At 32.3% G+C, this 49,503-nt stretch carries 45 protein-coding genes, 2 tRNA genes, 6 pseudogenes and 1 CRISPR repeat array (1 of these 54 cut by a window edge); of the genes and pseudogenes, 3 read left to right on the top strand and 50 right to left on the bottom strand.

The window, feature by feature from the left end:
• Window positions 1–298: 298 nt before the first annotated feature.
• A CRISPR array of direct repeats spans window positions 299–4,283; the repeat unit is 29 nt; unit sequence CTTTAAATATCACGTAGTTAATATATAAC.
• 193 nt (window positions 4,284–4,476) lie between these two features.
• The 21 genes and pseudogenes from cas2 to cooS form a co-directional block, all read right to left on the bottom strand.
• The gene (gene cas2 / locus JCM14822_RS04725; protein ID WP_054740142.1) at window positions 4,477–4,740 is read right to left on the bottom strand and encodes a CRISPR-associated endonuclease Cas2; all 264 of its coding nucleotides are present in this window, start codon (window positions 4,738–4,740) and stop codon (window positions 4,477–4,479) included.
• Window position 4,741: 1 nt separating this feature from the next.
• Window positions 4,742–5,674 (bottom strand): annotated as a pseudogene (gene cas1b, locus JCM14822_RS04720) (type I-B CRISPR-associated endonuclease Cas1b); the annotation flags it as partial.
• A gap of 46 nt (window positions 5,675–5,720) precedes the next feature.
• On the bottom strand, window positions 5,721–6,239 hold the full coding sequence (cas4, locus tag JCM14822_RS04715) for a CRISPR-associated protein Cas4 (protein WP_054740139.1): 519 nt from the start codon (window positions 6,237–6,239) through the stop codon (window positions 5,721–5,723).
• 165 nt (window positions 6,240–6,404) lie between these two features.
• Window positions 6,405–6,998 (bottom strand): annotated as a pseudogene (locus JCM14822_RS21545) (IS256 family transposase).
• Entirely contained in the window at window positions 6,967–7,146 is a 180-nt protein-coding gene (locus JCM14822_RS19070; protein ID WP_083461263.1) for a hypothetical protein, read from the bottom strand. Before JCM14822_RS19070 ends, JCM14822_RS21545 begins: the two are co-directional and overlap by 32 nt.
• 100 nt (window positions 7,147–7,246) lie before the next feature.
• Window positions 7,247–9,547, bottom strand: a complete 2,301-nt coding sequence (locus JCM14822_RS04705; protein WP_054740137.1) for a CRISPR-associated helicase/endonuclease Cas3 — start codon at window positions 9,545–9,547, stop codon at window positions 7,247–7,249.
• A 10-nt stretch (window positions 9,548–9,557) separates the two neighbouring features.
• Window positions 9,558–10,247, bottom strand: a complete 690-nt coding sequence (gene cas5b, locus JCM14822_RS04700; protein ID WP_054740135.1) for a type I-B CRISPR-associated protein Cas5b — start codon at window positions 10,245–10,247, stop codon at window positions 9,558–9,560.
• Between the two features lie 4 nt (window positions 10,248–10,251).
• Window positions 10,252–10,644 carry a hypothetical protein gene (locus tag JCM14822_RS22460; protein ID WP_278287177.1) on the bottom strand — a complete coding sequence of 131 codons (393 nt, stop codon included), beginning with the start codon at window positions 10,642–10,644 and terminating at the stop codon, window positions 10,252–10,254.
• A 23-nt stretch (window positions 10,645–10,667) separates the two neighbouring features.
• On the bottom strand, window positions 10,668–11,159 hold the full coding sequence (gene cas7i, locus JCM14822_RS22455; RefSeq protein ID WP_278287174.1) for a type I-B CRISPR-associated protein Cas7/Cst2/DevR: 492 nt from the start codon (window positions 11,157–11,159) through the stop codon (window positions 10,668–10,670).
• Between the two features lies 1 nt (window position 11,160).
• Entirely contained in the window at window positions 11,161–12,162 is a 1,002-nt protein-coding gene (gene cas8a1 / locus JCM14822_RS21540; RefSeq protein WP_242861397.1) for a type I-B CRISPR-associated protein Cas8b1/Cst1, read from the bottom strand.
• Window positions 12,105–12,950 (bottom strand): hypothetical protein, encoded by an 846-nt coding sequence (locus JCM14822_RS21535; protein WP_054740130.1) that lies wholly within the window; start codon window positions 12,948–12,950, stop codon window positions 12,105–12,107. Before JCM14822_RS21535 ends, cas8a1 begins: the two co-directional genes overlap by 58 nt.
• 11 nt (window positions 12,951–12,961) lie before the next feature.
• Window positions 12,962–13,693 carry a CRISPR-associated endoribonuclease Cas6 gene (gene cas6 / locus JCM14822_RS04680; RefSeq protein ID WP_054740120.1) on the bottom strand — a complete coding sequence of 244 codons (732 nt, stop codon included), beginning with the start codon at window positions 13,691–13,693 and terminating at the stop codon, window positions 12,962–12,964.
• 52 nt (window positions 13,694–13,745) lie between these two features.
• Window positions 13,746–14,708 carry a helix-turn-helix transcriptional regulator gene (locus tag JCM14822_RS04675; RefSeq protein ID WP_242861396.1) on the bottom strand — a complete coding sequence of 321 codons (963 nt, stop codon included), beginning with the start codon at window positions 14,706–14,708 and terminating at the stop codon, window positions 13,746–13,748.
• 762 nt (window positions 14,709–15,470) lie between these two features.
• Complete coding sequence (locus JCM14822_RS04670) at window positions 15,471–16,280, bottom strand: 3-oxoacyl-ACP synthase III family protein (protein ID WP_172674767.1); 810 nt, start codon at window positions 16,278–16,280, stop codon at window positions 15,471–15,473.
• A 65-nt stretch (window positions 16,281–16,345) separates the two neighbouring features.
• Window positions 16,346–16,468: a hypothetical protein gene (locus JCM14822_RS22450; protein ID WP_278287173.1), complete on the bottom strand. Its 123-nt coding sequence runs from the start codon at window positions 16,466–16,468 to the stop codon at window positions 16,346–16,348.
• Window positions 16,469–16,753: 285 nt separating this feature from the next.
• Entirely contained in the window at window positions 16,754–17,692 is a 939-nt protein-coding gene (locus JCM14822_RS04665) for an energy-coupling factor ABC transporter permease (protein ID WP_054740116.1), read from the bottom strand.
• Between the two features lie 117 nt (window positions 17,693–17,809).
• Complete coding sequence (locus JCM14822_RS04660) at window positions 17,810–18,517, bottom strand: ABC transporter ATP-binding protein (RefSeq protein ID WP_330377315.1); 708 nt, start codon at window positions 18,515–18,517, stop codon at window positions 17,810–17,812.
• Complete coding sequence (locus JCM14822_RS23550; protein ID WP_330377314.1) at window positions 18,517–18,714, bottom strand: hypothetical protein; 198 nt, start codon at window positions 18,712–18,714, stop codon at window positions 18,517–18,519. The genes JCM14822_RS04660 and JCM14822_RS23550 overlap by 1 nt, the downstream gene beginning before the upstream one ends.
• On the bottom strand, window positions 18,684–19,277 hold the full coding sequence (locus tag JCM14822_RS04655) for an ABC transporter permease (RefSeq protein WP_330377313.1): 594 nt from the start codon (window positions 19,275–19,277) through the stop codon (window positions 18,684–18,686). Before JCM14822_RS04655 ends, JCM14822_RS23550 begins: the two co-directional genes overlap by 31 nt.
• 12 nt (window positions 19,278–19,289) lie before the next feature.
• A complete protein-coding gene (locus JCM14822_RS04650; RefSeq protein WP_054740114.1) occupies window positions 19,290–20,231 on the bottom strand; it encodes an ABC transporter substrate-binding protein in 942 nt (313 codons plus the stop codon).
• A gap of 58 nt (window positions 20,232–20,289) precedes the next feature.
• Window positions 20,290–22,411, bottom strand: a pseudogene (gene cooS, locus JCM14822_RS24415) (anaerobic carbon-monoxide dehydrogenase catalytic subunit).
• A gap of 290 nt (window positions 22,412–22,701) precedes the next feature.
• Between cooS and JCM14822_RS04640 the strand changes: the two are divergent.
• Window positions 22,702–23,418: a hypothetical protein gene (locus JCM14822_RS04640; protein WP_054740112.1), complete on the top strand. Its 717-nt coding sequence runs from the start codon at window positions 22,702–22,704 to the stop codon at window positions 23,416–23,418.
• Between the two features lie 64 nt (window positions 23,419–23,482).
• On the opposite strand, the gene JCM14822_RS04635 is transcribed toward JCM14822_RS04640, so the two are convergent.
• Window positions 23,483–24,133, bottom strand: coding sequence for an HAD family hydrolase (locus JCM14822_RS04635; RefSeq protein WP_054740110.1), 651 nt, complete (start codon window positions 24,131–24,133; stop codon window positions 23,483–23,485).
• Between the two features lie 552 nt (window positions 24,134–24,685).
• On the opposite strand from JCM14822_RS04635, the gene JCM14822_RS24815 reads away from it, so the two are divergent.
• Window positions 24,686–24,883, top strand: a complete 198-nt coding sequence (locus tag JCM14822_RS24815; protein WP_083461262.1) for a helix-turn-helix domain-containing protein — start codon at window positions 24,686–24,688, stop codon at window positions 24,881–24,883.
• On the opposite strand, the gene JCM14822_RS04630 is transcribed toward JCM14822_RS24815, so the two are convergent.
• The 10 genes and pseudogenes from JCM14822_RS04630 to JCM14822_RS04585 all read right to left on the bottom strand — a co-directional run bounded on the left by JCM14822_RS04630 (window position 24,838) and on the right by JCM14822_RS04585 (window position 32,753).
• Window positions 24,838–25,305 (bottom strand): hypothetical protein, encoded by a 468-nt coding sequence (locus JCM14822_RS04630; protein WP_054740109.1) that lies wholly within the window; start codon window positions 25,303–25,305, stop codon window positions 24,838–24,840. The two genes, JCM14822_RS24815 and JCM14822_RS04630, sit on opposite strands and share 46 nt — an antisense overlap.
• Window positions 25,306–25,492: 187 nt before the next feature.
• On the bottom strand, window positions 25,493–25,918 hold the full coding sequence (locus JCM14822_RS04625) for an acetolactate synthase (RefSeq protein ID WP_054740107.1): 426 nt from the start codon (window positions 25,916–25,918) through the stop codon (window positions 25,493–25,495).
• A gap of 78 nt (window positions 25,919–25,996) precedes the next feature.
• Window positions 25,997–27,267 (bottom strand): annotated as a pseudogene (locus JCM14822_RS24410) (phenylacetate--CoA ligase family protein).
• Between the two features lie 538 nt (window positions 27,268–27,805).
• Window positions 27,806–28,951, bottom strand: a complete 1,146-nt coding sequence (gene sppA, locus JCM14822_RS04615) for a signal peptide peptidase SppA (protein WP_054740106.1) — start codon at window positions 28,949–28,951, stop codon at window positions 27,806–27,808.
• A 47-nt stretch (window positions 28,952–28,998) separates the two neighbouring features.
• Window positions 28,999–29,553: a Fe-S-containing hydro-lyase gene (locus JCM14822_RS04610; protein ID WP_172674766.1), complete on the bottom strand. Its 555-nt coding sequence runs from the start codon at window positions 29,551–29,553 to the stop codon at window positions 28,999–29,001.
• Between the two features lie 44 nt (window positions 29,554–29,597).
• Entirely contained in the window at window positions 29,598–30,440 is an 843-nt protein-coding gene (locus tag JCM14822_RS04605) for a fumarate hydratase (protein WP_054740102.1), read from the bottom strand.
• A gap of 5 nt (window positions 30,441–30,445) precedes the next feature.
• Window positions 30,446–31,318, bottom strand: coding sequence for a sporulation integral membrane protein YtvI (ytvI, locus tag JCM14822_RS04600; protein WP_054740100.1), 873 nt, complete (start codon window positions 31,316–31,318; stop codon window positions 30,446–30,448).
• The gene (locus tag JCM14822_RS04595) at window positions 31,315–31,551 is read right to left on the bottom strand and encodes a hypothetical protein (RefSeq protein WP_172674765.1); all 237 of its coding nucleotides are present in this window, start codon (window positions 31,549–31,551) and stop codon (window positions 31,315–31,317) included. The genes ytvI and JCM14822_RS04595 overlap by 4 nt, the downstream gene beginning before the upstream one ends.
• A 799-nt stretch (window positions 31,552–32,350) precedes the next feature.
• Window positions 32,351–32,434 (bottom strand) — tRNA-Leu (locus tag JCM14822_RS04590).
• 235 nt (window positions 32,435–32,669) lie between these two features.
• Window positions 32,670–32,753 (bottom strand) — tRNA-Leu (locus tag JCM14822_RS04585).
• Between the two features lie 274 nt (window positions 32,754–33,027).
• On the opposite strand from JCM14822_RS04585, the gene JCM14822_RS04580 reads away from it, so the two are divergent.
• Window positions 33,028–34,239 (top strand): AI-2E family transporter, encoded by a 1,212-nt coding sequence (locus JCM14822_RS04580; protein ID WP_083461260.1) that lies wholly within the window; start codon window positions 33,028–33,030, stop codon window positions 34,237–34,239.
• An 18-nt stretch (window positions 34,240–34,257) separates the two neighbouring features.
• Here JCM14822_RS04580 and JCM14822_RS04575 read toward each other — a convergent pair whose 3' ends face one another.
• The 18 genes and pseudogenes from JCM14822_RS04575 to JCM14822_RS04495 all read right to left on the bottom strand — a co-directional run.
• Window positions 34,258–34,455 (bottom strand): hypothetical protein, encoded by a 198-nt coding sequence (locus JCM14822_RS04575; RefSeq protein ID WP_054740094.1) that lies wholly within the window; start codon window positions 34,453–34,455, stop codon window positions 34,258–34,260.
• A 605-nt stretch (window positions 34,456–35,060) separates the two neighbouring features.
• Window positions 35,061–35,378, bottom strand: coding sequence for a thioredoxin (trxA, locus tag JCM14822_RS04570; RefSeq protein WP_054740092.1), 318 nt, complete (start codon window positions 35,376–35,378; stop codon window positions 35,061–35,063).
• Between the two features lie 243 nt (window positions 35,379–35,621).
• Window positions 35,622–36,269, bottom strand: coding sequence for a tRNA (guanosine(46)-N7)-methyltransferase TrmB (trmB, locus tag JCM14822_RS04565; protein ID WP_054740091.1), 648 nt, complete (start codon window positions 36,267–36,269; stop codon window positions 35,622–35,624).
• Window positions 36,270–36,560: 291 nt separating this feature from the next.
• A complete protein-coding gene (trpA, locus tag JCM14822_RS04560; RefSeq protein ID WP_054740089.1) occupies window positions 36,561–37,343 on the bottom strand; it encodes a tryptophan synthase subunit alpha in 783 nt (260 codons plus the stop codon).
• Window positions 37,336–38,523 (bottom strand): tryptophan synthase subunit beta, encoded by a 1,188-nt coding sequence (gene trpB, locus JCM14822_RS04555; RefSeq protein WP_054740087.1) that lies wholly within the window; start codon window positions 38,521–38,523, stop codon window positions 37,336–37,338. Before trpB ends, trpA begins: the two co-directional genes overlap by 8 nt.
• A 26-nt stretch (window positions 38,524–38,549) precedes the next feature.
• Window positions 38,550–39,194, bottom strand: a complete 645-nt coding sequence (locus tag JCM14822_RS04550; protein WP_054740085.1) for a phosphoribosylanthranilate isomerase — start codon at window positions 39,192–39,194, stop codon at window positions 38,550–38,552.
• Between the two features lie 37 nt (window positions 39,195–39,231).
• Window positions 39,232–40,023, bottom strand: coding sequence for an indole-3-glycerol phosphate synthase TrpC (gene trpC, locus JCM14822_RS04545; RefSeq protein ID WP_054740083.1), 792 nt, complete (start codon window positions 40,021–40,023; stop codon window positions 39,232–39,234).
• A pseudogene (gene trpD, locus JCM14822_RS04540) lies at window positions 40,020–41,038 on the bottom strand (anthranilate phosphoribosyltransferase). Before trpD ends, trpC begins: the two are co-directional and overlap by 4 nt.
• Entirely contained in the window at window positions 41,031–41,609 is a 579-nt protein-coding gene (locus tag JCM14822_RS04535) for an anthranilate synthase component II (RefSeq protein WP_054740082.1), read from the bottom strand. The pseudogene trpD and the gene JCM14822_RS04535 overlap by 8 nt, the downstream one beginning before the upstream one ends.
• Window positions 41,606–43,072 carry an anthranilate synthase component I gene (gene trpE / locus JCM14822_RS04530; RefSeq protein WP_054740080.1) on the bottom strand — a complete coding sequence of 489 codons (1,467 nt, stop codon included), beginning with the start codon at window positions 43,070–43,072 and terminating at the stop codon, window positions 41,606–41,608. Before trpE ends, JCM14822_RS04535 begins: the two co-directional genes overlap by 4 nt.
• A 451-nt stretch (window positions 43,073–43,523) precedes the next feature.
• Window positions 43,524–44,396: a DUF6128 domain-containing protein gene (locus JCM14822_RS25360; RefSeq protein ID WP_456297753.1), complete on the bottom strand. Its 873-nt coding sequence runs from the start codon at window positions 44,394–44,396 to the stop codon at window positions 43,524–43,526.
• A 522-nt stretch (window positions 44,397–44,918) separates the two neighbouring features.
• Window positions 44,919–45,250: pseudogene (locus JCM14822_RS25355) on the bottom strand (DUF7922 domain-containing protein); the annotation flags it as partial.
• Window positions 45,251–45,481: 231 nt separating this feature from the next.
• Complete coding sequence (locus JCM14822_RS04520) at window positions 45,482–45,853, bottom strand: RidA family protein (protein ID WP_054740076.1); 372 nt, start codon at window positions 45,851–45,853, stop codon at window positions 45,482–45,484.
• A gap of 141 nt (window positions 45,854–45,994) precedes the next feature.
• Window positions 45,995–46,237, bottom strand: a complete 243-nt coding sequence (locus tag JCM14822_RS04515; RefSeq protein WP_306307285.1) for a helix-turn-helix transcriptional regulator — start codon at window positions 46,235–46,237, stop codon at window positions 45,995–45,997.
• A 312-nt stretch (window positions 46,238–46,549) separates the two neighbouring features.
• Window positions 46,550–47,494: a prephenate dehydratase gene (locus JCM14822_RS04510; RefSeq protein ID WP_054740072.1), complete on the bottom strand. Its 945-nt coding sequence runs from the start codon at window positions 47,492–47,494 to the stop codon at window positions 46,550–46,552.
• 431 nt (window positions 47,495–47,925) lie between these two features.
• Window positions 47,926–48,801, bottom strand: coding sequence for a 16S rRNA (adenine(1518)-N(6)/adenine(1519)-N(6))-dimethyltransferase RsmA (gene rsmA / locus JCM14822_RS04505; RefSeq protein ID WP_054740071.1), 876 nt, complete (start codon window positions 48,799–48,801; stop codon window positions 47,926–47,928).
• A 123-nt stretch (window positions 48,802–48,924) separates the two neighbouring features.
• Window positions 48,925–49,329: a PepSY domain-containing protein gene (locus JCM14822_RS04500; protein WP_054740069.1), complete on the bottom strand. Its 405-nt coding sequence runs from the start codon at window positions 49,327–49,329 to the stop codon at window positions 48,925–48,927.
• Between the two features lie 105 nt (window positions 49,330–49,434).
• Window positions 49,435–49,503, bottom strand: the 3' end of a protein-coding gene (locus JCM14822_RS04495; RefSeq protein WP_054740067.1) for a S66 family peptidase. 816 nt of this gene lie beyond the right edge of the window; the window shows 69 of its 885 coding nt (coding positions 817–885); its start codon lies off the right edge, out of view; its stop codon occupies window positions 49,435–49,437.

The following is a 49,503-nucleotide window of genomic DNA, read 5'->3' as shown; positions in this document are numbered from 1 at the left end:
CGTTAAAGTTGATGTTGGCTCTAATTCCTGAACAAGCTGCATGCGTACACGCCTTTGCCAGTAAAAGAATTGTTTTTCGTTAATGTTATTCGCAATACACTATGCTTTTTTAGTCATGTTACTGTTGTTGCACTCATTAATGAGTGCAGCCCAGTTGTTAAGTCGTATTTGATAAGTGGTTTTATCTATGATGGAGCACCTCCTAAAAACTAATAGTTTATTAAAGTTCTATATCATTGTCTCAAAAAAACTACTAGTTTTCGAGGTACGAACTATTTACCGCTTGCGTTGTTTAGGACTTTAAATATCACGTAGTTAATATATAACACTACTACTTCTACGCACGTAAGATAACCGTGTTTCTTTAAATATCACGTAGTTAATATATAACAAATGTTATATTATATATAGATAAATGACACGTCAAACTTTAAATATCACGTAGTTAATATATAACAAATGTTATATTATATATAGATAAATGACACGTCAAACTTTAAATATCACGTAGTTAATATATAACTATTTGTTCTTTGAGACCAAAAGAGTTGTTTACTCATCTTTAAATATCACGTAGTTAATATATAACGTTTTATAAGTCCTTCATTTAGCTTTACGCCTTCATTCTTTAAATATCACGTAGTTAATATATAACGATTATGACGAGCTTATTGAGTATTGCAAGGGCAACTTTAAATATCACGTAGTTAATATATAACTTTTCTACATCCTTAAACATACTCTTAGCTGTAGTAGTCTTTAAATATCACGTAGTTAATATATAACAATTATAACTAGATAAAATACGGGGGTGAGACAGGCTTTAAATATCACGTAGTTAATATATAACCCATCGCACTAAAGGAAAACACGAACGCATTTTTAAACTTTAAATATCACGTAGTTAATATATAACTTAAAATAGTTTTCCTATGCAAACATCTTTTTACTTCCCTTTAAATATCACGTAGTTAATATATAACGTTCAGTTGAAGTTTTTCTTGACAATGTACACCTATCTTTAAATATCACGTAGTTAATATATAACAATGAACGGGTTATAACAATCCGACTTGTCCATTTCTCTTTAAATATCACGTAGTTAATATATAACTCACTATAATATTCAGCGTGTAAATCAGACTAATATAACTTTAAATATCACGTAGTTAATATATAACACATCTATTCAACGTAGTTATTTGTACATAGGAAGCCTTTAAATATCACGTAGTTAATATATAACCTTATCTAAGTCAATGAGTATTAAAGTAGCAGAAATCTTTAAATATCACGTAGTTAATATATAACTCTATAGCTAAAGTGGTAAGTACTATGAGGAGATACATCTTTAAATATCACGTAGTTAATATATAACCAACATCTACCGAATCTATATCTTCATAAGACTCTTGCTTTAAATATCACGTAGTTAATATATAACGACAAGTTAAAGGCTCTAGAATTGCAAGCTAAGCACCACTTTAAATATCACGTAGTTAATATATAACCACCATTCCTAGTACCCTTAAGTATGTCTGTAAGATACTTTAAATATCACGTAGTTAATATATAACTTAGTGACTACTTTCCTATAATCCTCTGGCTTGTCTACTTTAAATATCACGTAGTTAATATATAACTTTCTTGTTTAAGAAAAACCTTTGAGCTTGCACTAAAACTTTAAATATCACGTAGTTAATATATAACAGAGATAAGGGATACTTATATCTCATTATCTTACAACTTTAAATATCACGTAGTTAATATATAACAAGCTTTAGCAATTACATATCTTAGCATCCCAACATTTCTTTAAATATCACGTAGTTAATATATAACGCTACAAGCAGTCGGTGAATGGTTTGCACGTATAACCTTTAAATATCACGTAGTTAATATATAACGAGCAGGTTCTTTTTCCATGAAATCCTTTAATTCCATCTTTAAATATCACGTAGTTAATATATAACTCAATACTATTACCTATCACATCAAAGTTTCTAGCTACCTTTAAATATCACGTAGTTAATATATAACAAATGCTATTTTAGCAAGGATATATGGTCAAAATGAAACTTTAAATATCACGTAGTTAATATATAACCAATTAACATTTGAAATGTCTCAATATGTACTACCAACTTTAAATATCACGTAGTTAATATATAACTTTCAAGTTTATCTAAATATCCTTGTTTCACTTCATTCTTTAAATATCACGTAGTTAATATATAACTAAAGAAATGAATATTCTTTTTATACTATCTTCCAGCTTTAAATATCACGTAGTTAATATATAACGGCTTAGGCTCTAGCTTTATTTTTTTGCAAAACAACTTTAAATATCACGTAGTTAATATATAACTTTAATATATTAATAAAGTCATCAACGTATTCTACCTTTAAATATCACGTAGTTAATATATAACCGAGATGTATATCTAGAGACAAAAAAGACCGTACTCATCTTTAAATATCACGTAGTTAATATATAACTAAAAATTTTTTTTGTTCTTTGCTAAGCTTTCCTGTCTTTAAATATCACGTAGTTAATATATAACTAAAACAGCTTACAGGTGAGGACAGAGTAACAGCACGTCTTTAAATATCACGTAGTTAATATATAACCTAAACTCAATTAATGCATTATGAAGTTCACTACCAACCTTTAAATATCACGTAGTTAATATATAACTTAGCCATTTTTTCAATTAGCATTTGTCCTGTCATATACTTTAAATATCACGTAGTTAATATATAACCGTGATAACAGTTTGGATTGGTGGTAAAGCCAATGCTAACTTTAAATATCACGTAGTTAATATATAACCTGAGATAGCTTGTTTTAGGAAACTTGACGATTTATACCTTTAAATATCACGTAGTTAATATATAACTCACTCCCTTTGCTTAACTGTTCTGCACTAAGAAGAATCTTTAAATATCACGTAGTTAATATATAACTTTCCCACTAGCTCTTAATGATAAAGGTAACCCAGCTTTAAATATCACGTAGTTAATATATAACTCAGAATCATTTGCATATAACAAGCTAGAGAAATTCTTTAAATATCACGTAGTTAATATATAACTCTCTCTTCCTTGTTTTGCTATGCTCCAGTATGTACACTTTAAATATCACGTAGTTAATATATAACGAATTAGTTCATGATCATTTCATAAAACAAGACATCACTTTAAATATCACGTAGTTAATATATAACTTTCTCATATCATTAGCATTACCACTACACAATCCCCACTTTAAATATCACGTAGTTAATATATAACCTAAAGTCTTGACATGGACTTCCATGTATTAAAATGTCCTTTAAATATCACGTAGTTAATATATAACTAGTAATGATGAACTTCTATCACTTGATCAAATTGAACTTTAAATATCACGTAGTTAATATATAACAGGAATTACAAATACTGCTGTATCAAAGCTTGAAAACTTTAAATATCACGTAGTTAATATATAACCTGCTCCTACACAATGTCTCTTTCTTAACTTCTCATACCTTTAAATATCACGTAGTTAATATATAACAAAGAAAATGCAGCAGCAATTGAGGACTTAGGTGTAACTTTAAATATCACGTAGTTAATATATAACACATTGACCAAATCAACTTTTGCAAACCAACACAAGTCTTTAAATATCACGTAGTTAATATATAACAATTTAATGTTAATGAAGAATGGCTTCGGACTGGCAACTTTAAATATCACGTAGTTAATATATAACCTATTATTTTATTTACTTACTACTTCAAAACAACACTGCTTTAAATATCACGTAGTTAATATATAACTTCATCACCATTTGTTGTGTAGTAAATTGTAGCACCCTTTAAATATCACGTAGTTAATATATAACTAAGGGGTACAAATTTGAAGAGGTTGAGCTAGTAGGACTTTAAATATCACGTAGTTAATATATAACGCGATGATTACAAAGCCATGCAACTAACTATATTTAGCTTTAAATATCACGTAGTTAATATATAACTTAGTTGTGGTACCTTCCATGTAGTCACGCCATTTTCTCTTTAAATATCACGTAGTTAATATATAACCATATGTAGCTTTCACGCCTTATACCATTTTTGTTAACTTTAAATATCACGTAGTTAATATATAACTATATTTGCAGGTGGTATTCATAGAATCTACGAGCCCTTTAAATATCACGTAGTTAATATATAACGCACTAACCTTTTCAAAGTTTCTTCTAAATGTAACCTTTAAATATCACGTAGTTAATATATAACCCAAAAATTATTTACTATCTCCTTCCCTCATTTTACTAGCTTTCCTCACTATTTTCATTGTTCAAATTTGCTTATTTTGCAGTGAGGTTCTAGTAGTGTATTTTAAAATTTTATTTTTTTCTCTCTTATACATTGATGCTCTAAGCTTTAAATCGTTTTTTATAAGAATAGCGCTCACTGCAATAATATCTTACTATAAAAATAACTCGTGAATATTTTTTTCTACTCCAAACACTTCTTTCTTAATACTATTAGGATTTTTTATATTGTAGATATAAATTGAGTCCTCTTTAGTCTCAATAATACGTCTTAACTCAAATAAACATTTATGCAATTTACCTTCTGTAATTTCTCCTTCGAACACTGAATTTTGCGACCACATTAAATATTTCTTTAGATGTTTTCTTACCTTATTTACCCTAGTTTCTTCTACATCATATGTCACAATCACAAACATTCTACCACCACGCTTTCAATGGACTATATTCTTCATCACCTATAAAATGTTTAATCAACTTATAACACTCTAATCTAATAAACGTTCTATAAGAGACTTGTCTTTTTAAGTGCCTATGATTAATTGTAGTATTCATTTTGTTTTCAAATTCCTTGAGAAATTTTTTCTTTCCTGTCTCACTTAAATAGCAAAATTCATCTTCATACTGAAAATCCTTTTTAGTTAATCTTTTATTATTAACCAATGAAAATATAATAGGATCAATAATTAATGGTTTAAAAATCTCTGCAATATCTAAGCTTAATGAAAAACGCTTAGTTGAAGGTTCATGTAAAAAGCTAATTGTAGGATTAAGTTGTGTCTTATAAATCTCACTTAATACATTGGTATACATTATGCTATTCCCAAAAGAAATAAGTGCATTCACTGGGTCTTTGGGTGGCCTCTTCTCACGTTTTGAAAAAGAAAAACCATTCTTTAGAATCTCATTAAATGATTGATAATAATGTTTATGAATTCGACCTTCACACCCCATAAGCTCAGCAATACTTTTCACACTTTCCATTTGCTTTAACTCTTCTTTAATTGCTTCTATTAACTTTTCATCAACTTTATAATAACGCATATTTCTAAGAATATGATGTGCTGCACTTTTTACAAATTCTCGTGCCAACTTTAGTCTTTTTAATTTATCTAAATAACACGCTGCTTGCCATACAACAGTGTATCCAGATACATTCTTCTCTTTTGGATAGTACGTTCCTGAATAAAAGCCATAATAGTTATAGAAATGAATTTTTATACCATATCGACTGATATAATTCAATAATTTTACATTTAAATCAATCTCTCCATAAATATGAAGATTTTCAACCTGCTCTACAGGTAATGCTCTCTTACTTTCAGTTTCATCTATAAAATAAATCGTATTATCTTGCGTTTTAACTTGCCATTACTCATAATATAATAATCTTTCGTTATCATTCTTCCTCCTGTGAAAAACAAAATTCATAATATGCACATTTGCTACAATAACTTAGTTTTGTGACCTTAGGAGGTTTCTCTTCTTCTGTAAGACTTTTTATATCTAACAACACACTTTCAACTTCATTTTCCTTATCCTCTGTTAAAAGCAGTTCTTCTTGTCTTCTTTCCTTTACATAGTTTAACTTACCTTTTTTCTCAATCCCCATTTTCTTTAAATAATATAAATAATAATATAACTGCATTTGATCAGCTTTTTGCATTCTACTACTAATCTTAACCTCTCTTACATATTCTCCATCAATGATATCTAGTTGCAGTAAATTATCAACTAATACTTCTTTATTTGTAGCTCTACTATACGAATCCTCATGAATCAGCTTTCCAGCTAATACTCTATCATTATTCTGTTCCATAGTAATGCCCTTATCAAACAGCCATAACTTACGTTTACAAATAAAGAAATAATTAATTTTTACACCCTGTACCTTTAAACTCTCTAAGTCTAAAGACATATTGGCACCCTCTTTCATTAATAAAGTTATGCCACATAGGTAATATATAAATAAATTTATCTTGTTATATTGTTAATTTGTTTTTTAGATATCACATAGTTGATATATAACTTATAGTATTCAAACACATTCTATTTTTATTGAAGACTTTAAATATCACGTAATTTACATTCTCTTTGTCAAGGGGGCAGTCTTGAACCATTTAGAATGCTTCGCTTTGCAATAAATCACTAAATAAAATTTAAATCCTTTGCAAAAGCTTTTTGATCTCCAGAAGCAGCATATTTCATACTCGCACGTATTTGATGAATGATACAACTTTGATGCTTTGCTAAGGGCATATACAGCTTTGTTAACAATCTGTTTTTCATCACGTACCTTATAGTGGATGGCATCTAAAAAAATGAAAGAATAAACTTGTTCTAAAGGCCTATTTTGCCATTCGGATACAACTGATAAAATACGGTCAGTAATCTTAGAAACCATATCTGCTGATATTTCTACATCATATAAGTCCTTAATTTGATCATGAATATCTCATGTAGAAAGACCAGCGGTATATAAAGATAATACTTTATCTTCAATACCGGTAATATTACGTTGATGCTTTTGAATGATTTGAGGCTCAAACTCTCCATTTCGATCTCTAGGAATATTTATCTCAACAGGACCTAATTCAGATTTAACAGTTTTCTTACTGTAGCCATTCCTGCTATTAGTAGTAGTCTTATCTGAAATCTGAAATCTGATATTTGTCATATCCTAATTTTTCTTCTAATTCAACTTCAAGGGCTTCCTGATGTACATCTTTAAACATTTCCTTTAATAAATTTAATACATCATCTGTGTTAGTAAAATGTTGCTCTTTAATAAAATCTCTTACCAAATCCTTTGGTAATACTGACATAAAAAGCTCCTCCTTAAGATACATTTGATTTTTTATAATCATTGCCTTAGAAAAGAGCTTTTAATCAGTTTACACAAAATTTTATACAGACTCGCAATTTTTATAAAAATGAATCTAACTCTTCACCTATTAATATTCCCTTACCTTTTAATTTACCATCTTCTTCATAACAATCATATTGATATTCTAGAACATATAAATCTTCAAGTCCTTTAACTAGTGTTTCTGTTATATTTCCATTCTTTCTTAACTTATAGGTAGGAATATTAGCAGTATACCTAAAGATTTTTCTTTTTAAATCTTTTCTAGTATTTTTCACTTCTTGAATAGTGTCTTTATCATGTTTACTATATGCTTCTTGAAGTAATTCCTGTGTCTCCTTATAAGGTTTTATCAATTCATCATAAATGCTATCATAAATACTTCTTGGTACAATCGTAACACTATCAATATCTCTTAAAATTTGCTGTGCTTCTTTGCTTTTTAATTTGGCTGGTGTCATACTGTCTAAGATATCCAATGCATCCTTAAACTTCTTGTAAAACTCAGAACCCTTTAAAGACTCTTTACTGTATAACTTACTTACCATTTCTACCTTATCATCTTCTTTTAAACAAGGTGTTTCTTTCAATTGTTTCTTTAAGATTTCTAATCCTTTACCTACAATTTCTCGATCATAAATCGTCCCAATGCCACTTACCTCTTCTGTATAAATTATGATATTAGGCACTTTCATTTTCTCTTTCTTTTTACCTTTTCTATTACATCTTCCTAGCCTTTGAAATAGACTATCCAAAGTAGAAATTTGAGTATGCAGTCTATCGAAATCAATATCTAAAGAAGCTTCAACTAATTGTGTTGTAATCCAAATGCCCTTACTCTCATTTCGATCAAAATACTTTATCTCTTCTTCTAAACGACTTCTATCTTTTGTTATATACATAGAGTGTAATAACTGCATTTGAACTTTTTTCCTTAATTGCTTACTTTTTTCTTCTATCTTTTCATACATTGCCACTGCATCTTTTACCGTATTTACAATGATTAAAACTTTTTCTTGGGTGCCTTGTTCTAAAATAACTTCTAAATGATTATTCATGGAATCTTCTATTAATTTGAGATGATGACGTGACTCAGATGTATTATAAGTAGCTTGTACTAAGTTTTCATCTAATAAGCCTCTTGCTCTCATTTCATCAATATAAATAGTAGGCAATGTGGCTGTCATAATCATAAATTGTCCACCTATATGATGAATCATTTCTAATGCTTTAATTAAAACAGCAGCTATTTCTGATGAGTAAGCTTGTATTTCATCAATAACAACCTTTGAATAGGCTAAAGTCGCATAAATCTTTTCATATCCTAGATATAAAAAAGGAAATTTAAAAATCTGGTCTATAGTTGAGAAAGTAAGTTTCTTAGAAAAAAGCTTAGAACTACTTATAATATTCTCCCAGTCTTCATATTCTTTATCTTTCAAATACTCTTCACTTGTTGAATGTAACAAGCCAGTATAAGGATAATTAATCCCATGTTCATCTTGCATACTTACCCTATCATAAAGTGCATTAATACTTACACGTAATGGCAAAGTGAAAAATGCCTTATCTCTGCCAATCCATATAAGCGCAGTTTCTGTTTTCCCCATACCTGTTGACGCAATTAATATCACATTTTTATCTTGATTTTGTTTTGCAAATGTTTGTACATCTCTTAGCCCACTATAATTTTTAACCAAAAACTTTTCCGTATATTCTCCTACATTTTCTTTAGCATCTATCTCTATAGATTCATGTGCAGAGGCTGCATGATCCAATTTATGAATTAATCCTTTTAACAAAATATAAAAATTATAATCTTCATCTTCAGGACTAATACGTTTTTGTAACATTTGTAAATAACTGCTATCCAAATTCTTTTCCTTAATTCTATAGCACGGTTTAAATTCCTCATTAATCTTAGGCACTTGTAATTCTATATCGCCTTTTAATACTTCTTGTACCCTATCTTTAAAATCAGAATCTATAGTGATGTCTCGCTCATGATGAAAGGCAATAGTTTGCGTTAAGAGTTTTTTAGTTCTTTGATCCTTTATCTCTAACTTTCTAAAATTCATAAAAGCAGGCGATAAAAAGTTATGATTAATATTATTTTCAAATAGTGTCGGTATACTTTCATCTCCAACTTTTTTTCTAATCACATTTTGAAAAGCTGTAAATACCTTACCCAAATCATGAAATTCAACTGCTACATCAAGTAATCTCCAGAACTCTTCTTCATCTTTTACTAATTTATTAATCTTATCTCCATAGTCTGCCTTCAATACTTTTAATGCTTCTCTTAAGCCATCTGTATGTTCTCTTAAACTTTCTACTGGGTCTGACTTTGCATAAATCATTGATATACTCCTATCTATGACTAAAGTAAACTATATCTTCATCCTTACTATCATCTACTAAAATATCTCCACAAGTAATGTCATTTCCCTTTTCTACGTAATACGTATCTATCTTATGCCACTTTCTCTTAGTGCCTATTGTTTCATAAGAACAACATAAAAGATAATTGATACCTGTCACATTTTCATCCTCTAAGTTTTGTCTTGGAATATAAATAGGCTGTTTTAATCGATACGCTTTTCTCACACCTTCTTCTGGTTCATCTAAATCATTATCCACTTCAAACTTATTAACTTCTACAAAGCTTACTTCATCAATACGTGCCAAGTCTTCTTTTCTACCTACTGAAATAAATTCACTTAGGTTACTAAAGCATTCATATAACTGCTCTAATATTTCTTCACTCGCTGCTATATGAATAATCAGCTTAACGCCCAACAACATGTGACCATTCATAGGCATAGTTGTTACTTCATTCTTTTTATAAAAGTAAGTCGTTTGATAGTTATTAATAATGCTTTCATACTCTCCTTGAATGCTAATCTCAAAAGGAATAAGATGATCTGCATCTAAAAGTTTATGCAATAAGCCATTAATCGTAGAATAAGGAGGTAATGGATAAGTTTCTGCGATTTTCATAGCAAAGGGTTTCCTATAACATGCCGTCTCTTGAAATAACTTTAATTTCAATGCTTTCATAGGCTTATACCTCGTAATAAGCTTTTACAGATTGCATAATGTTTTTAAATACATTATCTACGCTCATAACACTCTCTTTGAAAGTCTCTTTAAAATCTTCTTTATTTGTGAAACTGCCCTCTGCCATACCAATAAGTGTGCTCTCCCCTACTTCATGACCTAAAAATGTAGACATCATAGCTTCTTCAATAGGTGCTTTACATACTGCATAACCGTTTTTATTGCCTTCTATTTTAATTCTACCTAAGAAAAATGGATTTGCTACATCATATAACCCACCTACTACAAAGAGTGGTGCTAAAGTTTCTTGACGACCTCTAATATTTCTATTTAAGATTTTAATAACTTCTAAAAGTTGTGTCACACGTTCTGCTTTTTCTTCTTTAGCTAACTCAATATCTCCATCTTTACCAATTTTATCTAAATCAATTGTAAGTGTATAAGTATAAAACTTAGATGTTGTTCAATATTTGCAAGGTTAGGATGTTCTCCAATACGATCTGCAAATCCCTTATTCGTTAAGAAGTCCATATCACTATGATAAGGTTCTAATGAAATCGCATTGCTAAGTCTTACTGTAGCTTCTCTTGTCATAGAGCCACCCTTGCTGTCATCATCTTTTTTACTTGTTTTCATATAACCAAATAAGTCCATTTCTTGTGAATCTTTAATGGTATACTTTTCTTTGAATTGTACTGTTCCCTTTGCTTTATCTACTACTTGTAAATTCCAGTTAAATAAATCTGCTGCTAAACGTACGATATCATAACGTAAACATTGACGGCTTGCAAAAGTATACATATTGCCATCTGCTCTTGTAAGTTTCTTAAGCTCTGAAATATTCCCAATGCCTTCACCATAATTTAAACTTTGTGCCTTAAAAATAATTGATAATGTTAACCCTTTTCCCATTTTATTTCTCCTCCTTATTATCTACTTTGCTTGGATCATATTTATCTGAAACTAATCCTGAAATAAACGCATACGCAATATCTTCAAAGTTTAATTCTTTTTCAGCCATCACATCTAAAAATACTAAAGGTACATCTTCTTCTGCTGATACAAAAATACGTAACAAAGTATCCATGAAATCTTTCTTGTTACCTACTTTTGCTGTATTAAGCAATCTATACGCAATGCCCCCAAGCTTATTTTTACTATTTGCCTTTATATACTTCTCACGAATATTTTCACCTGCATAACGCACTATCTTTAACTTTTTATCATCCACCTCTAACTTACCTCCTTTATAACGATTAATGAAAAATCTAATCTTAGCAATCTTATAGCAATCACTGCCTAGAATACTAAAGCCCTTTTTATCCTCTAAAATATCTTTAATCTTCTCACGTAATATTGGAATCAGAAGATGCTTTAAATCTCTTTGTTTGATAAGCTGATCTACTACTGAAGCCCTGAGTTTACCATTATAAATACCACTTATTTGTTTATCTTGCTTACTAAAGAACTGTGCTAAATACATTGGCATATTAAAGTAATTTAAAGTACATTTCTTGCCCCCTACGCTTGCTTTAAACTCTACAAATAAAATATTACTTAATTGCCACTCACTCTTTTGCTTATTATCCTGTACTAAATCTTGAATAAGCACTTCAAATGGATTATCTTTATCATGCGCCTTCATTAAACTTTCATTTATATTAAGTAACTCTTTAACCGTACCATCTATATTTACGAAATTATAAAATTCATTTTCTTCTTCTTTTCTTAAATAGCTTTTGTAAATATGGGTAGTACCTGCTGGACTACAAAATAAAATAAGTTTACAAATCGCACAAATACCATAATCCGTATTCATATTCCAATACATATTTCTTGCATTCCCACTACTTACTGCTAATGGGGCAAAATGCTTTCTGTATAATCTTCTACAATGCCACTGTAATTCCCACACATTTCACAGATTGCCAGTTCATCACTTGCTAAATACTCTTTTACAGCTTGTGTGTCACCCTTTTTAAGGATTTTATCAATTGCTTTAAATATCTTTTTAATATTTGCGCCTATCTCTTTTTCTTTTAGACGCTGGTCTATATATTCTTTGATACCATCTTCATCTTGTTTTTCTAATAAATCTTGTAACCTTCCATAGTCTACGATTTCACTTAAATAATCTTTATACATTGTTTCTTTAAGTGCTTCTAAGCCTAAACTAGATTTAGCTACATTGAAATAGCTGACTTGTCCAAAGAAATTTTCACCAATAATAAACTTATAAAGGTTAGCTGTAAGCCTTTCATTAATAATTGGCATCTTGATAATTTCTAAGCTTTCTTGTACAAGTTCATTTAACTTCTCAAGCTCTTCTTCTTTTTTAATACTTCCTATTTCTTTGATTTTATCTGCTAATGTTTTATATAAGCTTTCATCTATTTTCTTAACCTTATCTGCATTACGCTTAATCTCTTCTTTGATACGCTTTACCGTATCTTTTAACTTATCAGGATGAGCTTTTACATACTCAAGTGATTTTGTAAGGCTATTTTTCATACGATCATGTACATCATATTGCTTCATGAAATAATCAAAATAAATATTCTCAAATCCTACCAAGTCTTCTGAGTCAAAGGTAATATATCCTTTATCTTTCTTCACCTTTTTATCTGCTTTTTCCATAATACGTATGAAGCCTATAATTCCCATATTATAAAACCAGTCACCTAAATATACTTTGATTTTCACTCGCTCTCACCTCATTCCACGACATCTAAATTACCAAATCCTTGTGAACGCTTAAATCCTAATCCAAGCTGATAAATTGCCATTAAATCTTCTTGATCACCAGCTAAGCTAAACATGCCTCGATAAGCATTAACTCCTAAGTAAGACTTGCCTGTTTTTTGCATAAAGTCTCTTAAAGTTTCTTTTACAACTATCTTTTTAAGATTAATAGACTTAAAGCTAAGTGGTCTATTTAACCCTCTTCCTCTATAACTTTTTAAAGTTTCATTGGTGATATAATTAAGTTCCGTTTCATACTCTGGGTTTTCTGGTCCAATGAATTTTCCCTCTTTATTACGAATGCATATAGGTGATAATGCTTTAAACACAACTTCCTCATTTTCAATCGTTCGTTCTTTTAATAAATCCACACGTATCCTTGTCCATTCATAATTCTTATAAACAAATTTACGCTTATGCATTAAGCCATTGTATAGTACAAGCCCAAGTTCTAAATCTGGTGTACTAATAAACCAACTTACTCTCCCATTTATTTCAAACTCTTCACCTACGATTTTATAGTTACTTACCTTTACTGAAAAAGTAAGGTTCTTAGTTTGCTTATTACTCTTCCCTTCATAAAAATAAAGTTTCTCATAATACTCTGGATCAGATGCCTTTATAGCTTCTTTTATGGCACTTATGAACATTGTGTTATATGCAACCGGCATCTTTTGAATCGCCATATCTATCTTAAGACGCATCCTTGCACCTCCTTTTAATTTTATTTTACATATCATTGTGGACCTATATATGTCAGAACCTTATTTTTTCTGACATATATAGTGATAACATTTTTTCTACCTCTTGTTTGATATCCAACTTTAACTTTTCAGGGGCTATAACTTCTACCTGACTTCCCATACTCATAATCCAACTTTTAATTTCACTATAGCCTTTAATCTTAGCTTTAAATAAAATACTTCCATCCTCAAATTGTTGGATTTCCTGATTCTCCACCCATACTTTTTCACTAATAATGACCGAAAATGGATGTTTTATCTTGAGTACCAACTCAATCTCTTCATCTTTATAAATCCCAATGGTATTTTCGCTATATTTCTTCCAACTAAATGTACGATCTAATTCAAATTTTTCATTTAATATTTCATGTGCCTTAATACGACATAATTTAAAATCTATAAATTTTTTACGCTTCTCACAATATGCAACTAGATATAAATCTCCTTTATAATGAAAAATTCCATAGGGATGAATAATTCTTTCACTAAGACCTGAAGTTAAAGAATAATATTTCATCTTAATTTTGTGATGTAATAAATAGGCTGAATGAATATCTAAATATTTTTTCTTTTCGACCTCTGTATCATAATTAGCTTTAGGCTGAATCGTAAAGTAGCTCATATGTGCTGTTGTATCAACTTGTTGATTTTTATAAGCACGTAATTTATCTACTATCCCCTCAAATTCCTTGCTATATAAATCATTATTATATTTAAGTTGTTCATTGACCATTTCTAATACAGTAATTTCATCAGCTTTTAACCCTAGCCCAATTAAATCATTGGATACTAATTCATAGCCTCCATAATTTCCCGTTTTAGCATTAATGAAAATACCTGCTTGTTCTAAGTCATCACGATATTTTCTAATTTGCCTTTCTCCTACTTCTAATTCCTCTGCTAATTCTGAGCTTTTCATTCTTCCTCTACTTCTTAATAAAATTGCCATTCTGATTGCATTACCTATATAGCTCACTTAATCACCTCTCTCGCCAAAGTATATCATAATTTTCTAAATTTTTCACCTTCATCATATATCCACCAGCTTTTCCTTCTTTACTTTCCATTTGTACACCTTTTAATCTAAGCTTTTCACTATATCTCCTTACAGTTCTTTATGAAATATATAATTTTGCCGCTAACTGTTTCGCATTTACTATCTTGCCCCCATTTAGTATTTGAATGATTCCTAATTGTTGCTGTATCATCTTCCTACTCTGCCAGTTTTAAATCCTAAATAAAAAAGGTATTTCATAAGTCCTTAAACTTACAAAATACCCTTTCCACATAGCTGATATATAGAACTATTAAACTATAACTAATTAATTTACATACCGCATACTCCATATATTATCTTCTATAAAATATATCCATTATTTATTATCATAAACATTGCTCTTTCTCCTTTTAATTTCTTTAACCTCGATTGATATTACTTATTTTTCTATTATTACCCTTGTATTTATGCTATACTGTTTTTGCTAATATTTAATAGGTATAGGTACAATATATGTTATTATTTAAAATTATAAAAGCAATCCTGTTATTATGTACTTTAAGCTCACCACTTTAATCATGCTTATGCTCGATTGTATCTCAGAATATGCCCAAGCAACGATTAAAACCACTATTGAAGTGGGTACACGTGGTATTAGCATCGAAGCACTTATAACAAAAAAGCAATCCTTCTCCATTAGAATAAGGATTGCTTTTTTATATTGTACACCTTCATAAACATTTAAATATACATTAATACAAAAGCATGCTCTACACCTGCTCCTGATGTCCAAAACATACATAAATCTCCTGCTTTAACTTTCCCTTCATTCATAGCAAATTCCAACGCAACAAAAGGCGAACTTGCACCTGTATATCCAGTTTGATCTGCATAATAAAATACCTTTTCCTTAGCTACATCAAGTAATTCTCGTACTTCTGTTAAATAAGTATAGCTACATTGTGAAAAGAAGAAGCCTTTTATATCACTAATATCAACTTGATTTTTCTCAAGTAATCGCTTTATCGTCTGAGCTACAAATTCTGATTCTGCTGCTCCTCCTGGCATATCTATATAGTATTCTTCTACATTCTTATTGGCTATAAAATGTGTAAAGCCATGTTTAGGCCCTTTAAGCCCCTCAAGGTCATGTGAATGCGTTTCAACGCAATAATCTATAATACGTGCATTTCCTAAATCACTTTTAGATAAAATAACAGCCGTTGACGAATCTGAAAATATATATGGTGTTGATTGATAAGGATCACCAAGCACACTTGTATACTCTGACTGTACAATTAAGCAGTTTTTTATATGCTTCATAGACTGCATTAAATAATAAGTCTCTATGCTAGCTATAAGCATCCCTACACAATTTACATTCATATTTTTACTAATAACTTCATCTTTACATCCTAAATGATGATGCAGTGCAATAGCAGCTGGTGGTACAAATGTTTCTGGATTATATGCAATATAAACTATCCTATCAATATCTTTCGCATCTAAATTTGCTTTTTCTAAACATGCTTTAGATGATTTAACTGCCATATCTAAAGAATTTTCTTCAAGGGGATTCATTTTATAACGAAATTTTTTACCGAATATTCCCTGTACTAAAAATGAATTTTTTTATAATCAAAATCTGCATTATCCCTAGTCTTTTCCTTCATCTCAGCTAAAATATCAACTTGCTCCCCTGGAAAATATGATGCTACTGTTAATGTAAAATCTCCCATAACTTATCTCCTTGTGTTTAGTCTCTAAATATATACTTTTTTCAGAATTTTATATTTTGATTATACACTTTCTCTTTTCTTATGTCGACAACTTTCTTTTTCTCTTTCTATATTTAGAAAGAATTTAATTAATTTTTATATTATTGCCAATAATATATGTTATTTTTAACCTAACATCAATGTAATAAGAACAAAAAAACAATCTTTTTTACTAAAATAAAGATTGTTTTTCACTTATTTTCTATATATGTTATTATTTAAAATAATAACAGCACTCCTTCTCCATTAGAATAATGGATTTTTAGTATTGTGGCTTAGGATTAATCCTGCTGCAAGTGCTATGGCAAATACGAGGATGCATCCGATTAATCCAGCTACTCCTGATGAGATGCTATTTTCTACTGCTTTGAAAGCGTAATCAGGTAGAAGTACCGTTTGTGTTTGGATGCTTTCGCAAATTGTATGTACCTTGGATGTAGCTGCTAATGTATCAGTGCCTGCTACTTGGATTAGTGACCATTCAAGTCCATCTGGATAACTTGATGCAAAAAGTGATAAGAAACCACTTGTGAGTACCGCTAAGCTCATTGTACCAATTAAAGCGTGATTTTCGCTTACTGCATTTGCTTTGTCATATAAATAAACAAGTCCTGCTGTGATAATTCCCTCTCCTAAACCGATTGCTAAATGAATGCTCATCATATTGATAACAAATGCATGCATATCTAATCCTGGTGTAAATGATAGTGCTGTTTGTGCTACAACTCCCATAGCTCCTAAAGCCATTGAAAGCATACCGCCTGCTATGGTGCTTATTAATCTTGTTTTGCTATTTACTAAATATCTTTTAAGAAGTGGATAGATGATGTAGCAAGGTACAATGCCCATATTAAAAATATTACACCCTAATGCTAATAATCCCCCATCTCCAAATAATAAGCATTGAACTGTTAAAATAACTGACATGACTAAATATGCTGGTACTGGTCCTAATAATGTGGCTAATAAAAATCCTCCACCAATATGTCCTGATGAGCCTGTTCCTGCAATACTGAAATTCATCATTTGGACTGCAAATACTGCCGCTCCTGCTACACCCATTAATAATGGTTTATGTTGTTCCATCTTATTATATTTCACACCTGAAACCACTGCCGCACTTCCTGAACCTGTTCCAAAAGCACCGCCCACTGTTGCTGAGATTAATGTACTTGCCATATGCATAATTTATGCACCTCCTATTTCATTTGTATAAAATCCAATCTTTTTAACCTTATTAAATAAAATACTCAATATTATCTTCATGTTTCATATTGAAAATTTCAAAAATCTTATCTCTCACTAAGAAAAAATCTTGGCTTGTTCTATCGCGATTTTTCTTGAAAGTGGTACGTCTAGTACGCATTTAAGTTTCCCTGGATTAGGTGTTAAAATGACGATACGGTCTGCTAAGAATACAGCTTCTTCTATATCATGAGTTACAAAGATAATTGTTTTTTCATAATCTTTACAAATGCTTAAGATATCCTCTTGCAATTTCATTCGCGTGATAGCATCTAATGCCCCAAATGGTTCATCCATGAAGATAATATCTGGGTCCATAGCTAAGGCTCTAGCTATAGATACACGTTGTTGCATCCCACCTGAAAGTTCTTTGGGATGGGCATTTTTGAAATTTGATAGTCCCACCATATCAATGTATTTAGAAGCGATGGCTTCTCTTTCTACCTTAGGGATTTTCTTAGGTTCAAGGCCTAGCTCCACATTTTTTAGAACTGTACGCCAAGGAAGCAATCCATAGTTTTGAAAGATGGTTACGTTCTTAGTAGAAGGTTCTAAAACTTCTTTGCCTTCTATGGTGATACTACCTTCTGTCACAAGATCGAAACCTGCAATGGCATTTAGTAAAGTACTTTTCCCGCATCCTGATGGACCAAGGAGACATATAAATTCACCTTTTTCAATGTCTAATGACACATTTTCAAATGCTGTAAATTCTTTTTCATTTTGAATAAATTTCTTAGTTGCATCTTTTACTTCGATATACATTAGCGTGCACCTCCCCAAAGTCCTAAGACACGTTTTTCAAGTTTTTTAAGCAATGTATCTAATAATAATCCAATAAGACCAATCACGATAATTGTGGCTATAAGTACATCTGCTCTTAAATTATTTCTAGAATCAATGATTAAATAACCAAGTCCTGATTGGGCACCTACATTTCCCCTGCTACTAAAAATACCCAAGCTGTTCCAAGGGCAAGGTGAATCCCATTGGCAATTTGAGGGAAAGCAGCTGGTAAAATAACTTTCCAAAGTATTTCAGGTTGTTTAATCCCAAAGTTTTTAGATACTTTTAAATAAATAGGATCAATGCCACCTACTGCTGAAACTGTTGATAATAATACTGGGAAGAAGGCTGCAATAAAGATAATCACAATAGCTGGAATATCTCCTATTCCGAACCAAAGGACGATGAAAGGCATCCAAGCCATTGGCGAGATTGGTCTTAAAAGTTGTACTATAGGATTAATATATTGGAATACCCCTTTAAACCAACCAAGTAAAAGTCCTAATAACACTGCAACTACGATGGCACTAATATAACCCAGTACAAAACGGTACATACTTGCCCCTATGTTAATAAAGATAGAACCATCTAAAACCATTTTTCCAAGTGCCTTACCGGCTAAAATTGGTGATGGAAATAATGCTGGATTAAACCCACTTACTGTAAAAACAATTTGCCAAAGTATGATTAAAGCTCCAAAGGCTACAACTACATTTTTAATAGATCTTAATTTTTTCATTTTGACTCCCCCTTAAAACTCAGTTTTTACAAACTCTTCATAGGTTGGTGGATTATCTAATAAGCCATATTTCTTAACCTTTTGAACTAAGTTTTCATAAGCTTCTTTTGTAATTTCTAGATTATCAAAGGAAATCCACTCTAATGAAACATCTAATATTGCATCTTCTTGTTTTAAATAAGTTTTACCAATTTCTTTGGTGCGGCTTACATCTAAGTTTTCACCTGCTGTTTTATAAGATGCTACAAATTCTTTGGCAAGCTCTGGCTTTTCATCTATGAATGTATCTGTTAAAACGAGTCCACAGCAAAGGGAATCTTCCCAAAGTTCTTCTGAAGTATATAATACTTTTGCTACATCTAAAGCTACTGCTCTCGCTCCAAAAGGCTCTGCCACGCAGTAACCATCTATTTGTTTACTTACTAAAGCAGATGGCATTTCTGCTGGTGAAAGTTCTGTAATCTTAATATCATCTAGACTCATATTATTAAGCGCTAAAGCCTCATTTAATAATATATTGTGAGAAGATTGACGGTGTGGAATGGCAAATGTTTTCCCTTTTAAATCTGCCATAGTATTAATGTTTTTATTAACGACTATAACATTTCCATCTCTATGTCCTAAAGCTACAGCTTTGATGCCTATCCCTTGTGCCTTAGATTTCATAGCAAGTTCAATGAGTACAGACGCCCCATCCACTCTTCCTGTATTTAACGCATCTAGCAGTTCAGGCCAAGAACCGTATTTCACAAGTTCTACGTTTAATCCTGTGCTTCCTTTTAATTCTTCTGCTTCTTCAAAAACTGGCAAAGCATGTGTAATTGGTAAGTAAGCTATTTTCACTGTATTTTCATCGTGAGTAGCATTTGCGATCTCACTTTTGCCTCCCCCACAAGCTGTTAAACACATCCCCATAACACCTGCCAATAATCCTATTAAAACGCTACGCTTCATACGATTCCCTCCTTACTTCACACATTTTTATTTAAAAATCTTATGATTTAAAATTTAATTAATCCCAACCTAAAGCTTTACGTTTTGCTTTCATATCTGCTACTATTTTTTCGCCTAATGCTACTGGATCAGTATCTACATGCATCACTGAGCCAAGCATTTCTCTCGTGCCTTCTTTTAAGAATTCAATAACATTTTTTGAACCATGAATTTGTGCTTCTACGCAGTGATATGAGTTGACTCCAAATAATCTAAATCCTAATGCTGCATCAATACCTTTTTCATTTCCCCATTCTGGTGAAGCGAAAGCATATGGCATTTCACAGATTTTGTGACCAAGTGCACCAGCTATGCCAGCAAAAATACCTGATGAACGGGTATTATCAATACATTCCCCTACATGCCATACTGGTGGTAAATCTGGTTCTAAGAATTTTCTGAGGCTTTCCCCTGCTTTTTTGAGGCCGTCTACATTACAATAACCTAGTTTCATAAGCGGGAATGAAGCACAACCATTTGAGAGAATTAAAACATTGTTTTTAAGCAATACGTCTGCTACATCCACTGTCGCTTTTTCATAAAGTACTTTTGGATTGCTACATCCAACCATGTTGACAATTCCAAGGATTTTTCCACTCTTAACAGCATCAGCAAGTGGTTGCATGCTGCCGAAACGTTTGTGAATATATTCTACTGAGAAACCAATCTCAGCATCCACTTCATAAGGTGGAATATAAACTGGGATACCTTTACGTGCTTCGAAGCTTTCAATGGCACGCATCACAATTTTTTCTGCAAGTGCCTTGTTTCTCCAATATTGGCATGTCTATGATCATATTCATAGCGTTCAGCTCCTGGAAGCCTTGCTGAATCGCTAGTTGTAACAACTGTTGTTTTGAAACATTTTGCGACTTCCATAATAGATGGGAATACATCTTGAACGTCAGCTACCCATAAATCTAAGGCCCCTGTACCAAGCACTAATTCTGCTGTTACCGCATTTGAAAGTGGAATGACACCGCCATAACGATACATAGCTGCAAGTCCTGAACAGCAGATACCATAGAAACGAATACCTTTTGCTCCTTTTGATTTAGCAAGCTCGATGAATTTCTCATCTTGACCTACTTTTACGATTTCACTCACTAAAAGTGGCAAATGTCCATGAACCGCAATATTTACATAACCTTTTTTAAGAGCTCCCATATTTACTTTAGAAGTTACTCTATCCCCTACACCGAATAAACTATCTGTAGCAAGAGAAGCACCTACTACACCTGAGAATGTGAAAGCTAAACCACAACGAAGGAATTGTTCCATAATACTTTTCCAGTCCCCATCTGTGCACATCCACTTTTATGATAAGCTTCAAAGACTTCATGATAAGCACTAATAGGAATGATTCCTAAGTCTTCCCAAACTTTTTGTCTTTCAGGTGGTGCACAAGCTTTGATCGTATTGTGCTCTGCTGGTACTGTACGTGACATATCTTCTAATAATGCATCTGCAAATTCTGAGGCAACTTGATTTAAAGTTTTACCCTCTGTTTCAATGCCGAAAGCTTTTGCTGTAGTCATTACTTTTTGTGCTCCAATAATCGGAATATCTAATTTCCCTTCAGCAGCCCATTTAAGCGCTAATATAACTTCTCTTGCATGCATCCCATGTTGTGCTGCGCCGGCTGCCGCTGAACGTAATAAATTTCTAGCAACGATTAAATCTGCATCAGCCCCACATACACCTTTAGGACTTTTAGCTGTTACCTTACATGGTCCCATGTTACAAATCTTACAGCAGACACCAGCAAGGCCAAAGCTACATTGAGGTTTTTGTTTGTCAAATCTATCAAAAGCTGTATCTATACCAAGTTGCTCTGTGCGTAACATCATTTCTCTTACTGCTGGGTCTGGTGTTTGATCCATAACATCTTGTTTAGATGGGAATGTCTTTTTATATTCAGCAACTGCTGTCATATAATCTTTGATGAATGCATTTTCATCTTCTTCCCCTTCATGGTGATCTGCTTCTAAAATAACTGTTGGAATACCATGTTCATCAAAACCGATTAAATTTCGGTGGCTATGTATATGTGCATGCGCACCATGATTTTCATGAGAATGAGTGTGTCCTTCATGGCAATGTGTATGTTCTTCTTGATGTAAGTCAGCATTTTGCTTCATTTAAATTCCCTCCAAGTTAATCTACTCTATTATTTTTACTCCCAATTCTATTCCTATTAAACCTATAGCTTTTATAGTTTTAAATATTATATTATTTTCTCTCTATTGTCAATATTTGATTTATATTATTTCTAATGTATTAGTGTATTTTAATTTTCCCATAAAATTAATTAGATTATTGTTTTTTTAATTGTTTTATGCCTTTTATCCTCATATAATTAAATTAACGTATATAAAAATGTACTTAACATTTTTGTATAATAATACATTAACAGAAGGAATTAACTACTATGCAACAAAACATTCAAATTTATATTGATGCTTATTCTAACTTTATATTGAACCACTTGTTACTTGCAGAGAATCCAACTGGTATTAACATCGTTAAGCTTACTTCAGTGCCAAGCGTACAGACTTTTCCTAGCTGTGCTAATGGCTTGTTATATACTGATTTAAATATTTTTTCTAAGGGCTATACACCTATTAAATTGGGTACACTTTCCATTACACCAACTTACCAAATTTCCCTTTACTTTTTATGTAAAGAACCTAAGTTTAGTACAATGTCAGCAGAAACATTTTATGATAGCTACTATCAACTTACAGAAGAAGATTATTTAATCATGACCCTTTATAGTGAAGAGACACCTATTGAAATCTCTAAACTTCATTCTTCTTCACTTATCACTTGCAGCTTAAATCTTACATTGAATCATGATTATGAACTTTATAAAAGGGCTACACAAATTATACGTCAAATGGTCATTCGTTTTTATTCACCAATACTTACAAAAACACTTGAACAAGATGAATCTCCCACGTCGACCTCAGCTTCAGAAGAAATTGCTGTAACAGATCAGACACTTGACACTACTATTGGTACACCTTTAAATCTACTTTCTAAGGAAGAATTAGAAGCTCTTTCTCAAGCATTTAGTACAACTTCAGATTCATTAGATGATTCACCTAATAGTGAACATGACTCAGATAACATAAAAGAGGATTAAGGAATAGTTATAAACGTTTCCTTAATCCTCTTTTATAAATTTTCTTCTTTATAATATAGCTTTACTATTTTAGAGCTACATCTGCTAAATAACTTAGATTACATATTACTTTTTTACAAGGATACTCTGTAAAATCTTCTGCTTTATTCGTACCAGTAGTTACTGCTACAAAATCTACACCTGCACTTTGAGCGGTTTTAGCATCAATAATATTATCTCCCACATATAAAACTTCTTCTTTACTTACTCCTAAAACATTCATAGCATAAAGCAATCCTTCTGGAGATGGTTTATTTGTTTTAACATCCTCACTCCCTACTATGATACTAATCCAATCTGGAAGCTCATATACTTCAAAAATTGCCTCGATGCGATAACGTAACTTCGTAGAAATAATCCCTATTTGAATCCCTGCTTCTCTTAACTTCTCTAATGCTGGTAATGTTTCAGGATACAACTTGGTATTTGGTGTCATCACTATATCAGCTCTACTAATATACTCATTACGATAAGCTTCAATTATAGTCATGTCTTCTATGCCAGTAAGTTCTTTAAAGGCATTTTGAAGCGTCATCCCTATAGTTTTTTTAATAGCTTCATCTGATATATTTTCATAGCCATGTGTATTTAAAACATGTCTAAAACACATCAAAATCCCTTTTTCTGAGTTTGCTAAAGTATAATCAAAGTCAAATAAAACTGCTTTATATTTCATTTTTCCACCCTCATCTATATCTTATTTTTTGCCTGCTTATAAAGCCTCTCGCTCCATTATATCAAATACTACTTATATTATCCTATCATCATTTATGACTTCATTATCTACTACGATATCTTTGTTGTAATTGAATTTTGTTATATAACAGAAGTGAATTGGTCCTAAAAATGCGCTCATTTTTTATCTCCTTATATGTCTCTTATCTAAATCTATTTAATGGTTAATAGCTATATTTATACAAATCTACATTTTGTAATTCTATAAAACATCAATCCATATCTCATGACTACTAACACTTATATTTTTACTTTTATACTCGTCACTTATAAACTTTTAAGTTTCGATTCTTTCTTGACTTGCTGTTAATAACATCTTAATATAAAACTCATACTAAATGTGTAGCTATAACTACATAATTTTTTTAATATCTCCAAATAGAAAGAGCGCTATAAATGCCAAATTTATCTGATAACAATTTATTAATTACAAAACGTCTTGCTCCTGTTAGTGCAAAAGCGACTATTGATACATTACTGCTTACAATCCCTTATGAATGAACTTGCAGATTACCTTAATGTATCACGCCCATCTATATCTAGAGAACTCAGACATATGAAGGACGAAGGTCTGATTGATATCATGTGGACCAAATTAAAAGCTGGATTAGTAATAGGCTTCTTACATATTGCTAATCCAGCTTTTTATATAACTCTATTCTTCACTTTTCTTATAATTCCCCATATGTAATTAGTCGTCCTGGCCATTATCGCCAAATTCACGGTTCCTAATTTATCTTCTAGAGACTTTAACTCATCAAAGAATTCTCCTTTGACGAATGCTTTGATTCCTTTATTGAAAACTTGATCTTTAGCTCCTTCTTCAATCACTTTTTTTCTTTCGAGAGCTTCGTCCCATAATGATTTATTTTTTACAAGCTTTACTTGGCATGCTGTTAATAATCCTTGCTTTGGATTAATGATTTTGAAGTTTTTTTCTTCTAAGTATTGTTTGATACTTAAATAAACAGAGTCACAAACTTTGACATATAATTTATCTACTTCACTATCATCTAATTCATCTATGACTTTTCTATTAATCATTTGTTTTAACATTTCTAGCATTTCTTCATATTTAACAGCGCGGCCTTCTCTCCAAAAATACGTCTCCATGTTGTCCCCTCCCATTTACTCAAACTCTGATTTAATTATACCATAAATTTAATTAAATAAATATAATTTTATTAAATTTTACTTAATTATATATAATTGTTCACGTTTTTTGTGTCTATTTAGCAATGCTTTTTGAATTTTTTAGATAATATTTTTAATATTTAATACCATTTTATTAGCATTTTTATCAAATTTGATATATATCAGAAGCCCTCACAATTTCTAGATGATGCTTTGTTAAACTTTCAATAGCCTTATCACAGTCTTCAGCTCTTAAAATAATAAGGGCATCTTCACCTTTTGAAAAAGCATACATGTATTCAATACTAATGTTATCTTCTGAAAAACCGCCTAACATACGTTTAAGCTCTCCTGGTTTATCATCTAACTTACAGCAAATAACTGGAGTTACTTGTACTGAGAAGTCTTGCTCCTTTAATAATTGCACGGCACGGCTTGGTTCTGTTACGATGATTCTTGCAATACCATACTCAGATGTATCTGCAATAGATAGTGCAGATACATTAATTCCTTCATCTCCAAGTATTTGCATTACTTCATATAATCTACCTGATTTGTTCTCAATAAATACAGAAAGTTGTTTAATAACCATATTTTTACTCTCCTCTATATACCTTCTTATTAATATTTATGACTGCTTATCTTCTTTTAGAATGATATCCTATCCTTATTATTTTTTACGTTTATCAATGATTCGTTTTGCTTTACCTTCGCTACGTTCAATTGTTTTAGGTTCTACGATTTTTACTTTAATATGTAATCCTGTTAAACTTACCAAATCATTTGTAATACGTTTTTCTACTTTTTCTATTGATTTAATAGAGTCTGAGATTAAACCTTCTTTAGCTTCTACCCACACTTCTACAGTGTCTAAGTTATTGATGCGGTCTACGATTAATACATAGTGTGGTGCAACTTCTGCAACCTTTAAAATAACGCTTTCTACTTGTGATGGGAATAAATTAACTCCACGAATGATCAGCATATCATCACTACGACCATTAATACGTCCCATACGTACTAAACTTCTACCACATGAACAAGGTGTATTATCAAGGTGTGTTAAATCTCTTGTACGATAACGAATAAGTGGCAAAGCTTCTTTTGTAATACATGTAAATACAAGTTCCCCTTCCTGTCCATAAGGTAATACTTCTAATGTTTGAGGATCAATAATCTCTGGTACGAAGTGGTCTTCATTAATGTGTAAGCCATTTCTTGCCTCACAATCAAAGGCTACACCTGGTCCCATAATTTCACTTAATCCATAAATATTCATAGCTTTAATGCCAAGTAAGCTTTCGATTTGCTCTCGCATTTCTTCTGTCCATGGTTCTGCACCAAATATACCTACGCGAAGTTTTGTACTTCTAGGGTCTATTCCCATGTTTTGCATTGTTTCGCCAATATACAAAGCATAAGATGGTGTACATGCAAGTGCTGTTGTCCCGAATTCTTGAATAAGTTGATTTGTTTTCTTGTATTTCCTCCTGAAATAGGCACAACTGTTGCCCCAAATTCTTCAAATCCATAGTGAGCACCTAAGCCTCCTGTAAATAAACCGTAGCCATACGCAATTTGTACTACATCTTCATCTGTTAAACCATAAGCTATAGCACATCTTCCAAATACATCCTGCCACATTTTAATATCATTTTTTGTATACCCTACAACTGTTGGCTGACCTGTTGTTCCTGAGGAAGCATGGATTCTAACAACTTCTTTCATAGGCGCTGCAAAAAGACCATATGGATAATGATCTCTCAAATCTTGTTTAGTTGTAAAAGGAAGATTCTTCAAGTCATCAATTCCTTTAATATCCCCTGGCTCTATACCAATCTCTTTCATTTTTTTGTTATAAAAAGGCACATTATTATATACTCTGTTAACTGTTTTTATAAGTCTTTCCCCTTGTAATGCTCTTTTTTCCTCTAAACTCATTGTTTCTTCCTTTTGCCAATACTTCACGATGTACTCCTCCCTAATATCTTAATAGTCTTTTTAATTACTGTTTATAAAATACTATCATTTTAAGAAAATTTATTCAACACATTTCACGAAAAAGGCAATATTTGATTACACATTAATAATGATACGCTTTTTTACCTTTAATAAAACAAATGCCTATTATAATCTCTACTCTTATTCTAACGAAGCAACTATAGTAGACTTATTAGTCGTTCAAAACTCTAAAGATATTATCACTAAAATTTCCATCAAGGTAAGTACTCATTAAATCTTATGTGAAAGATTAACCCTTACATATGAAACAGAGGCTACCTACAAAAATTATTTTGCAAGTAGCCTCTGCTCCTTCTTTTTATTCAATTTTCTTTTATACCTTCTAATCTAGTGGTAATGATGGTTTAGACGCTGCCTCTGGAGTAATTTCCTGATAGGCTTAGGAAAGTGCTCTTAGGTTGACTGTCTGAGTGCGCGAAGCCAGCATTACCCCAGCAACCTATTTGGTAACCCCTTTTTACTGCATCATATACATGACTTTCATTTCTTTATTATTATCAATATAAGAACGAATTGCACTAAAATCACTATCCGCTTTGCCCAGACTTAAACTGCTTTTTGCTGATATGATTTGTTGTAAGAAACTTGATGGTGGATCATCATAATAAAGTCTAGCATCTTCTCCAACGCTATCTATTTTTTTTAATTCTGCAACCGCTTTATCAAAATCAGCAATTTCATCAATTATACCAACTTCTTTAGCTTGCTTTGGACTATATACACGACCATCAGCTAACTTCTTAACTGTCGCTTCATCTAATCCTCTGTTTTCAGCTATAACATCTACAAAAATTTCATAGTTTTCATCAATGATACTTTGTAAAATAGCACGTTGTTCTTCTGTTAATGGATTACCCATTGCTTTGTTCCTACCTGAAACAATATTTTCTGATTTGATACCAATTAATTTTTGAAGTCCTGTTGTATCTGTAAGAGACATAATAACGCCAATAGAACCAGTAAGTGTCATACGATTAGCATAGATTTTATCTGCTGCCATACATACATATAAGCCACCAGATGCGGCTGTTTGTGCCATATACGCATAAACTGGTCTGCCTGTTTTCTCTTTATACTCTTTTAATTTCAAATAAAGTTCATCAGATTCATAAATGCCACCACCTGGGGAATTTACATATAATAAAATTCCTTTATTCGTTGGTCGTTTCATAAGTGAGTCAATACGATTCAATGTCCATATGTGATTATAACTAATTTGGCCTTCAGCGATAGTTCCTTCTACCTTTACAACATCAATAGTATTTCCCGCTGGGATTGCGCTTGCATTTGCCGCTTTGCTACCTGCTGACATAAATGATTTAAATATACTTCCCCAAACAAATACAAATGTAACACATCCACAAATTATGCAAAGTGCCACTAACCAACCATTCATTAACTTTTTAGGCCCTCTATTTTTTCTTCTATCTCTACGCTTTAATGATGCTGTCATCTGAATATTTTGGTCTGACTGCACTGTCTCTTGATTTTCTGTTGATGTATTCTCTTGTTGTACCAGGTTATGTATATCTTCAACCGTTTTATTTAGGTCTATCGTACCGCTTTCTGGCTTATAATCTTTATTATTTTCACCTGAATCCATATTCTTACCTCCTATCAAACTCACTTAACATTTCTATTAACTATACGTTACTTTGTCTCACAGTATGCTTCTTTTCCTGTGGTATAAAGATTATTTCCTTCACTATCAATTGTTACAATAACAGGAAAGTTTTCAACCTCTAATTTATAAATAGCTTCTGCACCTAAATCCTCATAAGCTACACATTCCATTTTCTTAACACATTTAGAAAGGAGCGCACCTGCACCACCGATAGCTGTAAGATAAACTGCACCTTCTTTTTTCATAGCATCAATAACTGCATCATTTCTAAGTCCTTTTCCAATCATAACAGTTTGACCCCAAGCCATAAATTGTGGTGCATAAGCATCCATACGTCCGCTTGTTGTAGGCCCACAACTTCCGATGATTTGTCCTGGTTTAGCTGGTGCTGGTCCCGCATAATAAATGGCTACATTTTTTAAATCTATTGGAAAATCTTTTCCCTCTTTATATCCATCTATAATGCGTTTATGAGCTGCATCACGTGATGTATACATGATGCCATTTAATAAAAGGTTTTCACCCGCTTTAAGATTTCTAGCTTCTTCTCTTGTCATTGGTACGTTTACTACTTTACTCACATTAATCCCCCTCATATTCACATCTATATTTTAAATTTTTCTTTTTATAAAATTACACTCTGATGTCTATTTACATGACATCCCATGTTAATAGCAAGTGGCATAGATGCAATATGACATGGATAAGATTCAATATGTACAGCAAGGGCTGTTACCTTTCCGCCTAATCCTTGTGGTCCAATACCCATTGCATTAATTTCTTCTAAAAGTTCTTCTTCAAGCTCTCTCATGCGTGGATCTTCATTATGACTTCCTACATGACGTGTAAGGGCTGTCTTTGCAAGTAATGTACTCTTTTCAAAATTTCCACCAATCCCAATACCTATTACTACTGGTAAGCAAGCATTAGGTCCTGCTAAACTTACAGCTTCCTTCACACATCTTTTTACACCTTCAATGCCATCAGATGGTTTGAGCATATATACTTTACTCATATTTTCACTTCCGCCACCTTTTGGTGCTACAAGGATTTCAATTTTATCCCCTTCTACGATTTCATAGTGGATAATAGCTGGCGTATTATCTCCTGTATTTTTACGATAAAGTGGATTTTCTACAATAGATTTTCTTAAATAGCCATCGATATATCCTCTGCGAACACCTTCATTAATGGCATCTTTTAAAAGCCCGCCTTCTACATGCACTTCTTGACCTAATTTAACAAAAATAACTGCTGTCCCAGTATCTTGGCAAATAGGAATATCTTCATTTTTAGCAATATCTGCATTCACACAAATATCTTCTAAGATGCTTTTTCCTACTGAGCTTACTTCCTTTTGTTTTCCTGCTTCAAGTGCACCGTAAACATCCTTTGGTAAATAATAATTAGCTTCGATACACAACTTCTTTACTGCATTTGTAATGACATCTACATGTATGTTTCTCATCTCAACTATTCTCCCCTATGGTCTATTTTCTTCACTGGCTTAAACTTAGGGATGGCTCCTACATTTTGCAGCATCTGTATAATGACTACAATTGCTGGTCCAATAATCAATCCAAATACACCGATTACTTTATAACCTATATAAACAGCCATAATTGTAACTAATGCATATACCCCAATCTGATTTGCTAATATTCTAGGCTCCATTGTCTGTCTCATAACAAATATCACACCATAGATTATAATTAAACCTAAGCCTAATGAGTAGTTCCCTACTATAATATTATAAAAACCACAAGGTATCAATATTGTACCACTGCCAAAGACAGGTAATGCATCAATTATTGCTATAACAAGTGCTAATAATAATGTATATGGCTGACCTAATATAAATAATCCTACAAGACAAATTGTAAAGGTAATACTCATTAAAATAAATTGTGTCTTAATATATCCCCCAACTGCTTGAATTAATCCTTCCTGCATAACCACAACTTTATCAATAATCGTATCTGAAAGCTGGGCCTTTACAAATCCTTTTATATAATAATGATCTTTAGTCATAAAGAATGTTGAAAGTATGGTAATAATAATAAAAATCACCACATCTGGCACAGCCGCTACAGCCCCATAAACATTTGGAATCATAGAAGTAATTACACTACTTATGCCCTTTAAAAACTGGGCAATAAGCGTATCAATATTACTAATAGTATCCGTAAGAGGTACCATCTTAAATATAACTGCAAGCTTCTCTTCAAAATTATTAAAACCATCCACTACATTATTACTGTAATAAGGCAAATCTCTAGCAAGTCCCGTAACTTGCATCCATAGTTTTCTCACAATAGCATAAATAACTGCTACTAAAGCACTCAAAATCTCAGCATACTAATTATGCTGCCCACACCTCTATTTAACTTAAGCTTCCTATGGGCCCAAGTTACAAAAGGATTTAATATACACGAAAAAATCCAAGCCACAATAAACGGCGCCACAAGCCTCAAAATCCTAAATTTAAAAGTCAAATAAATAGCAATAATAACACCAATCGCAATTAATATTTTCTTTCCCACTTTATCAAACCATTTTTCCATTCGGTCTGTTAACAATCCCTCCACCCTCCTTCTTCTCAAACAAGGCACACTTATCTTTTGCTTAAACATATGTAACATCATATCTTTAATATAAATATAACCTATTTCTTTATATTTCAAACCATTATATTCCTAATTTGTGTTGGGAATATAAAAATCATCATGTCCTCATCGCAAAATTGTCATGCAATAAAGAAAACCGCTATACTAGGCTGAGAACAAGCTACCTTTAGAGTATCACAAATTCCATAGAGCGTAGCATTTCTCAGCCTAGCACAGCGGCTGACCCTTTAGTGCATCCACACAATTTTGCGCATAAAAAACACACCACATTGGGGGATGTGGTGTAAAAAATAGAGTTTTGTAAGGGTTTGCTATTTGAATAATTAATTGTTACTTTATAATGTATTTAGGGGAGTTTCGAGTTTAGGGGAATAAAGTAACAATAATCATCAATTTGCGTGGTTGCTTCCGTTGCAACCACTGTTCCGTTCTTCTATATATTACCACCACTTCTTGTACAATTTACTTCTAGTTTGTGAACATTTTGTTAATAATTGAGTTTTAGAAATAATTTTATACATACATTTTACTGCATTTACTTTATTTTATATCTTTCCATATCCCACAAACAGATAAAATTTCCTTCATTCCTTAATATTGGATATAAATTAACTCTACATATTCCTCTAAACTATCATTTCTTAAACAATATTTAATAGTTTCTCTTCCTAATAGATATAAATCTGATGTTAAACATTTATATAACGAAAAGCCCTGAAGTATTAGAAATACTGCTTCAGGGCTTTGTTAGTGCGGGAAAAGGGACTTGAACCCTCACGATCATACAATCACTAGATCCTTAGTCTAGCCTGTCTGCCAATTCCAGCATTCCCGCATCTATTCAATTTGTCTCCTCTCGAAGACAATATTTATTATATACTAACCATTTACATATGTCAATTTTTTTTTATTTTTTTTTTTATTTTTTCTTTTTTATTGTTCTAAACCTTATTCATTGAATCAATATCCACTTCTTATAGCATATATTTTATAAGGTATAAATAACACTTCTATAAATCGACAAAAAAGCAGCTACATTGAATTCTCAATGCAACTGCTTCTTCTCTTAGTGCGGGAAAAGGGACTTGAACCCTCACGATCATACAATCACTAGATCCTTAGTCTAGCCTGTCTGCCAATTCCAGCATTCCCGCATCTATTTTCTTCATCCCCTTTCAAGGACAGAAATCATTATATATAATTCAACTTCATATGTCAACATGTTTTTCTATTTTTTTCATACCTTCTTCATACTTTTAAAGATATCTATGTTAAAATAAACTTGTAACTTTTTGGAGGTGTATATATGAAAACTTTTGGAAAGACAATCGTTACTTTGAAATTTCCTTATATGCCCTTGGCGTCATTATCTTATCAATTTTATTTTATCGTGTTTCTTCTAACACTGATAACATTGCACCTTCTATAATGACGTTTCTTAAAGGCATTGCTAGTGTTCTTTCGCCAATCTTTTATGGACTTCTTATTGCTTATCTCTTTAATCCTATTATGGATTTCTTTGAGAGATTTTTACTAATGAAGTTTAGACCAACTCAAAAACGTACAAGAACATTTATTCGTACAACTTCTATTGTTGCCGTTTATTTATGTGTTGTAGGAACTATTATTCTTATGTTCCGCTACCTTATTCCACAACTGGTCAACAACTTAAAAGAATTAGCGACAATGTTGCCTATTTATAAGAGGGAACTTACGGCTACACTCACTCAGCTTCAACAGGATTTAAATCAAAACGGTATCATTCTACCTAACGAGCTTAATGTAGCTACATTATTTGATCAATTTGATTTGCAAAAGCTTTTATCAACATCAGCTTTTGATACAATCAATAATTTAGTAACGCTCATTATGTCTCAAGCAATTACTATTGCTTCTTCATTACTTAATTTTGTAATAGGTCTCGTTATTGCGTTTTATGCCCTTATGCAAAAAGAAGCATTTGCCTATGCTTCAAAACGTGTAACTTATTCACTTCTTTCCAAAAAACGTGCTGAAAAAGTAATTGCCATTTTTTCAGAAGGCCACAGTGTCTTTATTCAGTTCTTTGTGGGGAAATTTATTGATTCATTCATTATAGGTTTGATTGCCTTTATTGGATTATCTTTTATGAAAAATCCATATTCCTTATTATTAGCAGTAATCATTGGCCTCTTTAATATGATTCCATACTTCGGACCAATATTAGGCGCAATTCCTGCTGTAGCTATTACACTATTTGAAGGATTACCATCAGCAGTTGCTGTTTTAATCTTTATCGTTATCCTTCAACAATTCGATGGCTTAGTATTAGGGCCAAAGATTCTTGGCGATTCTATTGGACTTAGTCCATTTTGGATTATCACAGGTATTATCATAGGTGGCGCTCTTTGGGGACCTCTTGGTATGTTCTTCGCTTCACCAGTCATTGCAGTAATCTTAACAAATATCAACCGTGCAATTGATAGTAAGCTTATTGCAAAAGATGTGGTTTTAGTAGAACTTGAAAAACTATTCCCCCTTATAAAAAACCTCAATCACCAAGACAGTGGTATAAAAATAGAACGCAAAAAAAATAATTTATTCTCTATGAAAATAGCTGTATGCACTTCTTCCTTTAAGTTCATGCAGCTATTTATTTAATATCCTTCTTCTATTTATCTAACACTTATCTTCAAACCCTTCAGGAATCACGCCATTATAGTCAGCATCTACCCCAAAACCATAAAAGTATCCTTGTTTACTATTTTCCTTAAACCATCCTGCTGTATGACCAGTCACAATAGCATTTGATACATGACTCATGCTATCAATGATACCACATACCTTGTCACAATCATGTCTATCCCAAAAACTCATATAGTCTTTTGCTTCTAACCAATATATTTATGTTCCGGGATGTGATCAACTCTTACATTTGCATCTGTTAAAATTGTTTTATTCATAATAGCTCCTCCCTCTTTTAAATAATATTCAGGAAAGACCACATTCTGCATGCTACATAGTGGCACAGGTACAGGATTTCTTCGATATGCTGCGACATCTCCAATAAAGTAGGATTCTCCTCCAAGTGATCTTCAATCCAATAAATCATCTTCTGTATTGCCTCATGCCACTCATACATTGCTTTTTATCTCTCCCTTCCTTTAAAGAATACCACATCCCCAACCATTAATTCTTGATATAACTTGCAAAATCTTATCTGCATTTTTTTAACGTCTGTTGCTATTAGGAAGCGTTCAACAGGAAGTCAAAAAACACCCCCACCTTACGCTACCTTCGGAATAATTTGTTGATACTCTTAGTGAAAATATGTAAAAAGGTTTTAGGTGTACTGTCTGAACGAAGCGCCAGCGTAGTGAGTTCACACCATTTCTTTACATATTAAACTTAGAGTATCACAAATTGTGTAGAATGTAGCTGAGTGGGGGCGTTTTTTGACGAACCCGCTGAAGATCCTTGTCTTATAGCATACCTTCGATTTTTTGTTGAAGTACTGTTTTTGGTAATGCACCTACTACTGTGTCTACTACTTGACCATCTTTGATTAAGATGATTGTTGGAATGCTCATCACATTATATTTGCTTGCGATAGCACGATTTTCGTCTGTGTTAATTTTTCCGATCTTAACTTCTCCTTCATATTCGGTAGCTAATTCGTCAATAACTGGTGACATCATTTTACATGGTCCACACCAGTCTGCATAAAAATCTACTACTACTGGAATTGATGACTCAAGTACTTCTGTTTGGAAGTTTCCATCTTCAAATTTAAATGCCATTTTTGTTCCTCCTTAAATATATATATCATATGCTTTACTTATAAAATTTTTTAAACTCAAACACAAGGTTAGTTTATTATATATCATTTATAAATGCAATATAATATTCTCCTTATTTATTATGACTTTATCTACTACTTCTATTCACACGAAAAAAGCAACCTTATCAAGTCTTTGACTATCATAAGGTTGCCTTTTTCCCGTTTATTCTCACACTTTTGTTTTCAAAGTTTATTTGCTATTTTATCTATTTGGTTTTACTGCTTCTAAGCGATTGATGGTGAATCCAAGCTCTGAGAATTTCTTTTCGTATTCTGTCATAATGTTATCTTCCATATCACTATTGTGTAAATCTAAAGTAACATTTTTCATAAGCCAATTTCTAAGTGAAAGCTCTTCAATTGATGAAGCAAATAATCCTTTGTTATCTGTTTTGAAATGAATTTCACCATTATCTGCTAAGATTTGTTCATAGCGATCTAAGAATTCTCTATATGTTAATCTTCTGTTTGCATGTCTTTTCTTTGGCCATGGATCTGAGAAGTTAAGATAAAGTCTATCTACCTCTCCTGCCTCAAAGATATCTGTACAGTTGTGTACATCGAAGAATAAGAATCTTAAGTTTTTAGGTGTTTCTTCACTGGCATTAGCTTTTTTACAAGCTTTATATACAACTGTTTCCGCTCTTTCAGCTGCAATATAGTTAATGTCTGGATTTCTTAAAGCAAGTTGTGTGATGAATCCACCTTTACCGCATCCAAATTCTACATGAATAGGATTGTCGTTACCGAAGTGTTCTTTCCATTTTCCTTTTAATTCTTCTGGTTTTTGAATTACTCTTTCGTCTTGTGCTAAGTAATCTGTAGCTCTTGCATCTCTTCTTAAGCGCATAAGGATATTCCTTTCTTTCGTGCCATTCAATTTATTTTAAAACTTTTGTTTTCTGACTAAATCATTCTTATTCATTATAATAAGGCCTACTTAGAAAATCAACATATATAAATTTCCTCATATAATTTGCATTGCCTTGATTAAAACTCTATTTTTCTGTCAATGCTCTAATTAATACTACTATCCCTTTCTAATAAACTATAAAATAGCCTCCAAGAATTAAATTCTTGGGGGCTATTTTATTTCTCATACTCCAAATAACCTTTTAAAAGGTTATAAATTTGTACTATTTTATAATACGTCTACAACGCTTCTAGCAAAAGCTTCTAAAGCCGGTGCAGCCTCAACACCTTTTTCTTCAATAATTCTAACCACTGCACTTCCAATGATGATACCATCTGCATAATCTTTAAGAACTGCTGCTTGCTCTGCATTAGAAATACCAAAGCCTAAAGCTGTTGGAATTTTGCTATACTTTTTAATGGTCTCAAACATTTCTCCAAAATCCGTTTCAATTTGGCTTCTCATACCTGTTACCCCTAAAGAAGATACACAGTATAAGAACCCTCTAGCTGTTTCACAGATTTTTTCTGTACGTGCTCTAGAAGTTGGTGCTACAAGAGCAATAAGATCAATATCAAGATCTCTTGCATATGCATCAAATTCTTCTTTTTCTTCACAAGGTAAATCTGCAATAATCACCCCATCTAATCCTACTTCCTGACATCTTTTAAAGAAATCAGCAATGCCATAGTGATAAATTGTATTCGCATACATTAAAAACACTAATGGGATTTGAGTATTCTTTCTTATCTTTGCTACCATATCAAATACATTATTAACGTGAATATCATTTTCCATAGCACGTAAATTAGCAGCTTGAATAACAGGCCCATCTGCTACTGGATCTGAAAATGGAATACCAATTTCAATAAGTGTGCTGCCACCTTTTTCTAAAGCATAAATAAACTGTTCTGTTGCTTCTAAATTTGGATCACCTGCTGTTACAAATGGAATAAATGCTTTTTTACCTTCTAATTTTTTCTTTTCAAATGCTAACTTAATATTACTCATGAAGATCTACCCCCTTATATCTTGCGATTGCTGCTACATCCTTATCTCCTCTACCTGATAAGGTAATAACTAAAATCTTATCTTTATCCATAGTTGGTGCTATTTTTTTAGCTAATGCTACAGCATGTGAACTTTCAATAGCTGGAATGATTCCTTCTACTTTAGATAAATATTCGAAAGCTTCCACAGCTTCATCATCTGTAATTGGTAAATATGTGGCACGATTTATATCTCTTAAATAACTGTGTTCTGGCCCTACTCCTGGATAATCGAGTCCTGCTGAAATAGAGTAAACTGGTGCAATACTACCATTGTCTGTTTGTAAAAAGTATGCTTTCATACCATGGAAGATACCTGGTGTTCCTTTAGTCATTGTAGCTGCTGTCTCAATCGTTTCAATATCCCTACCACCAGCTTCAGCACCATAAAGAGCAACTTCTTTATCTCCTATAAAATCATAAAATGTACCAATAGCATTACTTCCGCCACCTACACAAGCCATAACCGCATCTGGAAGTCTACCTTCTTTAGCCAATGTTTGTACTTTGATTTCTTTCCCAATAACACTTTGGAAATCTCTTACAATTTCCGGATATGGATGTGGACCTACTGCTGAACCCATACAATAAAATGTAGTTTCTACATTTTGTGCCCAGTCTTGAAGGGCTGCATTAACAGCATCTTTAAGTGTTTTAGTCCCTGTTGTTACAGGATTTACTTTAGCACCTAAAAGTTCCATACGATATACGTTAAGCGCTTGCCTTACTGTATCTTCCTCACCCATGTAGATTTCACATTCAAATCCCATAAGTGCTGCAATTGTAGCTGTTGCCACTCCATGTTGTCCTGCTCCTGTTTCAGCAATAACACGTTTTTTCCCCATACGTTTTGCAAGTAACATTTGACCTAATACATTATTGATTTTATGAGAACCTGTATGATTAAGGTCTTCACGTTTTAAATAAATTTTTGCACCACCTAAATCTTTAGTCATTTTCTCTGCATAATAAAGAAGAGATGGTCTGCCTGTATATTCTTTAAATAAGAAATCCAATTCTTCATTAAATGCTTGATCATTTTTATATACATCATAAGCCTTTTCAAGTTCTTCTAATGCATTCATTAATGTTTCTGGAACATATTGTCCACCATATATTCCATATTTCCCTTTTTTACTCATGTTTTTCACCTCATCAATAATTTTTATTACTCAATTACTTCATTAAAAATATCTATAATCTGTTTAATCTTATTTTCATCTTTAAAACAAGCATTATTTTCTAATTTACTACTCATATCAATGGCATAAGGTTTGTGTGCTATGGCTTCTTTTAAATTATCACTCCCTATACCTCCTGCTAAGAAATATGGCTTTTGAATTTGTTTACCTACCAATGATTTCAGCTTATTCCAATCAAAACTTTCACCACTACCACCATATGCACTTGCTGTATAAGTATCAAATAAATAGTAATCTATAGGTGCCTCTTCCAAGCTTTCTATCTTACTTATCAGTTCTTCTTTGCTTCCTACACGAAAGGCTTTTATTATAGGTACATTTACTTTTTTCTTAAGCTTAACGATATAATTGTTATCTTCATCCCCATGTAATTGAATACAATCAATAACTCTTTCTTCTACACATCTACAAACATTTGCAATTGATTCATTTACAAATACACCTACCGCCTTAATTTCCGGATGAAGTTTAGCTTTTAAAATCTTAGCCTCTTCCAAAGATACTTGACGTTTACTTTTTGCAAACACAAATCCTATATACTCTGGTACATATTTGTTCACAACTTCAATATCTTTTACCCTACGTAATCCACAGATTTTAAGTTTTACCATGTATAACTCCTTAAATTTGTATATGTTATGCACATTTTTAAACTTCGATTAGCTCTTTTAATCTATTTATTCTATCGCCAGATTTTACAACACCCTCTCCAATGAGTACTGCATTTGCTCCTAAGTCTTTAATAAATTTCATGTCCTCTAAAGTTTTCACACCACTCTCAGCTACAAAAATGCTTTCTTTAGGTAAGAGTTTACTAAGTCTTTCAGAAACACTTAAGCTCACTTCGAAAGTTTGTAAATTACGATTGTTTACACCAATAATTCTTGCCCCTGCTGCTAATGCTCTTTTTACTTCTTCTTCATCATGAGTTTCAACTAAAACATCCATTTCTAATTCATGTGCTTTTTGAAGTAGCCTTTCTAATGTTTCTTGATCTAGAGCTGCTACAATTAATAAAATTGCATCTGCTCCTATTGCTTTTGCTTCATAAACTTGCCACTCATCTATAATGAAATCCTTTCTTAATAAAGGAAGTTTTACTTCTTCTTTAATAGCTGTTAAATAACTATTATCCCCTTTGAAATAATCCGGCTCTGTTAAAACAGATATAGCTGATGCACCGCCTTTTTCATAATCCTTAGCAATATTTATATAATCAAATTCCTCACATATAATTCCTTTAGAAGGTGATGCCTTCTTAACCTCTGCAATAATCTTAGTATTTGGGGACAGGTCTTTAACACCGCTTAAGGCCTCAAAGAAACTATAATGAGGATAAGTATTATCTTTGATTTGTGCTTTGAAATCTTCAATAGTAGTATATTCTTTTAACTGAGCAATCGTTTGCTTACGTTTTGCAATTATTTCATCTAAAATCATACTGTCACCTGCTCAAATGAATTTGTCATCTCTACAAAGTCATTAAGTTTTTGTAACGCTTTGCCTGAATCAATCATTTCTGCTGCTAGATTAAGGGCTTCTTTTAAATCCATATCAAGTGCTACTTTTAAAGCCACTGCACTGTTAAGGAGTACCATATCACGTTTAGGACCTTTTTCACCTTTTAAGATTTGAAGAGCAATTTCTTTATTAAGGGCTGCTTCTCCTCCTACTAAATCAGATTGCTTACATAATGTAAGCCCTAATTCTTTTGGATTTAATATAAATGAATGAAGTTCTTTTCCTTTTACTTCACAAATTGTAGTTGGCGCACATAATGAAACTTCATCCACTCCATCTTGCCCATAAACAACCATGGCATGTTTGACACCTAAATTCGCAAGTACTTTTGCCATTGGTTCTACTAGTTCTTCTGAATAAACACCTAATACTTGTAAATTAGCTAAGGCCGGACTAGCTAAAGGCCCAAGAATATTAAAAATTGTACGAATCCCCATTTGTTTTCTAGCCGCTGCCACATATTTCATAGCACTATGATAAAGCGGTGCAAACATGAAGCAAATATTGACCTCATCTAATACTTTCTCATTTTGTTCTTTTGTAATATCTAATTTCACCCCAAGGCTTCTAAAACATCTGCACTTCCACATTTGCTTGAAACACTGCGATTACCATGTTTCGCAATTTTAACGCCCGTTGCTGCTACAACTAAAGATGAAATTGTAGAGACATTAAATGTATTTGTACAATCCCCACCAGTTCCTACAATATCAAGTAAGTCTCCAGTTCCTTTGAGTACATTGCATTTTTCTCTCATAACCTTTGCACTAGCTGTGATTTCATCTACTGTCTCGCCTCTCATGCGAAGTGCTGTAAGTAAGCTCCCTATTTGAGCTTCTGTTGCCTTACCGCTCATAATCATATCCATAGCTGCTGCTGTTTCTTCATAACTTAAGTCATTACCCTCGATTAACTTTTTAATATAACTATTCATACATACCCACCTCCAAAAAATTTTTAATCATCTTCTTACCCTGTTGAGTCAAAATAGATTCAGGATGGAACTGTAATCCATATGTTGGGTGTTCTTTATGTTTGATTCCCATAATTTCACCATCTGGATCAACTGCTGTAATTCTTAAGTCCTCACTTAAAGTTGCTTTATCAATAATCAGTGAATGATAACGCCCTGCTATAAACTTTTCATCAAACCCTTTAAAAATAGGACATTCTTCTTTAAGATAAATTTCACTTGTCTTACCATGTAAAATGCGTTTAGCTCTTACAACCTTACTACCAAAGGCTTCTCCTATTGACTGATGTCCAAGACATACACCTAAGATAGGAAGCTTGCCACTAAAATGACGAATCGCTTCTAATGAAATTCCTGCATCTTTAGGATACTTAGGTCCTGGAGAAATAATAAGATGTGTTGGATTAAGCTTTTCAATTTCATCAATTGTAATCTTATCATTACGAAATACTTTAATATCTGGATTAATTTCCCCAATAAATTGATATAAGTTATAAGTAAAGCTATCGTAGTTATCAATCATTAAAATCATATTATTTCCCTCACTTTCTTCATTGCTTCAAATAAGGCTGATGCTTTATTAATTGTTTCTTGATATTCAGCTTCTGGATTAGAATCTAGAACTATGCCACATCCTGCCTGTATATAAGCCATACCATCTTTTTTTACAACTGTACGAATACCTATACAAGTATCTAAGTTTCCTTCATATCCGATATAACCAATTGCACCACCATAAATGCCACGTTTATTGTTTTCAAGTTCTTCAATAATTTCCATAGCCCTTACTTTAGGTGCACCTGATAAAGTTCCTGCTGGTAAAATAGATTTCACTACATCAATTGCATTTAAACCTTCTTTTAATTGACCTTTTACATTGGTTGTAATATGTGTTACATGAGAAAGTTTTTTTAGTGCCATATAATCTGTTACTTCTACCGTATTAAATTCACTAATACGTCCGATATCATTTCTGGCTAAATCTACAAGCATATTATGTTCTGCAAGTTCTTTAGGATCTTTTAAAAGTTCCTCACATAATCTTTGATCTTCTTCATCATTTTTACCTCTTGGTCTAGTGCCTGCAATTGGTTGTGTTACCACAACTTTATCTTGTACTTTTACTAATGTTTCTGGCGAAGCACCTGCAAGCTGTAAATCTTCGAATTGCATTAAATACATATAAGGTGATGGATTAATTGTACGAAGCATGCGATACACATCAAATAAATTGCTTTCTATTTTTGCCCTAAACACTTGTGAAGGTACAACTTGGAATATATCTCCGTTAGCAATATATTCTTTTGCTTTTTCAACCTTTGAGATAAACTCTTCTTTTGACATATTACTTGTAAATTCAATCTCATCATCAAAATTAACTTCTACCTTTTTAGAAGGACGTTTCACAAATTGTACAAGTTCTTTTAAACGATCCTTAGCTTCTTCATAACTCGCTTCTATATCTTGTCTTTCACCATCAATATTAACAATTAAAATAATCTTTTGTTTGTAATGGTCAAAACAAATAACTTCATCAAAGAACATTAATTTAATATCATCCGTATCCAATTCATCTTTATTAGTGAAATTAAGGTTCTCTACATACTTCACAGTATCATAACCAAAGTAACCTACACCTCCACCTGTAAATGGTGGTAATTTTAAACCTTTAGGTGAACGATATGTTTCCATTAATTTCTTTAACTCATCTAATGGATTGCCTGTAAGCTTTTTAACCTTTTCTCTTGTCGCATAACAAGTTTTCCCGTTCTTCACATAAAAACTGGCATTAGGATTAAATCCAATAAACGTATAACGTGCCCATTTTTCTCCGCCTTCAATACTTTCAAGTAAGAAGTAACGATCATACTCTTCTTTAATGCGGCTAAGTACCCCCATAGGTGTTTGAAAATCCATATACATTTCTAAGCTTACTGGTATTTTGTTATACGCTTTTGCAAGTGTTTTAACTTCTTCTAAACTTGGATAGAACATTTTACTACCTCCCTAAACTCTTAAATTTTATTTTTACAATTCTGCTGAGGTAAGGACTCTAGTAAATATAAAAAGACGCCCACCCTCAGCTATTAGCCAAGGATGAGCGCCTAATCTCAATATGATTTCTCATAAAATAGACATTAGATTTAGCCCACGGTACCACCTTGATTCGTATACATTAGTATACGCACTCTACGCAGAATGCCATCACATTCTTCATCTATAACGCAGATGTTACGTCACAAAATACTCAGAACCTTACGTTCCTTTGATTATGCCCTCAGGAGGCCATTTATCTAATTCGTTTAATACTGGTATCCCACCATCACCAGCTCTCTGTAATTGCGTAATTAGTTTTACTTCTCCCTCAAAGGTTTATTTGAATATTATTTAATTTAATTTATAATATTACAATTTTCTAATTTTTGCAATACCTAAATCTAATTTTTTATTCATCTAACAATGGAATAATCCAATAACCATATTCGCCATTAGCTGGCTGCATGTTTTGTCTGCATAAGAATCCAGTTACTTTGATAGGATCAGATAATATAGATTGTCGATTAGGACTATAAATATCTGGTACACCTAAATAGTATTTACCTTCTCCATTATACCCTAATAAAATCTCATTATACTTATAATATGCAAAAGTAATAAAAGGTTGTGTACACCATTCATAACTGAGATTTGGAATCTTTAGAAATTCCCTATAAGGGATCTTAACCCACTGCGTATCTGCTTCTTCTTGGATAAATGATTCTACTACTTCACCTTTTGCATAAATCTCTGCTAAAGTACTGGTACTAATATTTCTTTTAGTTCTACTATCTTCTTGTTTTTGATTTCTTTCACTGTCAGCTTGTGATACTTTAGTTTCTAATGTTTTTGTAACTTCTTCACTAACTATTTGTCGCTCTTTATTAGCTTCTTTTTTTAGTCTACTCTGTATATCTTGCAGTTTTCTTTCAATCTCCTCTAGATAATCAATTTCCTCTGGTGACTCTTCTACTCGATTTTCTTTGTCATCAACTTCATTAGAATCTGTTTCCAAATCCCAATAAACACTTTCGTTCTTTTCTTCTTTCAATCGCTCATCCCTATCTACATTTACAGCCTCATTGATTAGATGGTTTTGGCTACCTAATTGTTCTAGTCTTTCTGTAATACGATTAATTGCCTTTTTACTTGCTATTCTAGCATCCAAGCTATCTTTTCTCTCCACATTTTCTTCTTGAATAATAACAGGTGCACTTCCACCTTCTAAGTCATCTTCATTGTTAACTACCGGCTCTGGAGCACCCCCCTGAGCTGTAGGCATTTCACTTTTACCCCAACAACTGCACTTCACTTTACCCGGCTTGATAGAGGTTTCTGGTCCTTGTTCCTGTGGTACAGTTTCACCTTCTTCAGTATTAATAATTGGGTCTGGACCTTGTGGCATACTAGTTCCTGTATTTATCACTGGAGCTGGACTTTGAATTACTGGCGAGAATTCGTCTACTTCTTCAAATTCCTCTGAACCATCTTGGCCTTGGTCTAGGTTTTGGTCTAGGTCTTGACGGTTTATCATCTTTTTCTGGTCCTGGTGGCATATGTGGTCCCCATGGTCCCGGTGGACCTCCTGGACCTCCTGCCCACGGTGGGGAACCTCCTGGATTTCCTGGCCTTGGTGGGGGAGGCGGCATTGACCCCTGTCCTCCCGGCCTTGGTGGGGAGGACGGCATCGACCTGGTCCTGGTGGCATATGTGGTCCCCATGGTCTCGCCTCTTGTTCTGGACTTGGCACAATAGATTCTAATATTGGCAAAACAGTAAATCTTTCATTCTTAAATCCAACAAGGATGGCATCTACACTTCTATGATCATTTTCTTTCACAACAATTGCTACGCCATCTATATCTTTTAATTCAAGACTTCCACCCATGATATTCTTTTCTTCTACACGCCACTTAGTTTCTTTTTCTTCTCCTAATTTCCCTATTTTAACACCTGTATTCTTCTTACTACTTAGTACATATAATTCAAATGTTCTATTCTTTGTTTTTTTAGATTTTGTACATAACACTTAATTATACCCGGTGTAGAAATCGTTACATGCCCAGTTACAGTTTTACCTTCTACCCCATATGTAGGGATGTTCTCCTGTAAACTAATGAGCGTATTTACATACATAGCATCGACTCCTTTGTTTGTCCGTCATACTCAAACTCTACACTATATATATGACCCCTCTTACCTCTGTATACCAGCAAAAATAATGTACAACTTATTCCTTTTTAAACTGACAATTGCTACCCTTAAATCTTATTTCAGACATAAAAATAAGACTAAAACATAATCTTTTCCATTGCTTACTATGCTTTAGCCTTTGTTTATCTATTTAATTATTTATAAGCTCGCACTTTATAAAGTTGCAATAACTTCAATTTCAACTTTTGCAGCTTTTGGAAGATTAGCTACTTGAACTGCACTTCTAGCTGGGTATGGTTGTGTAAAGTATTTACCATATACTTCATTTACTGCAGCAAAATCATTGATATCTGCTAAGAATACTGTTGTTTTAACAACATTATCAATGCTTGAGCCAGCTTGTTCAAGTACTGCCATAAGATTTTTAATAGATTGTTCAGCTTGTTCTACTACTGTTTCTTTAAGTACACCATCTGCATTCATCCCTAATTGACCTGATGTATAAACCATGCCATTTGCTACAATTGCTTGTGAATATGGCCCAATTGCTTGTGGTGCTTTATCTGTGTGTACACTTTGTTTCATTTATAAATCCTCCTGATTTAAAACTCTTATTTTTAATTGCTATCTTTATTATATGCATTCTCCTTTAGCGATTCAATGCCACATTTGTATTTTTTCAAAACATTTTATTAATTATATTATTTGTTCTATATTCTCAATCTATTATTTGATGCCATATTTTCCACAAAAACTCCACATACCTTTGTAAAATAAAAAATCTTGATCGTTTCCGACCAAGATATCATCTATTGGTGTATTTAATATTTTACTTAACGCATATAAGTTGTCTACTGAAGGCAACCTTTCCCCCCACTGCCATTTATAAATCGCCTGTGGTTGTCCAAATCCAAAGTATATTTGCAAGTCCTTTACTGATAATCCTCTAGCTTTTCTAAGTTTAACAATATTTGCAGTTATACAGTCATGTGTTAAATTGCCTCAAAGGCTAAATGTTTTCACCTCTAATCCTTGGTGAAGGGAACTTCATTTAAAATTTTCGCATAACTACAAATATATTATATATTCTTTTTTAATCAATTTCTATCGTTGTAATACTACTTAAAATTTGAAGATAAAGTATTTGCTTAACTTTCAAATTCTTCCATCTCATCTGTTATTTTCTTAATAAGCTTTTCTGTTTCTAATACATCTACAAATCCATATATAAATTAAGTATAGTCTAGTATGAAATATATGGCATTAAACCTGTAGTTTATACTATTTATATTTTTGATAGTTTCCAAGTATTTTAAAGTATCTAGTTTGTTCTTCTACACGACTTAAGGCAATAAGTACATTCGCCTCTTGTAAGTTTCCTTCAATATCTACGAAGAAATAATACTCCCATTGTCTTTCTAAAAGTGGGCGTGATTGAATCTTTAGTAGGTTAAGTCCATTATAAGCAAAGTGCCCTAGAATATTATAGAGTGCCCCACTATTATGTGCTGTTGTAAAGCAGATACTAATCTTATCACAGTTATCTTGGATATGCATCTTTCTAGCAAGTATAATAAATCTTGTACTATTATATTTATTGAATTGAATATTAGTAGCGACAGGCTCAAGTCCATAGATTTCCCCTGCTCGCTTACTTCCAATCGCTGCTTTAGTTACATCATTTAAACTAGCAATATATTCACAGGCGGTTGCTGTATTAACATATGGCACAGATTTTATCTGACCACATTCTCTTATGAAAGGTTTACATTGTGAAAGAGCTTGTTTATGAGAGTAAACCTCCTTAATATCCTCTAGTTTTGCACCTTTTACGCCTAAAAGATTGTGTTGAATCTTTACAACCTCTTCTCCTACAATATATAAATTGTGTTTGTTAATAAGGTCATATGTATCTAACACTTCACCTGCACTAGAGTTTTCAATAGGAATTACCCCATAATCTATTTCCCCTGATTCAAGTGCCTCAAAAACATCTCTAAATTCCTCATGCGCTACACATTTCGACCAATTTCCCTGGAAATAATTGATAGTTGCCTGTTCCCCATAAGCTCCAGGAACTCCTTGATATCCGACTACTGGAAGAGGCTTAAAATATGTATTCAACCCTTCCTCTATTTTTTCTAACATGGCTTCATTATGTGCGTATAAATGCTCAATAGATATTTGTACTTGTTTTTGAACTCCTAAGTATTGTGTTTCTTCCATCTTTTCTTCACCTCTTTATTTTATTTGTACTTTTACTTACTATTAATTAGTTTTTCATCCACTAAATTCGTAAAAATAAAAAGCCTTATGCCGGTTAGGCATAAGGCCTTATATCTTACTAGAGCAGAGATATGATTTAGACGTATATGCCACTTGGCTTTAACTTATTTTGTTTACAGCAAAAAGAACCAGCGCTAAAAAAGAAAAAGCCCCAGCTAAAGCTAAAAAAGAAAATATTAAATTTTGCTGCAAAACTAATTAAGTTATTTATACGTTCCACCTCATATACTCCTTTCTAAATATATTTTTGAACATTTATTGATTAATTATTCTAAATTGTATTTATTATAATTTTCAATTTAATTTTTGTCAATACGCTTTAATAAGAGTATTTTCCCCTATACAACAAAAAAGATGTTTTAAAAACTTTATTATTTATCACTTCTATACTCATCAATGTAATCTGAAAGTCTTGCAAAATCTTCAAGACTTAAAGTTTCACCACGAGTTTGTGCACCAATTCCACTTTCATCAAGAAGTCTTTTGAGTTCTTCTTTGTCTAATCCTAAGTTAGCATGTGCTGCAAGTGTATTTAAAAGTGTTTTTCTTCTAAGTAAAAATGCAGCTTTAATAATATTAAACATTTGTTTTGTATTATTTGCTTTAACTACTGGATTTTGATTTACAGTTAATTTGATAACTGCTGAATCTACATTTGGTCTAGGCATGAAACAGTTTCTTGGTACATTTGCTACTAAATATGGTTCTGCAAAGTAGTTAACTGATACAGTAATTGCACCATATTGTTTGCTACCTGGTTTAGAAGCAAGGCGGTCTGCTACTTCTTTTTGTACCATAACCGTAATGCTTTCAACTGGTAAATCATTTTCTAAAAGTGTCATTACAATTGGTGTTGTAATGTAGTATGGTAAGTTAGCTACAACTTTAATTGGACGATTTGGTGATTCCTCAGCAATAAGCTTTTTAAGGTCAACTTTTAAAACGTCTTTATGAATAAGTTTAAAATGCTCATTATGTCCATACTCCTGGGTTAAAATTGGAATTAATTTATCATCAATCTCAATTGAAATAACTTTACCTGCATTTTCAAGTAAAGCTTGTGTTACACTCCCGATTCCAGGTCCGATTTCAATAACGCAGTCTTCTTTTGTAATGTTAGCTGCATCAATGATTTTATCAAGTACTCTAGGATCTATTAAGAAGTTTTGTCCAAATTTCTTTTGAAACGAAAAGCCATACTTATTAAGTAATGCTTTAGTACCTTCCGGTGTTGCTACTCTTTGCATATTGTCGCTCCTTGTTTTTAACTCTTATCTCAATACTATATCATATTTTGTCCTTATTTAACATTATTTAGGCAGGATTTATATAATTAAACATGAGATTTATGCTATATCAAGGACTTTTAATTAGTCGTCAATTTCAACTTTGATTACAGCACCAGTAATTGCTGAAATTTTTACTTCATATTTTATGCCACCTTTTCTAAGTTCGATCTCATAAACAGTACCGAATCTATCCAATTCAATTTCAGTAACTACAGCTCCTTCTACTTGTTGTAAAGCAATTTGTTTTGCTTGTTCCATTGAGATAGCTACTTTATTTCCTGCAGCATTAGATACATTATTCACTGCGTTATTTATTACATTACTTACGCCTCTATTGCTTATATCACCTACAAATTTATCACGTAATTCTTTTTTTATAGCGATGCCTTGCTCAATAGTTGCTCCCACTACTTTTCCTTTTGCAAAAATGCTGCTCACAGTTAATCCAAAACATGCTAATACTACTACTAAATTTCTTACTTTCATACTATTCTCTCCTTATATTGTTATATGGTTATTATGTCTTTTATGGTATATATTAATCATATTTATACTGTTAAACTGCTACATGGGCATTTACCGATGATAGCATTAGTTTTTATTAAGACTTACTTTTCCTCCAATGATTATCATTTTAGAATCTGCATCATGCCCTACTTC

Origin of the sequence: Cellulosilyticum ruminicola JCM 14822 (genome assembly GCF_001311925.1) — a bacterium.
Lineage (GTDB): Bacteria > Bacillota > Clostridia > Lachnospirales > Cellulosilyticaceae > Cellulosilyticum > Cellulosilyticum ruminicola.
This window is presented reverse-complemented; position numbering and strand designations above follow the sequence as displayed.

What these genes read in the sequence shown, in the direction of transcription:
- JCM14822_RS04630 (WP_054740109.1), bottom strand. Translation starts at nt 25,305, where the DNA reads ATGGAGACGTATTTTTGGAGAGAAGGCCGCGCTGTTAAATATGAAGAA.
- JCM14822_RS04580 (WP_083461260.1), top strand. Translation starts at nt 33,028, where the DNA reads ATGACGTTTCTTAAAGGCATTGCTAGTGTTCTTTCGCCAATCTTTTAT.
- JCM14822_RS22450 (WP_278287173.1), bottom strand. Translation starts at nt 16,468, where the DNA reads ATGGGAGATTTTACATTAACAGTAGCATCATATTTTCCAGGGGAGCAA.
- JCM14822_RS04670 (WP_172674767.1), bottom strand. Translation starts at nt 16,280, where the DNA reads ATGGCAGTTAAATCATCTAAAGCATGTTTAGAAAAAGCAAATTTAGAT.
- JCM14822_RS04640 (WP_054740112.1), top strand. Translation starts at nt 22,702, where the DNA reads ATGCAACAAAACATTCAAATTTATATTGATGCTTATTCTAACTTTATA.
- cas6 (WP_054740120.1), bottom strand. Translation starts at nt 13,693, where the DNA reads ATGCGTCTTAAGATAGATATGGCGATTCAAAAGATGCCGGTTGCATAT.
- JCM14822_RS04665 (WP_054740116.1), bottom strand. Translation starts at nt 17,692, where the DNA reads ATGCATATGGCAAGTACATTAATCTCAGCAACAGTGGGCGGTGCTTTT.
- trpC (WP_054740083.1), bottom strand. Translation starts at nt 40,023, where the DNA reads ATGATTTTAGATGAAATAATTGCAAAACGTAAGCAAACGATTGCTCAG.
- JCM14822_RS04650 (WP_054740114.1), bottom strand. Translation starts at nt 20,231, where the DNA reads ATGAAGCGTAGCGTTTTAATAGGATTATTGGCAGGTGTTATGGGGATG.
- rsmA (WP_054740071.1), bottom strand. Translation starts at nt 48,801, where the DNA reads ATGCAAAGAGTAGCAACACCGGAAGGTACTAAAGCATTACTTAATAAG.
- JCM14822_RS19070 (WP_083461263.1), bottom strand. Translation starts at nt 7,146, where the DNA reads ATGTCAGTATTACCAAAGGATTTGGTAAGAGATTTTATTAAAGAGCAA.
- cas2 (WP_054740142.1), bottom strand. Translation starts at nt 4,740, where the DNA reads ATGTTTGTGATTGTGACATATGATGTAGAAGAAACTAGGGTAAATAAG.
- trpE (WP_054740080.1), bottom strand. Translation starts at nt 43,072, where the DNA reads ATGTTCTATCCAAGTTTAGAAGAAGTTAAAACACTTGCAAAAGCGTAT.
- JCM14822_RS04655 (WP_330377313.1), bottom strand. Translation starts at nt 19,277, where the DNA reads ATGAAAAAATTAAGATCTATTAAAAATGTAGTTGTAGCCTTTGGAGCT.
- JCM14822_RS04520 (WP_054740076.1), bottom strand. Translation starts at nt 45,853, where the DNA reads ATGAAACAAAGTGTACACACAGATAAAGCACCACAAGCAATTGGGCCA.
- cas4 (WP_054740139.1), bottom strand. Translation starts at nt 6,239, where the DNA reads ATGTCTTTAGACTTAGAGAGTTTAAAGGTACAGGGTGTAAAAATTAAT.
- JCM14822_RS04510 (WP_054740072.1), bottom strand. Translation starts at nt 47,494, where the DNA reads ATGGAAGAAACACAATACTTAGGAGTTCAAAAACAAGTACAAATATCT.
- JCM14822_RS04550 (WP_054740085.1), bottom strand. Translation starts at nt 39,194, where the DNA reads ATGGTAAAACTTAAAATCTGTGGATTACGTAGGGTAAAAGATATTGAA.
- JCM14822_RS04500 (WP_054740069.1), bottom strand. Translation starts at nt 49,329, where the DNA reads ATGAAAGTAAGAAATTTAGTAGTAGTATTAGCATGTTTTGGATTAACT.
- JCM14822_RS04635 (WP_054740110.1), bottom strand. Translation starts at nt 24,133, where the DNA reads ATGAAATATAAAGCAGTTTTATTTGACTTTGATTATACTTTAGCAAAC.
- JCM14822_RS25360 (WP_456297753.1), bottom strand. Translation starts at nt 44,396, where the DNA reads ATGCCTACAGCTCAGGGGGGTGCTCCAGAGCCGGTAGTTAACAATGAA.
- trmB (WP_054740091.1), bottom strand. Translation starts at nt 36,269, where the DNA reads ATGCGCTTAAGAAGAGATGCAAGAGCTACAGATTACTTAGCACAAGAC.
- JCM14822_RS04535 (WP_054740082.1), bottom strand. Translation starts at nt 41,609, where the DNA reads ATGATTTTAATGATTGATAACTACGATAGCTTTACTTATAACTTATAT.
- JCM14822_RS24815 (WP_083461262.1), top strand. Translation starts at nt 24,686, where the DNA reads ATGAATGAACTTGCAGATTACCTTAATGTATCACGCCCATCTATATCT.
- cas7i (WP_278287174.1), bottom strand. Translation starts at nt 11,159, where the DNA reads ATGGGAAAAGGGTTAACATTATCAATTATTTTTAAGGCACAAAGTTTA.
- trpA (WP_054740089.1), bottom strand. Translation starts at nt 37,343, where the DNA reads ATGAGTAATATTAAGTTAGCATTTGAAAAGAAAAAATTAGAAGGTAAA.
- JCM14822_RS04575 (WP_054740094.1), bottom strand. Translation starts at nt 34,455, where the DNA reads ATGAGTTTTTGGGATAGACATGATTGTGACAAGGTATGTGGTATCATT.
- trpB (WP_054740087.1), bottom strand. Translation starts at nt 38,523, where the DNA reads ATGAGTAAAAAAGGGAAATATGGAATATATGGTGGACAATATGTTCCA.
- JCM14822_RS04605 (WP_054740102.1), bottom strand. Translation starts at nt 30,440, where the DNA reads ATGAGAAACATACATGTAGATGTCATTACAAATGCAGTAAAGAAGTTG.
- JCM14822_RS04625 (WP_054740107.1), bottom strand. Translation starts at nt 25,918, where the DNA reads ATGGTTATTAAACAACTTTCTGTATTTATTGAGAACAAATCAGGTAGA.
- sppA (WP_054740106.1), bottom strand. Translation starts at nt 28,951, where the DNA reads ATGGATTCAGGTGAAAATAATAAAGATTATAAGCCAGAAAGCGGTACG.
- trxA (WP_054740092.1), bottom strand. Translation starts at nt 35,378, where the DNA reads ATGGCATTTAAATTTGAAGATGGAAACTTCCAAACAGAAGTACTTGAG.
- cas5b (WP_054740135.1), bottom strand. Translation starts at nt 10,247, where the DNA reads ATGAAAGCATTGAAATTAAAGTTATTTCAAGAGACGGCATGTTATAGG.
- JCM14822_RS04660 (WP_330377315.1), bottom strand. Translation starts at nt 18,517, where the DNA reads ATGTATATCGAAGTAAAAGATGCAACTAAGAAATTTATTCAAAATGAA.
- JCM14822_RS04705 (WP_054740137.1), bottom strand. Translation starts at nt 9,547, where the DNA reads ATGATTTATGCAAAGTCAGACCCAGTAGAAAGTTTAAGAGAACATACA.